The sequence below is a fragment of the Mesorhizobium atlanticum genome (assembly GCF_003289965.1).
GTDB lineage: Bacteria > Pseudomonadota > Alphaproteobacteria > Rhizobiales > Rhizobiaceae > Mesorhizobium > Mesorhizobium atlanticum.
The window spans coordinates 115343-170332 of sequence record NZ_QMBQ01000011.1 but is presented as its reverse complement, the minus strand read 5'-3'; the positions used below and the strand labels follow the sequence as shown (position 1 = coordinate 170332).

General features: G+C 61.8%; 61 protein-coding genes and 2 pseudogenes (2 of these 63 only partly in view). 45 read left to right on the top strand and 18 right to left on the bottom strand.

The features are described 5' to 3' along the window. From DPM35_RS29375 to DPM35_RS29360, 5 genes are all read left to right on the top strand, one after another. Positions 1-432, top strand: the 3' end of a protein-coding gene (locus DPM35_RS29375) for a ParB/RepB/Spo0J family partition protein (RefSeq protein ID WP_112131010.1). 1662 nt of this gene lie to the left of the window's left edge; 432 of the gene's 2094 nt are visible here — the last part of the coding sequence; its start codon lies off the left edge, out of view; its stop codon occupies positions 430-432. Between the two features lie 62 nt (positions 433-494). After that, positions 495-1544, top strand: a complete 1050-nt coding sequence (locus tag DPM35_RS29370) for a DUF7146 domain-containing protein (protein ID WP_245431698.1) — start codon at positions 495-497, stop codon at positions 1542-1544. A 316-nt stretch (positions 1545-1860) separates the two neighbouring features. Further along, entirely contained in the window at positions 1861-2790 is a 930-nt protein-coding gene (locus DPM35_RS29365; protein ID WP_112130924.1) for a DUF2493 domain-containing protein, read from the top strand. Between the two features lie 352 nt (positions 2791-3142). Further along, complete coding sequence (locus DPM35_RS32650; RefSeq protein WP_181592212.1) at positions 3143-3310, top strand: hypothetical protein; 168 nt, start codon at positions 3143-3145, stop codon at positions 3308-3310. Between the two features lie 474 nt (positions 3311-3784). Next, a complete protein-coding gene (locus tag DPM35_RS29360; protein ID WP_112131008.1) occupies positions 3785-4957 on the top strand; it encodes an acyltransferase family protein in 1173 nt (390 codons plus the stop codon). A gap of 57 nt (positions 4958-5014) precedes the next feature. Here DPM35_RS29360 and DPM35_RS29355 read toward each other — a convergent pair whose 3' ends face one another. From DPM35_RS29355 to DPM35_RS29345, 3 genes are all read right to left on the bottom strand, one after another. Beyond that, a complete protein-coding gene (locus DPM35_RS29355; RefSeq protein WP_112130922.1) occupies positions 5015-6046 on the bottom strand; it encodes an acyltransferase family protein in 1032 nt (343 codons plus the stop codon). A 261-nt stretch (positions 6047-6307) separates the two neighbouring features. Continuing rightward, positions 6308-6628: a YMGG-like glycine zipper-containing protein gene (locus DPM35_RS29350; protein WP_112130920.1), complete on the bottom strand. Its 321-nt coding sequence runs from the start codon at positions 6626-6628 to the stop codon at positions 6308-6310. A 185-nt stretch (positions 6629-6813) separates the two neighbouring features. Further along, on the bottom strand, positions 6814-7074 hold the full coding sequence (locus DPM35_RS29345) for a type II toxin-antitoxin system HicB family antitoxin (protein ID WP_112131006.1): 261 nt from the start codon (positions 7072-7074) through the stop codon (positions 6814-6816). 66 nt (positions 7075-7140) lie between these two features. Here DPM35_RS29345 and DPM35_RS29340 point away from each other — a divergent pair, with 66 nt between their 5' ends. Together DPM35_RS29340 and DPM35_RS29335 are read left to right on the top strand one after the other, a co-directional pair. Further along, positions 7141-8703 (top strand): recombinase family protein, encoded by a 1563-nt coding sequence (locus tag DPM35_RS29340; protein WP_112130918.1) that lies wholly within the window; start codon positions 7141-7143, stop codon positions 8701-8703. Next, entirely contained in the window at positions 8700-9521 is an 822-nt protein-coding gene (locus DPM35_RS29335) for a plasmid partitioning protein RepB C-terminal domain-containing protein (protein ID WP_245431697.1), read from the top strand. The genes DPM35_RS29340 and DPM35_RS29335 overlap by 4 nt, the downstream gene beginning before the upstream one ends. A 3-nt stretch (positions 9522-9524) precedes the next feature. Here the strand turns inward: DPM35_RS29335 and DPM35_RS29330 are convergent, their stop codons facing one another. After that, positions 9525-9842, bottom strand: coding sequence for a hypothetical protein (locus tag DPM35_RS29330; protein ID WP_112130916.1), 318 nt, complete (start codon positions 9840-9842; stop codon positions 9525-9527). A gap of 297 nt (positions 9843-10139) precedes the next feature. Here DPM35_RS29330 and DPM35_RS29325 point away from each other — a divergent pair, with 297 nt between their 5' ends. Both DPM35_RS29325 and DPM35_RS29320 read left to right on the top strand, forming a co-directional pair. After that, a complete protein-coding gene (locus tag DPM35_RS29325; protein ID WP_112130914.1) occupies positions 10140-10331 on the top strand; it encodes a hypothetical protein in 192 nt (63 codons plus the stop codon). A 13-nt stretch (positions 10332-10344) separates the two neighbouring features. Beyond that, entirely contained in the window at positions 10345-10608 is a 264-nt protein-coding gene (locus DPM35_RS29320; protein WP_112130912.1) for a hypothetical protein, read from the top strand. 180 nt (positions 10609-10788) lie between these two features. On the opposite strand, the pseudogene DPM35_RS29315 reads toward DPM35_RS29320, so the two are convergent. Both DPM35_RS29315 and DPM35_RS29310 read right to left on the bottom strand, forming a co-directional pair. Continuing rightward, a pseudogene (locus DPM35_RS29315) lies at positions 10789-11379 on the bottom strand (SOS response-associated peptidase). 26 nt (positions 11380-11405) lie between these two features. Next, positions 11406-11579: a DUF982 domain-containing protein gene (locus DPM35_RS29310; protein ID WP_245431701.1), complete on the bottom strand. Its 174-nt coding sequence runs from the start codon at positions 11577-11579 to the stop codon at positions 11406-11408. 183 nt (positions 11580-11762) lie between these two features. On the opposite strand from DPM35_RS29310, the gene DPM35_RS29305 reads away from it, so the two are divergent. After that, positions 11763-11948: a DUF3606 domain-containing protein gene (locus tag DPM35_RS29305; protein WP_112130910.1), complete on the top strand. Its 186-nt coding sequence runs from the start codon at positions 11763-11765 to the stop codon at positions 11946-11948. A gap of 179 nt (positions 11949-12127) precedes the next feature. On the opposite strand, the gene DPM35_RS29300 is transcribed toward DPM35_RS29305, so the two are convergent. Next, positions 12128-12331, bottom strand: coding sequence for a KTSC domain-containing protein (locus DPM35_RS29300; protein ID WP_112130908.1), 204 nt, complete (start codon positions 12329-12331; stop codon positions 12128-12130). 81 nt (positions 12332-12412) lie between these two features. On the opposite strand from DPM35_RS29300, the gene DPM35_RS29295 reads away from it, so the two are divergent. Next, complete coding sequence (locus DPM35_RS29295) at positions 12413-12622, top strand: hypothetical protein (protein ID WP_112130906.1); 210 nt, start codon at positions 12413-12415, stop codon at positions 12620-12622. 440 nt (positions 12623-13062) lie between these two features. Here DPM35_RS29295 and DPM35_RS32645 read toward each other — a convergent pair whose 3' ends face one another. Beyond that, positions 13063-13335, bottom strand: coding sequence for a hypothetical protein (locus DPM35_RS32645; protein ID WP_181592211.1), 273 nt, complete (start codon positions 13333-13335; stop codon positions 13063-13065). A 129-nt stretch (positions 13336-13464) separates the two neighbouring features. On the opposite strand from DPM35_RS32645, the gene DPM35_RS29290 reads away from it, so the two are divergent. From DPM35_RS29290 to DPM35_RS29220, 15 genes and pseudogenes are all read left to right on the top strand, one after another. Continuing rightward, a complete protein-coding gene (locus DPM35_RS29290; RefSeq protein WP_245431696.1) occupies positions 13465-13848 on the top strand; it encodes an excalibur calcium-binding domain-containing protein in 384 nt (127 codons plus the stop codon). Between the two features lie 6 nt (positions 13849-13854). Continuing rightward, a complete protein-coding gene (locus DPM35_RS29285) occupies positions 13855-14064 on the top strand; it encodes a hypothetical protein (RefSeq protein ID WP_112130902.1) in 210 nt (69 codons plus the stop codon). A 100-nt stretch (positions 14065-14164) separates the two neighbouring features. Next, positions 14165-14926 carry a thermonuclease family protein gene (locus tag DPM35_RS29280; protein ID WP_112130899.1) on the top strand — a complete coding sequence of 254 codons (762 nt, stop codon included), beginning with the start codon at positions 14165-14167 and terminating at the stop codon, positions 14924-14926. 680 nt (positions 14927-15606) lie between these two features. Next, a complete protein-coding gene (locus DPM35_RS29275) occupies positions 15607-15933 on the top strand; it encodes a DUF736 domain-containing protein (RefSeq protein ID WP_112130897.1) in 327 nt (108 codons plus the stop codon). Positions 15934-16118: 185 nt separating this feature from the next. After that, the gene (locus DPM35_RS29270) at positions 16119-16379 is read left to right on the top strand and encodes a DNA -binding domain-containing protein (RefSeq protein WP_181592209.1); all 261 of its coding nucleotides are present in this window, start codon (positions 16119-16121) and stop codon (positions 16377-16379) included. A gap of 120 nt (positions 16380-16499) precedes the next feature. Beyond that, complete coding sequence (locus DPM35_RS33010) at positions 16500-17024, top strand: transcriptional regulator domain-containing protein (RefSeq protein WP_245431695.1); 525 nt, start codon at positions 16500-16502, stop codon at positions 17022-17024. After that, complete coding sequence (locus DPM35_RS29260) at positions 16936-17265, top strand: DUF2285 domain-containing protein (protein ID WP_245431694.1); 330 nt, start codon at positions 16936-16938, stop codon at positions 17263-17265. The genes DPM35_RS33010 and DPM35_RS29260 overlap by 89 nt, the downstream gene beginning before the upstream one ends. A 129-nt stretch (positions 17266-17394) precedes the next feature. Continuing rightward, a complete protein-coding gene (locus tag DPM35_RS29255) occupies positions 17395-17676 on the top strand; it encodes a helix-turn-helix transcriptional regulator (protein ID WP_112130891.1) in 282 nt (93 codons plus the stop codon). Between the two features lie 96 nt (positions 17677-17772). Then, the gene (locus tag DPM35_RS29250; RefSeq protein WP_112130889.1) at positions 17773-18291 is read left to right on the top strand and encodes a DUF2840 domain-containing protein; all 519 of its coding nucleotides are present in this window, start codon (positions 17773-17775) and stop codon (positions 18289-18291) included. Next, entirely contained in the window at positions 18288-18833 is a 546-nt protein-coding gene (locus DPM35_RS29245; RefSeq protein ID WP_112130887.1) for a S26 family signal peptidase, read from the top strand. The genes DPM35_RS29250 and DPM35_RS29245 overlap by 4 nt, the downstream gene beginning before the upstream one ends. A 68-nt stretch (positions 18834-18901) precedes the next feature. Continuing rightward, positions 18902-19237, top strand: a complete 336-nt coding sequence (locus DPM35_RS29240; RefSeq protein ID WP_112130885.1) for a DUF736 domain-containing protein — start codon at positions 18902-18904, stop codon at positions 19235-19237. A 3-nt stretch (positions 19238-19240) separates the two neighbouring features. After that, a complete protein-coding gene (locus tag DPM35_RS29235) occupies positions 19241-20005 on the top strand; it encodes a lytic transglycosylase domain-containing protein (protein WP_112130883.1) in 765 nt (254 codons plus the stop codon). A 243-nt stretch (positions 20006-20248) separates the two neighbouring features. Beyond that, a complete protein-coding gene (locus tag DPM35_RS29230; RefSeq protein WP_112130881.1) occupies positions 20249-21988 on the top strand; it encodes a relaxase/mobilization nuclease domain-containing protein in 1740 nt (579 codons plus the stop codon). Positions 21989-22023: 35 nt separating this feature from the next. Further along, a complete protein-coding gene (locus DPM35_RS29225; RefSeq protein WP_112130880.1) occupies positions 22024-24012 on the top strand; it encodes a conjugal transfer protein TraG in 1989 nt (662 codons plus the stop codon). A gap of 5 nt (positions 24013-24017) precedes the next feature. After that, positions 24018-24454 (top strand): annotated as a pseudogene (locus DPM35_RS29220) (CopG family transcriptional regulator). A gap of 174 nt (positions 24455-24628) precedes the next feature. Here the strand turns inward: DPM35_RS29220 and DPM35_RS29215 are convergent. Beyond that, positions 24629-25939, bottom strand: a complete 1311-nt coding sequence (locus DPM35_RS29215) for a type II toxin-antitoxin system HipA family toxin (RefSeq protein ID WP_112130878.1) — start codon at positions 25937-25939, stop codon at positions 24629-24631. Next, a complete protein-coding gene (locus DPM35_RS29210) occupies positions 25939-26193 on the bottom strand; it encodes a helix-turn-helix domain-containing protein (protein ID WP_112131002.1) in 255 nt (84 codons plus the stop codon). The genes DPM35_RS29215 and DPM35_RS29210 overlap by 1 nt, the downstream gene beginning before the upstream one ends. 303 nt (positions 26194-26496) lie before the next feature. Between DPM35_RS29210 and trbB the strand changes: the two genes are divergently transcribed. Genes trbB through DPM35_RS29155 form a run of 11 tightly spaced genes read left to right on the top strand, consistent with a single transcriptional unit; the run spans position 26497 to position 36136 of the window. After that, a complete protein-coding gene (gene trbB / locus DPM35_RS29205; RefSeq protein WP_112130876.1) occupies positions 26497-27480 on the top strand; it encodes a P-type conjugative transfer ATPase TrbB in 984 nt (327 codons plus the stop codon). Further along, positions 27477-27809, top strand: a complete 333-nt coding sequence (locus DPM35_RS29200; RefSeq protein WP_112130874.1) for a TrbC/VirB2 family type IV secretion system protein — start codon at positions 27477-27479, stop codon at positions 27807-27809. Before trbB ends, DPM35_RS29200 begins: the two co-directional genes overlap by 4 nt. Further along, positions 27809-28090, top strand: coding sequence for a VirB3 family type IV secretion system protein (locus DPM35_RS29195; RefSeq protein WP_112130871.1), 282 nt, complete (start codon positions 27809-27811; stop codon positions 28088-28090). The genes DPM35_RS29200 and DPM35_RS29195 overlap by 1 nt, the downstream gene beginning before the upstream one ends. A 10-nt stretch (positions 28091-28100) precedes the next feature. Then, entirely contained in the window at positions 28101-30557 is a 2457-nt protein-coding gene (gene trbE, locus DPM35_RS29190) for a conjugal transfer protein TrbE (protein ID WP_112130869.1), read from the top strand. Further along, a complete protein-coding gene (gene trbJ, locus DPM35_RS29185) occupies positions 30554-31312 on the top strand; it encodes a P-type conjugative transfer protein TrbJ (RefSeq protein ID WP_112130867.1) in 759 nt (252 codons plus the stop codon). The genes trbE and trbJ overlap by 4 nt, the downstream gene beginning before the upstream one ends. An 11-nt stretch (positions 31313-31323) precedes the next feature. After that, positions 31324-31647 (top strand): putative entry exclusion protein TrbK-alt, encoded by a 324-nt coding sequence (trbK-alt, locus tag DPM35_RS29180; protein WP_112130865.1) that lies wholly within the window; start codon positions 31324-31326, stop codon positions 31645-31647. A gap of 2 nt (positions 31648-31649) precedes the next feature. Continuing rightward, positions 31650-33026: a P-type conjugative transfer protein TrbL gene (trbL, locus tag DPM35_RS29175; RefSeq protein WP_112130862.1), complete on the top strand. Its 1377-nt coding sequence runs from the start codon at positions 31650-31652 to the stop codon at positions 33024-33026. Positions 33027-33029: 3 nt separating this feature from the next. Beyond that, complete coding sequence (gene trbF, locus DPM35_RS29170) at positions 33030-33719, top strand: conjugal transfer protein TrbF (RefSeq protein WP_112130860.1); 690 nt, start codon at positions 33030-33032, stop codon at positions 33717-33719. Then, the gene (gene trbG / locus DPM35_RS29165; protein ID WP_112130859.1) at positions 33716-34765 is read left to right on the top strand and encodes a P-type conjugative transfer protein TrbG; all 1050 of its coding nucleotides are present in this window, start codon (positions 33716-33718) and stop codon (positions 34763-34765) included. Before trbF ends, trbG begins: the two co-directional genes overlap by 4 nt. Further along, a complete protein-coding gene (locus DPM35_RS29160; protein WP_112131000.1) occupies positions 34765-35910 on the top strand; it encodes a TraB/TrbI/VirB10 family type IV secretion system protein in 1146 nt (381 codons plus the stop codon). The genes trbG and DPM35_RS29160 overlap by 1 nt, the downstream gene beginning before the upstream one ends. 1 nt (position 35911) lies before the next feature. Continuing rightward, a complete protein-coding gene (locus DPM35_RS29155; protein WP_112130857.1) occupies positions 35912-36136 on the top strand; it encodes a DUF2274 domain-containing protein in 225 nt (74 codons plus the stop codon). Here the strand turns inward: DPM35_RS29155 and DPM35_RS29150 are convergent. Next, positions 36133-37092: a LysR family transcriptional regulator gene (locus DPM35_RS29150; protein ID WP_112130855.1), complete on the bottom strand. Its 960-nt coding sequence runs from the start codon at positions 37090-37092 to the stop codon at positions 36133-36135. The genes DPM35_RS29155 and DPM35_RS29150 overlap by 4 nt on opposite strands. A 203-nt stretch (positions 37093-37295) precedes the next feature. Between DPM35_RS29150 and DPM35_RS29145 the strand changes: the two genes are divergently transcribed. The 6 genes from DPM35_RS29145 to DPM35_RS29120 all read left to right on the top strand — a co-directional run bounded on the left by DPM35_RS29145 (position 37296) and on the right by DPM35_RS29120 (position 42008). Beyond that, positions 37296-37514, top strand: a complete 219-nt coding sequence (locus tag DPM35_RS29145; protein WP_112130853.1) for a helix-turn-helix domain-containing protein — start codon at positions 37296-37298, stop codon at positions 37512-37514. A 264-nt stretch (positions 37515-37778) separates the two neighbouring features. Beyond that, a complete protein-coding gene (locus DPM35_RS29140) occupies positions 37779-38438 on the top strand; it encodes an ABC transporter permease (RefSeq protein ID WP_112130852.1) in 660 nt (219 codons plus the stop codon). A gap of 12 nt (positions 38439-38450) precedes the next feature. Further along, entirely contained in the window at positions 38451-39200 is a 750-nt protein-coding gene (locus DPM35_RS29135) for an ABC transporter permease (RefSeq protein ID WP_112130850.1), read from the top strand. Positions 39201-39252: 52 nt separating this feature from the next. Then, positions 39253-40101 (top strand): transporter substrate-binding domain-containing protein, encoded by an 849-nt coding sequence (locus DPM35_RS29130; protein WP_112130848.1) that lies wholly within the window; start codon positions 39253-39255, stop codon positions 40099-40101. 77 nt (positions 40102-40178) lie between these two features. Then, positions 40179-41432, top strand: a complete 1254-nt coding sequence (locus DPM35_RS29125; RefSeq protein ID WP_112130846.1) for a CapA family protein — start codon at positions 40179-40181, stop codon at positions 41430-41432. Between the two features lie 45 nt (positions 41433-41477). After that, the gene (locus DPM35_RS29120; RefSeq protein WP_281004652.1) at positions 41478-42008 is read left to right on the top strand and encodes a helix-turn-helix transcriptional regulator; all 531 of its coding nucleotides are present in this window, start codon (positions 41478-41480) and stop codon (positions 42006-42008) included. An 18-nt stretch (positions 42009-42026) separates the two neighbouring features. Here DPM35_RS29120 and DPM35_RS29115 read toward each other — a convergent pair whose 3' ends face one another. The 3 genes from DPM35_RS29115 to DPM35_RS29105 form a co-directional block, all read right to left on the bottom strand. Beyond that, positions 42027-43427 (bottom strand): hypothetical protein, encoded by a 1401-nt coding sequence (locus DPM35_RS29115; protein ID WP_112130842.1) that lies wholly within the window; start codon positions 43425-43427, stop codon positions 42027-42029. A 1-nt stretch (position 43428) separates the two neighbouring features. Further along, positions 43429-44559, bottom strand: coding sequence for an MFS transporter (locus DPM35_RS29110; RefSeq protein WP_181592207.1), 1131 nt, complete (start codon positions 44557-44559; stop codon positions 43429-43431). Between the two features lie 175 nt (positions 44560-44734). Then, positions 44735-45460 carry a helix-turn-helix transcriptional regulator gene (locus tag DPM35_RS29105; protein WP_245431693.1) on the bottom strand — a complete coding sequence of 242 codons (726 nt, stop codon included), beginning with the start codon at positions 45458-45460 and terminating at the stop codon, positions 44735-44737. A 433-nt stretch (positions 45461-45893) separates the two neighbouring features. On the opposite strand from DPM35_RS29105, the gene DPM35_RS29100 reads away from it, so the two are divergent. Both DPM35_RS29100 and DPM35_RS29095 read left to right on the top strand, forming a co-directional pair. Beyond that, positions 45894-46892: a class I SAM-dependent methyltransferase gene (locus DPM35_RS29100; protein WP_112130838.1), complete on the top strand. Its 999-nt coding sequence runs from the start codon at positions 45894-45896 to the stop codon at positions 46890-46892. A gap of 141 nt (positions 46893-47033) precedes the next feature. Continuing rightward, positions 47034-48005 carry a LysR family transcriptional regulator gene (locus DPM35_RS29095; RefSeq protein WP_112130836.1) on the top strand — a complete coding sequence of 324 codons (972 nt, stop codon included), beginning with the start codon at positions 47034-47036 and terminating at the stop codon, positions 48003-48005. A gap of 1095 nt (positions 48006-49100) precedes the next feature. Here the strand turns inward: DPM35_RS29095 and DPM35_RS29085 are convergent. The 4 genes in view from DPM35_RS29085 to DPM35_RS29070 are tightly spaced (at most 20 nt apart) and all read right to left on the bottom strand, a layout consistent with a single transcriptional unit that may run on beyond the window. Continuing rightward, a complete protein-coding gene (locus DPM35_RS29085; protein ID WP_112130834.1) occupies positions 49101-51770 on the bottom strand; it encodes a nitrate reductase in 2670 nt (889 codons plus the stop codon). Between the two features lie 3 nt (positions 51771-51773). Then, positions 51774-52103, bottom strand: coding sequence for a nitrite reductase small subunit NirD (nirD, locus tag DPM35_RS29080; RefSeq protein WP_112130832.1), 330 nt, complete (start codon positions 52101-52103; stop codon positions 51774-51776). Between the two features lie 20 nt (positions 52104-52123). Further along, positions 52124-54574 carry a nitrite reductase large subunit NirB gene (nirB, locus tag DPM35_RS29075; protein WP_112130829.1) on the bottom strand — a complete coding sequence of 817 codons (2451 nt, stop codon included), beginning with the start codon at positions 54572-54574 and terminating at the stop codon, positions 52124-52126. 13 nt (positions 54575-54587) lie between these two features. After that, positions 54588-54990, bottom strand: the 3' portion of a protein-coding gene (locus DPM35_RS29070) for an MFS transporter (protein ID WP_112130827.1). Its footprint extends 899 nt past the window's final position; 403 of the gene's 1302 nt are visible here — the last part of the coding sequence; its start codon lies off the right edge, out of view; the stop codon is at positions 54588-54590.

Sequence of the window (54990 nt, the reverse complement as noted above, 5' to 3'; positions counted from 1 at the left end):
GCTGTGCATGAAGCGTGGAACCGGCGGCCGCGTGCACTTGCCCATGCCGACCGACTGGCCCAGGCTGTGGACCTTGATATGACCGTGACCGGCTGGCGGCCGACCGTCGATAACTTCCTCGGCCGTGTGACCAAGGCCCGGATCCTCCAGGCGGTTACCGAAGCGAAAGGTCAGTCGGCTGCTGACCGGATAGCGCACCTCAAGAAAGGTGACATGGCGAGCGAGGCGGAGATGCTGATCGCCGACACCGGCTGGCTGCCCGAACCGCTGCGTACACCAGCGCGCGAGGCACAGGTCGAAGAGACGCCAGCGTCGGAAATGGTTGTCCAAGCGACGGCGTCGAACGACGGCGAAACGGCCATGGGCAAACCCGACGCCTTCGCTGAAACTGACGAAGCCCAGACAGCCCATGGCTCGATCGCGGCCGAATGAGATCTGCCGAGTCTTTACCTGGCCCGCCGGCAACGGCGGGCCTTTTCCTTTGGAGACTTGCTGTGACCGGAAACTCCCATGACCTTGCACGCCGTCTCGGCCGCCAGGCGGAGGCGGTCTGTCGCAACTATCTCTCAAACGGCCGACGCCAGGGCAACTATTGGCAGGTTGGTGACGCCAGAAACATGCCAGGTAGATCGATGTACGTGCGGCTGAACGACTCTCGCAAGGGCTCGGCCGGCAAATGGACCGACGCCGCCACTGGCGAGCATGGCGATCTGCTCGACATCATTCGGGAATCGACCGGCTTGGTTGATTTCAAGGACGTGGCCGACGAAGCGCGCAGATTTTTGTCGATGCCCGACCTGACTCCGGATTCTAGCGAACGCGAGAAGCGATCGACTGCTCCAACGGGCTCTGTCGAGGCCGCGAGACGCCTGTTCTCTATCTCGCATCCGATCTCCCGGACGCTCGTGGAAACGTACTTGCGCGCACGTGGCATAACGGCCTTGCATGAAACCGGCAGCCTTCGATTTCATCCCCGCTGCTACTACCGTGCCGACGAGGAGGAACCCACCCAGACTTGGCCCGCAATGATCGCGTCAGTGACCGACCTCAACGGAGAACTTACCGGCGCGCATCGCACCTGGCTCGATCCTGCCGGCTTTGGTGAGGATCACCTAGGCCGAGCACCGATCGAAACACCGCGTCGGGCTATGGGCGACCTGCTCGGGCACGCGGTCCGCTTCGGCGTATGCGCGGACGTGATGGCAGCCGGAGAGGGGATCGAGACCATGCTTTCGCAACGCTCGGTACTACCCGACATGCCGATGATTGCGGCACTCTCGGCAGCGCATCTGGCAGCCATCATCTTCCCTAATACACTTCGGCGTCTCTACATGGCCCGCGACAACGACCCAGCCGGCGATGGAGCGATGACCACCCTCATCGAGCGCGCCAATTGCGCCGGGATCGAAGCAATCGTCCTGACGCCACAACTCGGTGACTTCAACGAAGATCTACGTCGGCTTGGCTTCGATGCGCTCAGGGCGACCTTGCGGGTGCAGATCACGCCGCACGATGTCGCACGGTTCATGCCGGGGGCGATCTGACCGGAAAGAGGCGGGGTACCATGTCTCTGTCGGTGGCTGTCGCAATGTCGGCGCCTCTGTCGGTAGAGGCCGGCGCCACGGCCTTCTAGAGGGCGATCGGTGCGCCAGTCGGTCTGGTCTGGCAATGGCTGCGCCCGGCTATTTTCCGGCGGCCCAGCGGGCCTTTCCATCGCGAGACAAAATAGCCGGGCTTCGCCATCCTCCACTGGTGTTCCGGCCCTTGGCTGGCGCCGCGAGTGCACGTCCGAACCGCCCGTCGTTTCCATCGCCATGAAGGCCGCGATGGGCGCGGCCAATCCGGACAAGGGAAGCCGCCATGAGCGACGACGATCACCTCGACTTCGAACCACCGCATGCGTCATCCTCAATGGATCATGTCCTGCAGGAACTCCAACTCTACGGCTACCGGCCGTTCGAGGACGAGCCCGATCCGCGCCCACTCCCCGAGGTAGGCGCCATCACAGCCAGCATTGCCGACATCTTCGATGCCCTCGTGGTGGCGCTCTCCGAAACGCGCTTGGAGCCGGACCTCGACGAATTGCTCTGGGGTGCGGTCAACCTCTTCCAACGCGCGTCCAATCGGATCGAACGCGAACTTGACGACAACGAGGTTTCGCAGAAGCGCCTGCAGCGCGAACAGGACGGAACCGAAGTCAAGTCAGTCGAACTTGAACGGCTGATCGCCCAAGGTCAGACACTGCTCGAACGCCGTGATGCCTTCGAGTTGATGCGTGACCAGGCTGCCGAGCACTTCGAGCGCTACACCCACGCGATTTGGCGCCCGCGCGCTGGCTCCAAGGTCAACCACCGCAATCTCACCGCGGCGATGATCGACAGCCGCGACTTCCTCGCCGCTAAGAGCCATGCCGACCGCCAGTTGCATTTGCCGCCAGGGCCAAAGGTCGCGTTCACCGGCGGGCTCGAGTTCGATGACCATCGGTTGATCTGGGCGAAACTCGATCAGGTTCATTCCAAGCATCCGGACATGGTCCTGCTTCACGGCGGATCACCCAGGGGCGCTGAACTGATAGCGGCCAAATGGGCTGGCAGCCGCAAGGTCCCTCAGATCGCCTTCAAACCTGACTGGATTAGACACGGCAAAGCCGCTCCCTTCAAACGCAATGATGTCATGCTCGACACTTTGCCTATCGGCGTTATTCATTTCCCCGGCACAGGCATCCAAGACAACCTTGCCGACAAAGCCCGCAAGCTTGGCATTCCGATTATGAAATTCGGGCCCCCCTGAGCAGTTCCCTTTGTCGGCGAGACAAATGACATGCTCGCCACGCCAATGCTGTTGCCGGAGCATGTCAGGCCGCAGCACTTGCTAGTGCGGCCACGATGAGTGCGACAGGCTAGCATCTAGCTTCACGACTCTCCGGCTCCTGGAACCGAAACGGGGAACCGATCCTCGCGTTCATTAGCGCGATTCCTTGGTCCATCCGAAGGCCTGATGCCATCAACCCGTAAAGGGTCGGACTACGCAAAGCGTGCCGCCGATTCAGCTTCGCCTTCACGGTGATTGCGGCCCTCGGCTGGACACATCGGGCACCTGTCACGCGGGGATGGATCTCCGCTTCCAACCAGGAGCCGGACCGATGTCCCTCGCAGAAGCAAACGCCTTCGCCTTCAGCCTCGCCACCAGCCTTATGGTCAGCATCGTCATCTTCCGTGCCGGCGACGGCTCGCTCGCCGTTGCGCCCGCGGACGAATATGATGGGGACCTTAGCGAGATCGTCGGTGAAATCGATCCCTACGCCGAATAGCCGAGGCAATTCTGCTCAGAATTGCCAAGGACCGCGAGGGCCCAACAGCTCCCAATGATCATTGGCAATTTGACGCCGCGCAGAAGGCGCAAAGAGACCTAGGATCGTTTGCAAAGACCCAAACCACCAGCGGATATTCCTCGTCGTTGCTGAGATCCTGCGCCACAGGCCGTAAGCCCGCGCCTTGCCGCCGATATGCGCCTTCGCGCAAACCTTGCTGCCGCACGTGCACGAAACACGAAGGGCTTTGCCAACATTGCCTAGCTACTGGGCTTAATCATGGCATGGATATTGGCAGCCGCCCGCTATAGCGCTGCACATAGACCGCTGGAGTCAGATTCGGACGCCGGACTGCTGCGATCCTTCCGCGGTCTGTATCTGCGGTGTGTTTGGGGAACGTGATCCTGTCGAGGTTCAGCTGGTGGACCGTCGAGGGTTGACATTCGGAGCTCGCTCGCCATGCTGCAATGCAGCATGAATAGTCGCCTTACCGAGTCATCGCGCATCGAATGCCTGGATGGCCTTCGCGCCGCCGCCGCATTGTGGGTGCTGGTCGGCCACTGCCTGCTCCTGACCGGCTGGCATCTTCCGGTGCTAGGCGACCCTGCGCTGGGCGTCGATCTCTTCATCATGCTTTCCGGCTTCCTGATGGTGTTCCACTATCAGCTGCGCCGGGACAAGGAGCCCTGGCAAAGGCCTGAAACCTGGCTCAAATTCTGGACGCGGCGTTATTTCCGCATCGCGCCGCTGTTCTACGTCATGCTGTTCTTCGCACTGGCCCTCGGCCCGTATGTTTATGAGTCGCGGACAGTCATCGACGCATTCGTGGGTCGTGTGCCGCAGGCGCCCGAGCGCTACCTCGACAGCAGCCTGAAGAACATTTTCGCCCATCTGACATTCCTGTTCGGCCTTTCCCCGAACTTCGCCTACCGGACGCCGCTGCCCGACTGGAGCCTCGGGCTGGAAATGCAGTTCTATGCGGTGTTCCCGGCGCTGATGCTTGCTGTGCGCCGTTTCGGCTGGCTCTGGAGCGCGATCGTCATAGCGGCGCTCGGCGCCCTGGCGGTGGCGGTCCTGAAGTCAATGTCTGTCCATTTCCCTATGCCGTCCTTCCTGCCGCTAAAGATCCAGGTTTTCCTGTGCGGCATGCTTCTGGCGGGCGTCCTGGGGCAGAGCCAACCCCGACCGCTGCTGCATCTGGCCTTGGCCATGGCGCTCGCGGCGATCCCCTTCGGCGACGGCCACGGCCTTTCGAAGTTCCTGATACGCGAAGCGCTGGTGCTTGGGTTCTTTGCCCTAGTCCTCTATCGGATGCTGCCCGGCACTGCCGGCGTCGTGACGCGGAAAGTCGCCGTCGCATTGGGCGGAGGCATCTTTCATGTGCTGGGCGAACTGTCCTACAGCATCTATCTGATCCACCTTCTGGTTCTGCAGCCTGTCGCGGCCTTCGTAATTACCCGTTATGGCGACGGCCTCGGCGCACCGCTGCGCTTCGCCATCGTGCTGGCGATCGTGCTGCCCGCGGTTTGTCTTCTGTCCTTCGTGACCTACAGGCTCATCGAGATGCCCGGGCAGCAACTCGGCCGCCTGGTGTTGCGCGGGTTTGCACGTAAGAAGCCGGCGCTTGAGCCAAGTCCCGCCGAATAGCAGCAATCAAAGCCGCCATCGCCGGCCCGCCGTCATGTTCGGCAGGCCCCGGCTAGTCTAGAACTGCGTCACCTCCTCGCGTGCGCGCCGCAGCGAAAGCATATGCCGCAGCAGGGTTCGGGCATTTGTGTCGTAGACATAATGCGCGAAAGCCGCGACAGCGATGACGAAGATGGATGTTCCCACGACGAATGGCAGGCCGTGCTGGTTCCACGGGGTTCCGGTGAGGGATTCGTCCAGGATGTTCACGATCCTGATCAGCGGCGTGTGAAGCGCATAGATGGCGTAGGAGATATTGCCGGAGAACAGGGCGAACGCGCGCCAGAAGCCCGATAGCCGCAAGCGGGAGGCCAACAGAACAAGCCAGGGCCAGACCAGCACTATGATCGCCAGATCGTACAATTGCGCATTTGCGGCAGGGCGGAAGATCATCAGTCCCGCGCAAAGCGCAAGCAGGACCGGCATGTAAAGATTGCCGTCTCGGCTGACCCCGGTCGCATATCGTCGCAGATAAACGCCGAGGAAGAAGGAAAAGGTGATCCGGGCGGGAGCCGCGATCGTTCCGTCCCAATGGGCGCCGCCGCCCAGGATGACGCCGTGCCAGGCCATGAGCGCCAGCGCCAGGAAACCAAGGCTGAAGATGGCGGCCAGCGAGCGGCGAGCAAGCTTCAGGGCCAGCGCGGCGAAGACTGCGTTGGCGACCAGTTCATAGAAGAGCGACCAAGCCGGACCGTTCAGCGGAAAAAGCACATCTGGGCCAATGGAGAGCGACGGCGGCGTGGGGAGGAAAAGGAGAGAGAACCCAAGGCTCGCAAGCAAATCCAGCCGCGAGTAGGAGCTTAGACCCTGCGTTGCGACGACCGCGCCCACGCCGACCATGAAGACACCAATGGCCGCGAAATATAGCGGGTAAAGCCTGATGATCCGGGCCTCCGCGAATTGCCAGAAAGACATCCCAGTTCGGAATTTCTCGTCATAGGCATGGGCAATCACGAAGCCGCTCAGCAGGAAAAACAGGTCGACGGCAAGAAAGCCCGACGGTGCCAGGTCAAGATGCTGCGCCGTAAGCTCGCTGAAATGACCAAGCATCACTGGAACAGCGGCGATGCCTCGTAAGCCGTGCAAGGCGTCGAAGTGGGTTGTCTCAGGTCTCAAACCGATCTCCGGTTATCCCGAACCCGCCAGCGTCGCCCAAATCCATCTACGCATTGATTGCTGCGTCGCACAAGAACCTTTTGCGGCGCACGCTACTGGTATGCGTCCACAACGGTTCCCTGGCCGGCGGGAAAGGGAGGGCACCTTCTCCCCGTAACGAGAGCCGTTAACGGGGAGAAGGAAGACCCGACACGATCAGTAATCGCCGCGGTAGTACCGGTCGTCGCAGGGCGCGGTGTAGATTTGGCCGTAGCGGTCCTGGTAGCGGCACATCTGGCGGCCGCGCGGCTCCTGCGGGGTGGTGGCCGAGCCGACGACGGCGCCGAGCAGTGCGCCGCTCGCGGCGCCGATCACGGTGCTCTTGGTGTTGCCGCCGATCGCCTGGCCGACCAGCGCGCCGCCGGCCCCGCCGATCAGCGCGCCGGTGGTGGCCCGCTGCTGGCCTTCGGTCTGCGTCTCGCAGCCGGCAAGCGCCGCGGTCATGAGCACGGCCAGAATAGCCTTCTTGATGATCATCACTAGAACTCCTCTGAAGCCCCAGGGAAATGACAACAGGTTGAAAACAGGGGCGATTTCGCCCAAGTGCGGGCGCATTGCGGCGGAACGGCGGCGGAGCTCGCTCACGAAGTGAATCACGGTTTCCCGGCAGTTGAACGGCATGGTTGCCAAACGGGAAAGGCAACTCTCCCGCCAGTAACTTTTCAGCGGGTCCTCAATGGAACCATGATGGTTGCAATTTCCCGACCGTCGGCGCCGGCCATGACCTTCTCAAGGGAAGTGGGATCAGGAACAGTCTCGCCGTCGTCGATCAGACCTTCAACGTGGAAGTCGAGAGCTTGTTCGGCGAGCTCGCACGCCTCGCCAAGACTTGCGCCAGCCGTAACGACACCTGGCAAATCGGGAAAGGACACTCCGTAATCGCTGGCGTCCTCTTTGTGGATCAGCCCGACGTACTTGCGCACTAGCCTTCCCCTTGCCGCACTGCCATCGACCACTAGTTTATAGCGCCGGCACGACGGTGCAAGGCGATGGACGAGTTTACAGCGGCCCGCAACGCTCCTGCAGGGCGGCGGAAGGTTCGCGCGGCACAATATCTGCGCATGTCGACCGAGTACCAAGCCTACTCGATCGAAAACCAGAGGGATGCCATCCGCGACTATGCGAATATCATGGGCTACGACATCGTAGCCACCTACGAGGACGCGGGCCGCAGTGGTCTCAACCTCGGAGGGCGCCCCGGCCTTCAGCAACTGCTAGCCGACGTCGAGAGCGGGAGTGCCGATTTCGAGACCGTTGTGGTGTACGATGTCAGCCGATGGGGGCGCTTCCAGAACATCGATGAGAGCGCCGCGTACGAGTACCGGTGCCAGATGGCAGGAGTGCGGATCGAATTCTGCGCCGAACAGTTCGCAAACGACGGCAGCATCGGATCCGATGTGCTCAAGGCAATCAAGCGTAGCATGGCTGCGGAGCACAGCAGAATGCTGTCGCAGAAAGTCTTCGTCGGCCAGGCGAGGCTAATCCGGATGGGTTTTCGACAGGGCGGCAAAGCGGGGTTTGGCCTGCGGCGCCTGCTTGTCGATCAACATGGGCGTCCAAAAGGCATCCTGGCGTCCTACGAGTATAAGAACCTGCAAACAGATCGCATCGTTCTGGTCCACGGGCCGCCCGAAGAGGTCGCGACAGTGCGATGGATTTTCAAGCACTTTGTCAGAACACAAAAGTCGCAGCTTGAGATCGCCCGAACGCTCAACAAGCGTGGCGTGCTGACCGACCTGGGGCGCCCGTGGACGCGGGAAGCTGTCCACTCGTTGCTGACCAACGAGAACTACATTGGCAATAGCGTCTGGAATCGGGGCTCGACCAAGCTCAAAAGCCATCGGTTCTACAATCCTCCGGAACAGTGGCTTCGGGTGGAAAACGTCCTCGAGCCGATCGTTGACCACAAGCTATTCAGGCGAGCTCAGGCTTTGCTTAAGATCATCCATCGCCGCATGTCCGATCAGGAGATGTTGGACGCCCTAAAGGCGCTACTGGCACGCCGGGGTGCGCTATCCACCTTTATCATTGAGGACGCGCCCGATTGCCCGCCCGCCCAACGATACTGGTGGCGGTTCGGATCTCTCCTCAAGGCATATGAGCTAATCGGATACCAAGCGCCCAACAATTTCCGCTACTTCAGCGTTAATCGGCAACTGGACACTGTGAGGTTGCAGGTGATTGAGAATTTGCTGGCCGCAGTTGAAAAGCGGGGCGCTGTTGCGACCCATGACGTGGATACGGGCATCGTGCGGATCAACGAGGAGATAACCGTGGCGATAGCGATAGCACGCTGCAGGGTTTCCCACTTCGGTTATCCACGCTGGTTTTCGAAGGCTGGTCAGCAGCCGCTGCCGGACATCTTTGTCCTGATCCGGATGAGTCCCGGCGACCTCACCATTCGAGACTATTTGATCGCTCCCGCGCGTGAGATCGCGGGCAAAGTTGATCTGCATGCCCACAATGGAGCGCGCCTGGACTCCTATGTCTTTCCTACATTCATGCCGCTGGTTGCGTTGGCGGAGCGAGCGGCCATCGCGAGCGCAACATGAAGCCAAAGCGGCTGAAACGCGAAGCTGCCTACCAGCTTCTCCTCAACAGTGACCGCCGGCATGCGGGCGCGTTGGCCTCCGACCAGCTACGCCCGAAAATGCGCCGTTCTACTCCTGAATTCCTCAGGATTTACGAGGCCGAGTGCAGACGCAAGCGTGTCTTCGTCGAAGAGGTGGAAGAACTGGAGCGGCGTCTGAACAGGATCGCCGTGACGGTTCGCCTGATAACAGGCGACCCGCAGTTCCGCGCGCTGTTGGCATCCGAAGGCCTTGCTGCGATGCCAAAGACGTTGGCGCTGAGATTCAGCGACTCGCCGCCCGCACACACCTCATCGCAACCCGCCTCCGCAGAGGCCAATCCGACTTCTGCCGGCGAGATCTGCCCGGAGGTGCTCGCTCTGCTGAGGGACTGTACCGGGCCGGCTGGGCTTTTCGCGTTGCTGCGACTGGTGCACCCCGTTAGGCAAATGGAGATTGCGCGCTTGATGATTGCCAGGGGCCCGGTCAGTCTCAACTACGTGAAGATGCTCGTCGCCCTCACACCTCTGTCGCTCCTGGTTAAGGATATCCAGCCGCTGCATGAACTCTCCAGTTTTTCCGAAAACCGGCGGGTAGAAATGGAGCAGGAGTTGGCCAAGCTTAGCGGCGCATTTTTAGGCGCGCTTGACCGGCGCGGACCAGCCAGCCTGGAACTCGTCGCCGCCTGCCGCTATTTTGACCGGCTGATGAATAATTCTAGCGTGGTGCGGTATCTGGCACGCAATTTCCCTGGCCGCTTTGAAGAGTTTCACAGCTTATCGCTACCTGTTTTCAATTAGGGTCTACTCATCCCGCCAGATCACCCGCTTCTCCCATCGGATCTGGACTAGGCGCCGATAGCGGATCGTGTGAGCCTGCTCCCCGGTCGGGTGGAACAGTTCGGCGTCCATCCACTCGCGGCTGCCACATTGCTGACAGCGCACCTTTTCCCGAACCTCGTCGATCGTGACGTTCCCGATGACCTCGCGCAGTTCGAGCGGCTTGTAGAAGCGTTTGACGTTGCACTTACCGCAGCGGATGCCGCACGCCTGCCCCGCGTCATGGGCATGTGTCAGGGTCCACGCCGCGCCTCGCGGCCACTTCTCGGGTTGTTCCGGCATGTGACTGAAATGAGGAACATAATCCTACGTCGTCAAGGGGTCCCCCTTGACTCGGGTGTTCCTATTTTGTTCACTGTTAGCAGGCAGCCACAGCGAGGCCGGTCATGGACATTATGATGGACGCCAGGGGCGCCACCCCTGAGGAAAAACAGCGTGGAATTTGTGCCGCACGCGCCGTGCTGGATCAAGCCGGCATTGCGGCCGAGGACGCCGCTGAGGGCTCATTCGCGGTTGAGGGATGGGATGATATGGGTTTTCCGTCAGACCAAGAGCCATCGGACACGACGATAGGTCTTCTTGCTTGCTCTCGCCGCCACTGCTGAGATCCCGGATAGCTCGAAAGCGCAGCAACTCGTCAGCGCTGTAACGGTTGCCTACACGTCGCTGTCACTCGCGGGCTTCCACCCTGATGAGGCTATCGAGCCAAAGCGCCAAGCGGTGCTCGACGCGATAGACGCGCTGGAGGCCGGATCGGCGCCGCTCAACTGAGAAAGGTCGTTGAATGACCACCCACGTCCTTCCGGAGCAGAAAAAGCCGAAGCTGATCGTCGTAGTCGCATTTGACCGGGGCGACGATGGGGAGCTATTTCCGATGTACGGCCCGGCAGATCAGCAAAGCGAAGAACGGGCAATTCGGACTGCCAAAGCACTAGCAGGCAAGCACGTCGACGCTATAGCCCGGAGCCGTGATGCCGATCCGGCGCTTGGGGATTATGGACCGCCAGAGACGCTGTTTGTCAGCGGCGACGTCCCTGACATGGAGTGAGTAGGCACAATGTGCGGCCGCTGCACCCGATGTCTGCCGTGGTCTGAGATCCATCGGCTCTACCGCCTGACGGCGCCGGCAGACACCGCATCCCAATAAAAGCGGCGGTAGACCACAATGGCGCCTATCAGCGCGTTTTGGGCGTTGGTCCGCTCAGCGTGATGCATTGAGCGACCGAACTCAGGCGCGCTCTGGCCGCACCGTTTCGACGGACAACGATCCCGCCGGCAAGGCTCGCAACAACTCGCTCTCCGGTCTCGACAGATCGAGCCAAGCCCTCCAATTCTCAGGCTGAAGGACCCACCTGCCGATTGTGAAACGGCGCGACATCCGGCCCCGGATCGGTCGTCAGCATTGTGAAGCTGGGCGGCTTGTTGCCTGTCGCCTATCGCCAGAGCCCGGCAATGGCCAAGAACGGAGCGCCGTTCAGCGTGAAGCGGTGTTTGGCCTTCGGGTACTTAGTGCCCGTGAATTCGAAAAACGCCGATGCCGGCACAAGGCACCGTTTGCTGTCAGCGAAACGGCGGCCTCCCGACCGGAAGTTGAACACCGGCCCTCCCTTCGGTCCAGAAGGGGGAAAGCCAAACGTCATCGACGCCAGTTCAACCTCGCCGCCGGCAGCGCGGATGATTGGCCCGGGTCGTTGATGCGGATATCGTCAGCTTGGGGAAGATCGAGCTCGGTTTGATGGGTCGGGATCTTCAGTGCCAGCGACTCCATCATCCGGCAATATTCGGCCCAGGCGATATGCTGCTCAAAGTCGTTGCACATGGAAGATCATCCGAATGGATCGCGCTCTACCAGGATATCAGCCCTAAAGCTGCCTCAACAAAGGCTTCGCGAGCTTCCCGTGCGCTCTTGAGTCCCTGGAGGACGCTGAGGCAAGCCTTTCGGGCGGCCATGTGCTTCTGTCCGGTTGGCGTCGGCCATCGATTAAGGAGAATATCGGCCGCCTGAGCGACGCGATCCACCGTATAGATCGTGTTGCCTGACTTGCCGAGCGCGACCCTCACTGGCTTCTCAAATCGCTGGTCCTGCACACCACCTCCCCGATACGAACGGGACTCAATTCGCCACCATGGTGTCGGTTCCGTTAGTCTTAGCTAATGGGAACATTCGGTCGCCGCCGCGGTTTTTTGATAGGAGGAGCAGCTATGGCAGACGACAAAACCAAACGCGACCTTAGGGACCGCGACCGAGTGTCGGCGGATGAGGATTACGAGGTTCGCTACTTCGCTAAGCAGCATCGCATCACGCCAGAGCAGGTTCGTGAACTGATCCGCGAGCACGGCAACGACCGAAAGATTTTGGAGCGCGAGGCGAGGAAGCTTCGAGGATGACGAGGCTTTCCGAGCTCGGCCGGCCGAAAGGGGTGACGGTGCACCGCCCGCCGGGCTCGATTCAGAACTCGGACTTCTATCGCTGCCAGACGTGCGGCCAGGTCGTCGACTTCAAAGACATCAGACAGGTTATGTGGCACCAGCTCCAAGACGAGCATGAGCCGCTTGAAACTAGACAGCTAATCGGTAATGCGGCGATACCGGAAATGACCGCGGATATGGTTGTTGAAAAAGCGGCCCTTGACGAATGCCGACCGGAAAGCTGCGTAGGTCTCAGGCGGAACCCCCTCAAAATCGTAGCGTTTGCCGCTGGCCACGAACCACACAGAGAGGATCCTGCTGGTCGGATCGTACTCTGTCTTCTTGATCGAGGTGGATGGCAATGGCGCACCTTGCAAGTTTGCATTCGCAAACGCTGGGGACGCGGCTTTTGTTTCAGGGGTGTGAACCTATAACGCCTCCCCATGAAGACGACAGCGACCTACGATTCGGCGACGGGCACATTCACGCTTGAGAAAGGCATATGGCGAGGGACGTTCCCGATCGCCGATCTGCACAAGTGGCTGACTTTCTATCGTCAGCAAATGGAGCGCTACCCTGCACAAGGGCAGTCCTACGCGGAAGACGTAAACGCTCTCGAAACACTGGCGGCCGACCTACGCCGGCATCAATAGAAAAGAGCCCGCAACGGATCGGCACCCGCTCGGGCTCAAGTCGGGAAATGCAAGACCGATCGCGACGACATAGCGGTGGGAAATGCCTCACCGCCATCCGAACTGCCGCTTGGCTTCAATGTTCCGCAAGGCTGATTTCCCATATGTTGACCGTCATCGGCGGTAACAACTTTAAATGGACATCGGCGGCTGAGGGACAGCGACCTAGCGCTCCCGTCTGTATCAAGAGCGACATTAGGTCCCAAGAAAAGCAGCCTACCAGTGCGCCCTCGCGCTATCGCCAAACCGAAGGAGTGCCGGCTGCAGAGCGCGGGGACCAGAACAGTCAAGCTTCGCGGCCGTGCCAGGAAAAATCACCTTCCACGTATTCGACCGCGCCACATCGAGGATGTGCTCGACCGCGACCTGACGGGCTTTTGCGCTGACTGCAACCCGGACTGTCAGGTCTTGGGCGGTCCGCAGCGCCCTTTCAGCACGGCGATCTCGGTCTCGTGGTCGCCGCCGGACATCGACGCGACCGGCACGCCGATGAGGAAGACGCCAAGCGCGTCGCCGTTCGCGGCCTTGTTCTGCTGGTTAGTCAGCGTCGCCAGGCGCTCTTTGTCGGCTTGGGTGCAGGGGCCAGCATTCGGTACGCCTGCTATTTTGTCCGGTGGTGTCGCGCAGCCTGCAATGCAAACGATCGTAGCGACGGTTAAAGCAAACCGCTTCATAGTCCCCCCAAAAATTCAAACCCGCCGCCAACGTTGCTTAGCTTGCCCCGAATGGCAAGCCGCCAAACTCGGATTCGACAACAAAATGCAAATGAAGCATTATGCCAGCCGGTGTCGGGGGATGCCTCAGTGGATTTGCGATCGTATTTTGCCGCAGCGAGTGTGGTGCTGTTGTCGGGCTGTGCTGCAGACTATTTGAACAATTACGATACGATGACGCTTGCGTCCGGCGACGCAAACAATGCCAATTCGCTTATGCAAATGGTCGATCCGTTCAATCCGAACAACAACAACACGCATATTGAAGGGGACGGGCAGCGATCGGCCGCCGTCGTTCAGCGCTACCGTGGAACACCGCTCGTCGGCGCCGCGCAGCAAGGCGGTGGCAGCACACGCGACCTCGATTGCTTGGATGGCAGCGGCAACAACCCGGTCGTAGCCGGGCCGGTCCCTGTCAGATCTGATCCCAACCATCTGGATCGCGACCACGACGGCATTGGCTGTGAAAGGTAGGCACCTTTGAAGTTCGGAATCCGGAAGCCAAGCATCAAACGCAGCCTGGCCGCGCGGACGTCGGTCAAGCGGATGGTGAAGCAGCAGCTCGGCTTGAAAGCGCCGCGGGGCATGGGCTGGATTACAAATCCCAAGCGAGCCGTTTACAACCGGGTTTATGACCGGACCACGGTCAGCTTCTGGAGCATCCTCAAGAGGCTCTTCAAAGAGGGCTAGTGGGCTAGAGGGCTTGGACAGATCCCGTTATGACAATCGCTCTGATCAGCGACGGCGCCGCACTGGCGCGCGACGCTCACGCGCTAAGCGATGGGCAAGCGTGCCGCTTCGTCTCGTTCTCGTGACAGTCGCTGCGATCTCCGCCCTGGTCACGCAATTCATCATGCACAACAGTGCTCCGCTGCCGGAAATCAACCTGCAAAACATCATCAAGCCGAGGCCAGTATCGCTCACCGGCGTCGCCTCAGTGATCGACGGCGACACGATCGAGATCCACGGCCAGCGCGTGCGCTTCAACGGCATCGACGCACCGGAGAGCCGGCAATATTGCGACGACGCGAAAGGCTTCGAATATCCCTGCGGCCGCCGCTCCGCCGAAGCGCTGGACAAATTCCTGGCAGCCTCGAGGCCGCTGCAATGCGCATTCGTGACATGGGACCGCTACGGGCGTTTTGTCGGCAACTGCACGCGGGCTGACGGGGTGGACGCCGCCGCCTGGATGGTCGAGCACGGGCAAGCGCTGGACTGGCCGAAATACAGCAACGGCGCCTATGCAGCGCAACAGGACAAGGCGCAGGCTGGGAAGCTGGGCCTATGGGTCGGCAACTTCCAAGCGCCATGGGACTGGCGGGCGCAGCACAGCGATGAAGCGCAGGCGCCGGCGATGCCGACCTTCGCACTCGGCGGCGGCAATGCCAGCTGCAACATCAAGGGCAACATTTCGGCGGAAGGAGAGCGGATCTATCACGTGCCAGGGCAGAAATATTACAGCGTCACCATCATCAGCCAAGCCAAGGGCGAAAGGTGGTTCTGCTCAGAAGCGGACGCGGTGGCGGCCGGCTGGAGGCGTTCAAAGCAATAGTGCCTCTGGACACCCTTCGGGCGCGTGACGTCCGATGCGGGCCTCGCTACTCCGATCACCACGACGTTCGAGCCCACATTGCACGAGCGACGAAACCGGTGCTCCCTGAGGACCGAAGCACGGCACTCTCGAACAACGACGACCAACGGTTCACGAGCCCGTGGTCTCGAGCTGGGTATGGGGGCAATCTTGGATGCGTTTTACTGAGGCGCTGCCTGGCACGCCCGTTGGAGTCAAGACCGACCGGCGACCTCTGCGATGCGAGTCGAAGCACGCTGTCAGCGCTATTCGCAAGGCACTCATCAGGGAGGCGCAGATGGGTGCCCCGGGCTGAGCGAGCTTACCAATCGAGCGGGACGTCGGTCGCCGACCGGGTCGGCTATGCCCGCCAAAGCTCTCCGGACCCAGCGTAGTGAGCGCACCGAGGCGGTCTCATCGATGGGTGTTTGTGGTCTGAAGGCCGGCGTTTGCCTCGACCGTCGGTGTCGCAATGGCAGCTCGCGACTTTCTTCCCCTGACGGCTGCGCCGTCATTCCTCGCGAAACAACAAAGTCGTTCCCACGCCATCCTCCGCTCCGCTTCGGCCCACTGGGTGCGCTGACGATCGCCTTCGACCTGCCGACCACCATCGAGACCGCAATGGTGCGGCTCGAAAACAGACAGGATCAAGGAGAACTATCATGGCTACCATCGGCACCTTCAAGAAGTCCGGCAACAACGAGTTCACTGGCGAGATCGTCACGCTCAGCGTCCAGGCCCGCGGCGTCCGCATCCTCCCAGAAACCCGCGCCAACGGCGAGAACGCCCCTAGCCACCGCGTCTTCGTCGGCCGAGCAGAGATTGGCGCCGCCTGGGCTAAGCAGTCCAATGAGGGCCGCAACTATCTGGGCCTCAAGCTTGACGATCCGAGCTTCACCGCCCCGATCTTCGCAAACCTCTTCGACGACGAAGACGGCGAGGGCTACAGCCTGATCTGGTCCCGCCCGAGCCGACGCAACGCGGAATAGGGGACAGACGATCGGTTCCGCCCGGGCCAACCGGGCGGAACCTCAAGTGCCCGACTGGAGCGGGAAATGCGCAATCGAGCGATGCGGGCACAGTACCGCGTGATGCTCTTTGAGCCTCCTCCGGCACCTACGTGACATCTGTAAGATTTGTGTTTTACGTCTCGCATGTTGGGGAAATGCAAATCATGATTGAGCCGTTCGACGACGCCGCTCCCACGGGGGACGAACTCACAGACTATGATCGCAGCCATGTTAAGCTCTACATGCGCCTGTTCGACGCTGACGCCGAAGGCGCCGATTGGCGCGAGGTGATCAAAGTTCTCTTCGGCATCGACCCGGTCAAGGAGCCGCAGCGGGCTCGACGTGTTTACAATAGCTACCTGGCGCGGGCGCGCTGGATGGCGCACACCGGCTACCGTCACCTTCTGCGCCAAACTGACACCTAGCAAATTTTTGCATGGTGATGCTGAAGGAGCATCACCCGATGCGTTTACGGGGTCTTCCGCCGCTCACCAGCGCCGGGAATCGATTCGAGCACGACTTGCAGTTTTAGCGAGGAGCGCCCGATGAAGCCCGACACGTCGCATTGGCGAGACAATACCAGCTACGAGTTCTTCGACGACCTGCCGGTCGAAGGCCTGGCATGGGAATGTCTGCGCCGCTCCGACGCCTATCAGAGGCACTATCTGGCACTTGTGCGTGACGGAACCGAAAGGAATCCCCTCCCGACCGAAGCGCAGGAACGCTGGGGGTTGCGATTTCGCGGCTCGACCCGACTTGTCCGCATTGACGCAAGACGTTCTGTGGTCACCGCTTGCCGACCCCGCGGTGGTGACCCTCATGCCATCGCCGGATTTCCTATCATGCGAATCCCCGACAGCGCCTGTCGAGGTCGGTACACCGCGCGAGAGTCCGCAAGGTTTCCATGCCATCCGCGACAGGGGAATTGCAACACAGCTTCTCCTCCTCCCCGCCAGCGCGGCGAGCCGGTCTCTCACGGCCTTGATCCCGCTCGACACCCAAACGCTCGGGCGAGTCGAGGCTCTGGTTCGATTCTGGCGCTCCTGTCACGGGAGACACGTGCCGCCTGATACACGGATGACGGTTCAGCAGAGGCGTCGCCTGCGCCTGATGATGCAGGCGGCTGACGGTCGCACGAACGGCGCCAGCTACCGCGAAATTGCGACCGCGTTTTATGGGACAGGACGAGTTGCCTCCAATCCGTGGAAAACGTCGTCGCTTCGCGACACGGTGATCGGGCTGGTCAAGGGCGGCGCAACCTTGATTGCCGGCGGCTATCTGCAACTGTTGCGCCACCGCCCGCGCGCCTAGCGCCTGGGGAGGGGGCAATTTCAGGCCCCCAATCTTCCCCATCCCTCGCGAAGCCACCTTTACGCCACCGTGATCGCCGTCCGCCGCTGGACACCGGCGGCTCACCGAAGCCCCACGGAGGCCCGACAAATGCGACCAGATCTAGCCGTTTTGCCACCGCGCTTTCTGCGTACCAAGGAAGCCGCCGAGTTCCTCAGCTTGTCCTCCCGCACGCTCGAGAAGCACCGCACCTACGGCACAGGTCCCGCCTACCGCAAACTTGGCGGCCGCGTCGTCTATGCCGTCGAGGACCTCCAGGCTTGGGCTCAGCGCGGCGCGGTGACGTCGACTTCCGACCCTCGCGGTTCCGTGCTGCCTGCCAAGCGCCATCCGCCAGCCGCTTTCGCGCCGGGCGGACGCTATGGGCGCTGAGCCCTACTCGGATCATGCATACGCGGCCCACGCTCGCGTAGGCGCACCTCCAGTCACGCATCGGGGTTGCTTTCCGCAGGTTCAGGAGACAGGCCAATGGGCACCGTCGTTGACTTCCGTTCAGGCCAATCTGCGCCAGATACAATCACCGACGAATGCTTGACTCATGTCGAGCTGACCTGGGTCGAGAAGAAGATCGAATGCTGGATCCGCTTCGGTTCGGTCGCTCGGGAGAAGGTTCTCGATCGACATCGGCGCATCGTCTCCTTTCCTCCCGGTGACATCTTCGCCTTCGTCCGATGGGCGGCGAACGACTACGGCACGATCATCTCGCGCCTCGACATCGTGCGCGCGGTCGCCTCGGGCGACGCCCATCAGACACTGCCATTCGTACGGCCTGGCGGTGACATTCTGCTCACAACTCAAGGGTGGCCCAAGGTCGAGCGGGTGCTGCAGGCGATCGATGGCATCGAGCAACTCGGCGTCGCGCCGGGAGCGGTCTCGCCCGATCACTGGCGGCACGTTCATAACCGAATCACGATCGGGCAGGAGCCTCGTGTTTATACACTGGATCTCCACCGGGCCTATCTCCTGCGTCGGCAGGTCCAGCCATGATAAGGTCACCGATTGTCCTCATTACGGCACTTGCTGCGATGGGAACGCTCTGCTCCGTTCTCAAGCCGGTCCCAACGAAGCTTGTCTGGAACGCGTCGGCCAGCACGCCGATCGGCTTCTACCGCGTCGACAGCGCAGGGGCGTTTTCAGTGAGCGATCTCGTCGCTGTGAAACCGCCCGAACCGCTTGCAACATTCCTTGCCGGGCGCGGCTATCTGCCGAAAGGCGTGCTCCTGCTGAAGCATATTCTTGCAGTCTCCGGTCAAACCGTGTGCCGCAACAAGTTCACGATTGCGGTCGACGGCTCTGACGTGGGCGTTGCGCTTGAGCGCGATCACGTCGGCCGCGGCCTGCCGACCTGGCAGGGCTGTCTGCGCATCCCGATCGGCGCCGTATTCCTGATGAACCGCCAAGCCCGCGACAGTCTCGATGGCCGCTACTTCGGCCTCGTCTCCACCGATCACATCATTGGCCGTGCGGTCCCGCTGTGGACCGACGAGCAGGGCGACGGCCGCTTCCATTGGCGCGCGGCAGCGCGGTGAGCGCGCCATCGGCGGCAGGCTTTCGGGCCGTCAATCCTCACCGCACTCATCAAAGACAGGAGAAAGTCATGCCACAGATCGGAGAATTTATCCGCCATCAGACCGGGTATTCGGGGCGAATTCGTACGCTCAGTCTTGACCTTGCGGTCGCGATCGTCGCGGCCGAGGCGAGCGATGCGGACAATGCGCCGGACTATCGTGTGCACGCCGGCGGCGAAGACGGCAGCATGATCGGGGCAGGTTGGAAACACACCAGCGAGAAGGCCGGAGAGTTCGTATCGCTGCAGATTGACGACCCGACATTCGCGCAGCCGATCCGCGCATACCTGTTTCAGAATGGCGACGACCGGAAATCCTGGTCTTTGCAATGGTCGAGACAGCGCGACCGCGCCGAGAAGGACTAAGCAATGTCGGCGCGTCGTCTGCCGACGGGCAGAGTGAGAACGCACACGTTGTCTCGCGCGATCTGGCGCCTGGTTCTCATTCTGCTTGGCGGGCTCCACGTCCCTTGTATCCTTCCCGCCACCGCGCCGGCGCAAGGGTCGCCCGCCGTCACACCGACGGCGCGCGATCGTTACGAAATCCACATCGCGGAGGCGGCGAAGCGCTTCCGCCTTCCGCCGACCTGGATCCGCGCGGTCCTTGGCGCCGAAAGTGCTGGCGATCAACGCGCGACATCGCGAAAGGGAGCGATGGGGCTGATGCAGATCGTGCCTGACACCTGGTCCGAGCTGCGCGCTCGGTACCGCCTCGGCGCTGATCCCTACGACCCGCACGACAACATCATCGCGGGCTCGGCCTACATCCGCGAGTTGCTTGATCGCTACGGATCGCCTGGCTGGATTGCCGCCTATAACGCTGGCCCCGGACGCTACGAGGCCTCGCTGCAAGGCAGGCGGCTGCCTCGGGAAACCCTTGCCTATGTCGCTGTCGTTGCATCCGCCATCGGCAACACACCTACAACGAAAGCTCTCAGCCCAGTCATCTCCACTGCACGTGACTGGAGACGGGCACCGCTGTTCGCCGGGCAAGCAAATGGCAGGCCGGCCGGCGGTTTGATGCAGCTCCGCCGCTCGCGCGACGATACGCCTTTGGCGGGAGTTGCGCGCGGCAACCCACCCGAAGCTAGCCACTTGTTTATGCACGAACTGCTCGACAGGTCTGCGCCATGAGCCGCTTCAGCGTCCTTCGCGTAAATTCGTGCACCATCGTGCCTTGGCGAGCGGGTGGGGCAGGCGCGGGCGACACGACCGAACAATGGCAGGATAAAAGGGCGCACCTTGCGCGTCGGTCGGACGTTTGGGTTTGCGAGGTTTCCGGGCGCGCGCCGCACATTGCGCCCCGTCCGGGCAATGTGCGGCGAACGCCAGAAGGCTTGTGTTCCCGTCCATTTGCCCACATTGCGGGACAGCGCCATGGCCGATGAGCGCACGTTTCGCATTCGGCCCGGCCGCATCCGCTCGACGCGCGCTCAAGCTGCGCGGCCCTTCGTCGTCCAGGCGCTGGCCGCAGCGAAGAAAGCTGGCGGCGGCATCTCTCGCTCGGGCCGCGTGGTTTCCGGCGATCGCTCCCGGTTCGGTCACGGTCAGCGCGCCACCATCCAGGCCAATCGCCTGATTACCTCACGCTCGCGCGGGGTCGTAGTCAAAGCTCGGGTGGTCCGTCATGCCGCACGGGCGACGCTGCTCGCCACGCATCTCGACTATCTGCGGCGCGAGGGCGTCACCCGGGACGGAGAGAACGCGAGGTTGTTCGGTCCGGAGCAGGGTGATGCTGACGGTGCGGCCTTCGCGGCGCGCGCCGCGAACGATCGGCACCATTTCCGCTTCATCGTCTCTCCCGACGACGCCCTCGAGATGGCGGACCTCAGATCCTTTTCACGCGGTCTGGTCGGGCAGATGGAGAAGGACCTCGGCACAGGGCTCGATTGGGTTGCTGTCGATCACTGGAACACCGAGCATCCCCATGTTCATCTGATCGTCCGCGGCACGCGAGACAATGGCGAGGATCTCGTCATCTCGCGCGACTACATCAAGGAAGGGATGCGCGACAGGGCTCGCGACCTGATCACACAGGAACTGGGGCCGCGAACCGATCTCGACATCCGCCGCGCGCTCGAACAGCAGATCCAGTCCGAACGATGGACGCAGCTCGATCGCCAGTTGCTGCGGGACAGCCGCGGCACCGGGGTCATCGATCTCGCCCCACGCCTTCGTGCGCAACCGGATGAATATCACGCGCTGAAGATCGGGCGTCTGCGCAAGCTCGAAGCGTTTGGACTCGCGGATCAGGTCGGTCCAGGCCAGTGGGTCATCAGCGAAACGGCCGAAGCGACGTTGCGCGAGCTCGGCGAGCGTGGCGACATCATCAAGCGCATGCACCGCGCGCTGACCGAGCGAGGGATCGAGCATGGGTCGGGCAGCTATGTTCTGGCCGCCGAAAACCTGGATACACCCATTGTCGGCCGGCTGGTCGATCGCGGGCTCGATGATGAACTGAGAGGAACGGCATATGCGCTGGTCGACGGCGTCGACGGCCGCGCCCATCACATCAGGTTTTCCGACTTGGAAGCGGCTGGCGACGCTTCGCCGGGATCGATCGTAGAGCTACGCAAATTCGATGATGCGCGCGGCAAGCGTCGGGTCGCGCTCGCTGTTCGCTCCGACCTTGGCTTGGACGAACAGGTTACGGCAGCCGGTGCCACCTGGCTTGATCGGCAGGCCGTCGCGCCTAAGCCTATGGCGCTGGCCGAAGCGGGCTTCGGCGCGGATGTGCGCGACGCCCTGGACCGCCGGGTACAACATCTTCTCAATCAGGGTCTCGCGGCGCGGCAAGGCCACCGGATTACCTTCACTCGCAATCTGCTCGATACGCTGCGCCGCCGCGAATTGGAGACGCTTGCTGACAAGCTCGCGGCCGATAGCGGAAAGCCGTTTAATCGGGCTGTCGGTGGCGACTACGTCGCCGGCGCTTACCGCCAACGCTTCGCGCTCGCCTCCGGCCGCTTCGCCATGATCGATGACGGGCTTGGTTTCCAGCTCGTTCCCTGGACGCCCTCCCTTGAGAGACATTTCGGCCAACACGTTTCCGGTGTCGCTCGCAGTGACGGCGGCATCGACTGGAGCTTTGCCCGCAAGCGCGGGCTCGGTCTCTGACAACAGGAAGAACAACACGAAAAGAGGACGATGCCATGTCCGCTACGAAAATTCTCTGGGGTCAGATCCTCGCTGTCTTCCTCATCGTCATGTCGACGATTTGGGGGGCGACGCAGTGGACCGCGTGGCGCCTCGGGTTCCAGCCGCAACTCGGTCCGCCCTGGTTCGAACTCGCCGGCCTGCCCGTCTACTATCCGCTTGCTCTGTTCTGGTGGTGGTATTTTTACGACGCCTATGCGCCGCCCATCTTCCTGGAGGGCGGATTGATCGCCGTGTCGGGCGGCTTCCTGTCGATCATCGTTGCGATCGGCATGTCGGTGTGGCGGGCGCGCGAGGTCAAGAACGTCTACACCTACGGTTCGGCGCGATGGGCGGACCGCAAAGAGGTGGAGGCTGCTGGCTTGCTCGGCGCCGACGGCGTGGTGCTCGGGCGCTATGATCGCCATTATCTGCGCCACGATGGACCTGAGCATGTGCTGTGCTTCGCCCCGACCCGATCGGGAAAGGGTGTCGGCCTGGTGGTGCCGTCGCTGTTGACCTGGCCCGGCTCAGCGATCGTCCACGACATCAAGGGCGAGAATTGGCAAATCACTGCCGGCTTCCGCGCTCTCCATGGTCGCGTCCTCCTCTTTGATCCCACCAACTCGAAGTCGTCCGCCTACAATCCCTTGCTGGAGGTCCGCCGTGGCGAATGGGAGGTCCGCGACGTCCAAAACATCGCCGACATCCTGGTCGACCCGGAAGGAAACCTGGAGAAGCGCAATCATTGGGAAAAGACCAGCCACGCGCTGCTGGTCGGCGCGATCCTTCATGTCCTCTATGCCGAGAAAAACAAAACGCTGGCTGGCGTCGCCGCCTTCCTTTCCGATCCGAAAAGACCCATCGAGTCCACGCTTTCCGTAATGATGAAGACCTCCCATCTCGGCCCCGCCGGTCCGCATCCGGTGATCGCCAGTGCGGCCCGAGAACTGCTCAACAAATCGGACAATGAACGATCGGGCGTGCTCTCCACTGCGATGTCCTTCCTCGGTCTTTATCGCGATCCGGTCGTCGCCGAGGTAACGAGGCATTGCGACTGGCGGATTTCAGACCTCGTCAGCGGCGAGGAGCCGTCGACGCTCTACCTGGTCGTACCGCCGTCCGACATCAATCGGACAAAGCCGCTCATCCGGCTCATCCTCAATCAGATCGGACGACGTCTGACCGAGGATTTGCGCAACAAGACGAGCCGGCATCGGTTGCTGCTCATGCTCGATGAGTTTCCCGCCCTCGGCCGCCTCGACTTCTTCGAGAGTGCGCTCGCCTTCATGGCGGGCTACGGGTTGAAGAGCTTCCTGATCGCGCAGTCACTGAATCAGATCGAGAAGGCCTACGGGCCGAACAACTCAATCCTGGACAACTGTCACGTGCGGGTCAGCTTCGCCACCAATGACGAAAGGACCGCCAAACGTGTGTCCGACGCGCTAGGCACGGCAACCGAGATGCGGGCGATGAAGAACTACGCTGGCCACAGGCTCTCGCCCTGGCTAGGCCATCTGATGGTATCGCGCCAAGAGACAGCCAGACAGCTGCTTACCCCGGGCGAGATCATGCAGCTTCCTCCTACGGACGAGATCGTGATGCTGGCGGGCGCGCCGCCGATCCGGGCGACGAAGGCGCGCTACTACGAGGATGTGCGCTTACGGGATCGCGTCCTTCCACCGCCCGAGCCTGTCGCGTCCGAACAGGCCCACATTGACGACTGGAGCAACCTTCCGGTTTTGGCACGAGCGGATGTCGCGGAGGCCTTCGGCCCGCCCCTACCAGCCGATGAAGATCCAACCGAGTCGGAGCGGCGTTTGCAGCCCGAACTCAATCGTACGCGGCCAGTCGAAACACAGACGTCGCTCGACAATGAGTTCGAGATCGGGCCGACCGACGTTTCCGATGACGATGACGCAATCCGCAATCGACGCCTGGCGCGGCTCATGCAGGGCGTGGCGCGGCAGGTGTCGCTCGATCCTGATGACGGACTGGAGTTATAAGCGCCATGGTCAGCCGCAAGAAGAAAGCGCAAATCTCGGTTTATCTCGATCAGGCCATCATGAAGATGCTCGCCGACTACGCTGCGCGGCGCAATCGACCCCAATCCATGATCGCCGAAGCCGCGATCGCTTCGTTCTTGTCGCCGGACGCGGATGAACGGCGCGAAGCGGCGGTTGCCAAGCGTCTGGACCAGATCGATCGCCGACTGATCCGGCAGGAGCGGGACATCGGAATAGCCATCGAGACCTTGGCAGTCTTCGTTCGTTTCTGGCTCGCGACTACGCCTGCATTGCCGGAGCCTGCCGCCCAAGCGGCGCGCGCCTGGCGGCCGAACGCTATGAAGCCTTCGTTACCGCTCTGGGCAGGCGGCTGGCAAAGGGCCCAAAGCTGCGGCAGGAGATTTCGGAAGATATCGATCCGGTGGACGTCGAGAAAAGGTAGTCTTAGCTGCGGCGCGCGACATCGGTGTGGCAGCACCGCGGGATTTGGCGGTAGGGCGCCCGTGGCAGGTGACAGTCGCTGGCGCTGGTATGGCCACTGCTTCGAGGCTCCGCGCATCCTTGACCGTGCCCGGCGCATCTGGCTTGCGCGCATGATGGCGTCCTTGGAACTCGATCAGTAGGTCTCAGAGAGAAGCATCGCGCGCCTGGCTATTGCTGCCCTGACAGACTCGACGAGTTGCGCGGGAAAGTGACGCGGCAATTTGGAAATCACAACGTCGGCCCACCTCTCGGCATTTGCGGCGATATCTTCGAAGATCTTGCGCATCAGGGATGTCCCCACGCCTGCAACCTCGGCGGTCTGCACGAAATGGCGGGGCACAATTTCATGCATCGAATAGTGCCGGCTCTTGCCTACGGACATCGCAAGCTTGAATTTCTTGCGAGGGATCTGCCCGGCGTCAAGGCTGGGCTGCGCGGTCAGTACGTCGTAGAGCGGTGTCATGCGGAACCGCCCGCCGGGCCCGAGAAAAATGCTGAAGTTCTTGGCGTGGCCGTCGGTCGCGCCGATCAGCCAGAATACGATGCAAGCGCGCAGGAAAACCGCGATGTCGTCTTCGGGCGTATCGCTGCCTTTCAGAAGTTCGACAATCTCGACGATGCCGGGACCGCCCTCTGATTGGTATTTTCGCGTCGGCGGCATTGACAGCGCTTGACACATATCCTCTTGCGGCAGCCGAAGGAGGCGGCCGTCGCGGGCCCAAAGCCGATCGAAGCGCTCGACGATCAGTGTGCGGCGCTCGCCGAAATCCGCGATCTCCGTCTTGGCGGCAGGCACGCCGAACGCCTCGAGGAGCTTGAGGCACAGATACTCGTTCTCGACGCTGTTGGAGAGGTCGATGCCGTTGGGCAGCCGGCCGATCTGCGGCTTCAGGATATGGGTGGTCGCCGCCGTGCCGATTGGCTTGAACCAGCGCCTGTCCTTGCGCAAGAGCGCCGTCTTTTCCTGGGCGCCGGCGATCGAAATGCGGAAATCCTCATCCTCGCCGAGGCCGAGAGGCGCGGCGGTAAGGTTTTCGATTATTCCAGCGACGTCCTTTTTGCTGACTGGCTTGCCCTCGCTGCTGCCAGGATTGCCCGGATCGACCCCGTCGGGCAGGAACTGCAGCGCTCCGACGCAGTCATGGCCGAGGGCGGCGAGCATGCTGTAGGCGTCGGTGCCTTCCGCGCCGACCCGTTCGGCCACGCGCTTGCGGATGGCGTCGTTGTCGGGAAGCAGGTTATCAAAGACGTTGATCACAGGCGCGCCGATATAGCGGTCCTCTCGCAAGGGAAGCGAGAGCGAGACCGGGAAGGTACCGCGCCAGTCCAGCCATTCTCCGGCGTACCGGAAGTCTATTGCGCCAGTCGATTCCCTGCGCAGCACACCGACCAGGCGCCCGTTCAGGAATACATTCAGCGGCGAGTGAATCGGCCGCCGCGCCATCAGAACAGGTCCTCGATCTCGGCGGCGCTGCCCTTGCTGCGTGGGCGAACCACGAGCTCAAGGTCGAGGGCTGAGAGAGCGGCCATCAGAGTGCTGAGCTGCACCGCTGGCTCACCGGCTTCAAGGCGGGACACCGTGGCCTGGCGCAGGTGGATTTGATTGCCAAGCGCCTCTTGCGTGAGGTCGGCCTGTCGGCGGGCGCGGCGCAGAATGGCGCCGAGTTGCTTTTCATTGCGAGCGATCTGGTCGGTCATGATAAGTCTCCGCAGCGCCATATACGCATTCGCGTATGATCTGTCAATATACGCGGTCGCGTATAAATTCTATCAATACGCAAATGCGTATAAAATAGGGATATACGCAATCGCGTATGACCCCTGCCATTGAAGTCCCAAATCCAACGGAAAGGCTGTAAGCGCAAGCACCGCCCTTCTCCTGTCTTTACACGCCACGCTACGACGCCTCGATAAACCTGTTGCAGCGACCCAAAATACCGTTCTCTTAATCATCCCCGACCGGGGACCGCCTGAGCTGTTCCCGGCCGAAACGGGGACAAAATGGCAGCTTTGCACAACAACACGGAAGGACGCGCGCGCAGTTCGCGCATGCTGCGGACGGCGCTCGGAGCCTCCATCACGCGGCTGCTCGACGATCCCGCCATCGTCGAGGTGATGCTGAACCCGGACGGCCGTATCTGGGTCGATCAACTGTCCGCAGGTTTGGCCGATACGGGCGAAGTGCTGTCGGCGGCCGACGGCGAGCGCATCATCCGTCTTGTCGCCCACCATGTTGGCGCGGAGGTGCATTCGCGCTCCCCGCGCCTCTCGGCCGAACTGCCGGACACCGGCGAACGCTTCGAGGGGCTTCTGCCGCCGCTCGTTGCCGCGCCAGCCTTCGCTATACGCAAGCCCGCTGTGGCAATCTTCACGCTCGACGACTATGTGGCCGCGGGCATCATGACCGCCAAACAGGCGGTGGCGCTGCGTGCAGCGGTCGTTACTCGGGCAAACATACTGGTTGCCGGAGGTACGTCCACCGGCAAGACGACGCTGACCAATGCCCTGCTCGCCGAGGTGGCGAAAGGGCCCGACCGCGTAGTCATCATCGAAGACACGCGCGAGCTGCAATGCGCCGCGCCCAATCTTGTCGCCATGCGAACAAAGGATGGCATCGCCACGCTCTCCGACCTTGTTCGCTCCTCGCTGCGCCTGCGCCCTGATCGCATCCCAATCGGCGAGGTGCGTGGCGCCGAGGCCCTCGACCTTCTGAAGGCTTGGGGCACCGGACATCCCGGCGGCATTGGCACGATCCACGCCGGCTCCGGCATCGGCGCCTTGCGTCGTCTCGAGCAACTCATCCAGGAAGCCGTCATCACGGTTCCGCGCGCCCTGATCGCCGAAACCATAGACCTCGTTGCCGTTTTATCCGGGCGCGGTTCGGCTAGGCGGCTCACCGAACTCACCCGCGTCGAAGGACTCGGCCCCGACGGCGACTATCGCACCTTCCGATTTGCCTACGACCAACAAGGAGACGATTCATGATCCGCGTTTTCTCGCGAGGCCACCGGCATATCGCCGCCGCAGGCACGACCCTTTTCATCAGTCTTGTGGCCGCCCCGGCCGCCAATGCCGCCGGGTCCTCGATGCCGTGGGAGCAGCCGCTGGAGAAGATCCTTCAGTCGATCGAAGGCCCGGTCTCCAAGATCATCGCCGTGATCATCATCATCGTCACCGGTTTGACGCTTGCTTTCGGCGATACGTCCGGGGGGTTCAGACGGCTTATTCAGATCGTCTTCGGCCTGTCGATCGCCTTCGCGGCGTCCAGCTTCTTCCTGTCGTTCTTCTCGTTTGGCGGCGGAGCACTGATCTGATGGCGGCCGCTTTCGAACAGATCGACGCGGTGCCGGGATTCGTCGTCCCCGTTCACAGGGCACTGACCGAGCACATCCTGCTCGCTGGCGCGCCTCGCTCCATCGCGATCATGAACGGCACGCTTGCCGGCGCGGTCGGTCTCGGCCTGCGGCTTTGGCTGGTCGGCCTCCTCCTCTGGGCGCTCGGACATTTCGCGGCCGTGTGGGCAGCTAGGCGCGATCCCCTCTTCGTTGACGTCGTCCGGAGGCATCTGCGCCTCCCCAGCCACCTGTCGGTATGAGGGCGCGGCCATGATGAACCTTGCCGAATTTCGCCGCGCCGCCAACCGCCTTGCCGACTACCTGCCCTGGGCCGCGCTCGCCGCACCCGGCATCGTGTTGAACAAGGACGGGAGCTTTCAACGGACCGCGAAGTTTCGCGGACCTGATCTCGATTCCGCCGTAGCGGCGGAACTGGTGGCGGTCGCCTCGCGCATTAACAACGCCTTCCGTCGCCTGGGTTCCGGTTGGAGCATCTTCGTCGAGGCGCAGCGCCATGAGGCGGCGACCTATCCCGATAGCCAATTTCCCGATCCCGCCTCCGGCCTGGTCGACGCCGAGCGCAAAGCCGACTTCGAGGAGGAGGGCATTCACTTCATATCGAGCTACTTCCTCACCTTCCTCTACCTGGCGCCGGCTGAGGATGCGGCGCGGGCGGAGACCTGGCTCTACGAGGGGCGAGAACAGTCCGGCGTGGATCCTCATGAGATCCTGCGCGCGTTTGCCGATCGCACGGATCGCGTTCTGTCCCTTCTCGACGGCCTCATGCCGGAATGCCAATGGCTCGATGACACCGAGACGCTGACCTATCTGCATTCGACGGTTTCGACGAAACGCCATGGGGTGCGCGTCCCGGAGACGCCGATCTATCTCGATGCTCTGCTGGCGGAGCAGCCGTTGACTGCCGGACTCGAGCCGCGCCTTGGCGACCAGCATCTGCGCGTTCTCACCATCGTCGGCTTTCCGACCGCGACGACGCCGGGCTTGCTCGACGATCTGAACCGGCTCGCCTTCCCCTATCGCTGGGCGACGCGCGCGATCCTGCTCGACAAGTTCGACGCCACCAGGCTGCTGACGAAGATCCGCCGGCAATGGTTTGCCAAGAGGAAGAGCATCGCCGCGATCCTGAAGGAAGTCATGACGAACGAGGCGTCCGTGCTCGTCGACACAGACGCCGCCAACAAGGCCGCGGACGCCGACCTCGCATTGCAGGAACTCGGCGCTGACGTCTCGGGCATGGCCTATGTTACCGCGACCATCACGGTCTGGGACGTGGATCCGCATTTGGCGCAAGAAAAACTGCGCCTTGTCGAGAAAGTCGTTCAGGGTCGGGACTTCACCGCCATGCTGGAAACGGTCAATGCCGTCGATGCCTGGCTTGGCTCGCTGCCCGGGCATGCCTACGCCAACGTCCGCCAGCCGCCGATCTCGACACTCAATCTCGCCCACATGATCCCCCTCTCTGCCGTGTGGGCGGGGCCGGAACGGGACGAGCACCTCGTTAGTCCTCCCTTGCTATACGGCAAGACCGAGGGCTCGACCCCGTTCCGGTTGTCGCTGCATGTTGGTGATGTCGGCCACACCCTGGTGGTTGGGCCAACCGGCGCAGGCAAGTCCGTGCTGCTTGCGCTCATGGCGCTGCAGTTCCGACGCTATGCGCGGGCCCAAGTCTTCGCCTTCGACTTCGGCGGCTCGATCCGCGCCGCAGCACTCGCCATGGGCGGGGACTGGCATGATCTCGGGGGTGGCTTGACCGAGGGCAGCGATACTTCCGTCGCGCTCCAGCCTCTTGCTCGCATCCACGACACTTATGAACGCGCTTGGGCGGCGGACTGGATCGTTGCGATCCTTACGCGTGAAGGGATCCCAATCAACCCGGAGGCTAGGGAGCATATCTGGACCGCGCTTACCTCGCTTGCCTCAGCGCCGATCGAGGAGCGCACCATCACGGGCCTAAGCGTGCTTTTGCAGGCGAACGACCTGAAGCAGGCCCTACGGCCATATTGCGTCGGAGGTCCATACGGCCGGCTGCTCGATTCCGAAGCCGAGCATCTCGGCGCGGCATCCGTGCAAGCCTTCGAAATCGAGGGCCTTGTCGGCACCGGCGCAGCACCTGCTGTTCTGTCCTACCTGTTCCACCGCATTGGCGACCGGCTCGATGGGCGGCCGACTCTTCTGATCATCGACGAGGGCTGGCTCGCCCTTGATGACGAGGGTTTTGCCGGCCAGTTGCGCGAGTGGCTGAAAACATTGCGCAAGAAGAACGCCAGCGTCGTCTTTGCCACCCAGTCACTATCGGACATCGACAACTCCGGCATCGCGCCGGCGATTATCGAAAGCTGCCCGACAAGGCTGCTGCTGCCCAACGAGCGCGCGGTCGAACCGCAGATCACCGCGATCTATCGCCGCTTCGGCCTCAACGATCGCCAGATCCAGATTCTGGCGCGCGCGACGCCAAAGCGCGACTACTATTGCCAGTCGCGGCGCGGCAACCGCCTGTTCGAGCTCGGCCTGTCCGAGATCGGTCTCGCGCTCTGCGCCGCTTCATCTAGGACCGACCAGGCTCTCATCGCCAACGTTGCCGCCGAAAACCCCCGTGACGGTTTCCTGGCGGCATGGCTGCGCGCCCGAAACGTTGCCTGGGCCGCCGACCTCATCTCCGCCCCGCCACCCTCCGTTCCGCAACCTGAAAAGGAGCCCCAGTTATGACTACTCGTCACATCCGCGCACGCGCCCTTACGCTGGCCGCGGCTATGCTCGCCTTGCCCCTGTCGACATCGCCCATGCTTGTCAGGCCGGCGCACGCCTTGATCGTGTTCGATCCGTCGAACTACGCCCAGAATGTGCTGACGGCTGCCAGATCGCTCCAGCAGGTCACCAACCAGATCACATCGCTGCAGAACGAAGCCCAGATGCTGATCAACCAGGCCCGCAACCTTGCGAGCCTGCCTTTCTCCTCTCTCCAACAATTGCAGCAATCGGTGCAGCGCACCCAGCAATTGCTCAACCAGGCGCAGAACATCGCCTTTGACGTCCAGCAGGTCGACAAGGTCTTCCAGCAGCAATATGGCAGCGCATCCCTTTCCGCGTCGGATCAGCAACTCGTCGCTGACGCGCGCTCGCGCTGGCAGAACACGGTCGGTGGTCTTCAGGACGCCATGCGCGTGCAGGCCGGCGTCGTCGGAAATATCGACACCAATCGCGCGCAGATGTCGTCGCTGGTGGGGGCCAGCCAATCGGCGACCGGCGCGCTCCAGGCAACGCAGGCCGGCAACCAACTCTTGGCACTTCAGGCCCAGCAACTCGCGGACCTCACGGCGGTAGTCGCTGCCAACGGCCGCGCCCAGGCGCTGACCGACGCCGAGCGGGCTGCGGCGGCCGAACAGGGCCGCGAGCAGCGCCGCCGCTTCCTCGCTGCGGGCTCCGGCTACCAGGCTGGCAACGCCTCAATGTTCAACCGCTGAGGATCACGACAGTGGATGGCAAGGCGCTCGTTCGCATTACCGCCGCGATTTTCGTCGGCATCGCAGTCACCGTGACAGCAGTCGAGATGACCCGCAAGGAGGACAGGTCGGGCTCGGCAGTGCCCGAGGTGGCGGAGATGTCTCGGAGCCCGCGCCGCGAGAGCCTGCGCCACTGCCAGGTGGTAGGTGAGGCTGCTTTACGCGACAGTGATTGTTTGCGCTTGTGGGCCGAACAGCGAGACAGGTTCCTCGGTTCCAAAGCGCCGTTTGCAAGGTCGGCTTCAGAGCCGATCACCCCGCAGTCGCCGGATTCAACCGTGCCGGGGGTGCGATAGGCATGGGCAATACGGGCATCATTGACCAGTTCCTCGGCACCTTCACCCGATACATCGACAGCGGCTTCGGCCTGCTCGGCGGCGAGGTCGCCTTCGTCGCCACCACTTTGATCGTCATCGACGTGACGCTTGCGGCCCTTTTCTGGAGTTGGGGCGCCGATGACGATATCCTCGCCCGGCTCGTCAAGAAGACGCTGTTCGTCGGCGTCTTCGCCTATCTGATTTCCAACTGGAACAGCCTTGCCAGGATCGTCTTCGAAAGCTTCTCCGGCCTCGGCCTGAAGGCGAGCGGTACCGGCTTCTCGGTCCAGGATCTCTTACGCCCGGGCAAGGTGGCGCAGACCGGCCTCGACGCTGGACGGCCTTTGCTCGAGGCCATCTCCGGGCTGATGGGCTATGTGTCCTTCTTCGAGAACTTCATCCAGATCGCCTGCCTGCTCTTCGCCTGGGCGCTCGTCCTGCTCGCCTTCTTCATCCTGGCCGTGCAGCTCTTCGTCACGCTGATCGAGTTCAAGCTGTCGACGCTGGCCGGTTTCGTGCTGATCCCCTTCGGCCTCTTCGGCAAGACGGCCTTCATGGCCGAACGCGTTCTCGGCAACGTCATCTCCTCCGGCATCAAGGTGCTCGTGCTTGCCGTGGTCATCGGCATCGGCTCGACCTTGTTCAGCGAGTTCACCCAAGGGTTCGGCGGCGAAAGCCCCACCATCGATCAAGCCATGGCGATCGTGCTGGCGGCGCTGTCGCTGCTTGGTCTCGGCATATTCGGCCCCGGCATTGCAAACGGTCTCGTCTCCGGTGGGCCACAGCTTGGCGCTGGCGCCGCCGTCGGCACCGGTCTCGCCGCCGGCGGCATGGCGCTTGTCGCTGGCGGGGCTGCCGGCCTTGCCACAAGAGGCGGGGCGGCGGTTCTCTCCGGAGCGACATCCGCGGCCCGAGGCAGCTCGCACCTCGCCGGCGGCGCATCGACTGCCTATGCACTGGGTTCCGCCGGCCAGGCTGGCGCCGCCGGCGTCGCCTCCGGCCTAAGCGGCGTTGCAAGCGCCGGCATGTCGGCCGCCGCCTCGCCGCTCAGGCGCGTCGCGGAGCGGGCCAGCCAATCGATGAAATCGAGCTTTGCCGCCGGCGCTGGTGCTGCCTTCGAGGCCACCGGTGGGTCGTCAACGCTGGGAACGGTGGGTGGAGCCGCGACGTCGGGCAACGATCCGATGTTCGGCAGCACCACTCAGGCCACGGGTGTGGCGCAAAGCCCGCCTGATTGGGCCAAACGCATGCAGCGATCCCAGCGCCTGTCTCACGGCGTTCAGACCACAGCTCACGCCGTCCGCACCGGTGAGGCCCATGGCGGCGGAGCCTCCATTTCTCTCTCGGAAGGCAAGTGATCCATGAACATCTTTCGACGACCCGCCGTTCACTACGGCAAGACACCTCAACCGGAGACTCCCTATCAGAGGGCAGGGCAGATCTGGGACGAGCGCATCGGTTCAGCTCGCGTCCAGGCGAGGAACTGGCGAGCCATGGCCTTCGGAACACTGATCGTGTCGGCTGGCCTTGCCGCCTCGCTTATCTGGCAGTCGGCCCGTGGCTCGGTCGTGCCATGGGTCGTCCAGGTCGATACTTTAGGGCAGGCGCAGACGGTCGCGCCCGCGACCGCCGACTATAAGCCGACCGATCCCCAAATCGCCTGGCATCTTGCCCGCTTCATCGAGCAGGTCCGATCGATCCCGGCCGATCCGATTATCGTGCGCCAGGACTGGCTGCGTGCTTACGAATGGACCACTGACCAGGGCGCGGCGGCGCTCAACGACTATGCCCGCGCCAACGAACCTTTCGCCAAGGTCGGCAAGCAGCAGGTCGCCGTTGAGGTCTCTTCGGTCATCCGCGCCTCGCCGGACTCCTTCCGCGTCGCATGGACCGAGCGTCGCTACGAAAATGGCCAGCTCTCCGTCACCGAGCACTGGACCGCAATACTGACGATTGTCATCCAGCCGCCGAATGACGCCGAACGGCTAAAAGCCAATCCGCTCGGCATCTACGTCAACGCCATCAACTGGTCGCGGGAGATGAGCCAATGAACCTGGCCTTTCGGGGTTCGATCACGCCTGCATTCCGTCGACATGCAATCGCGGCGGTATTGCTTTCGGGGACCGTGCTCGCTGGCTGCGCCACGCCTCAGAAGCCGCCGCGGATTGCTTACGACTCCTACGTTCCGCCATTGCCGGCGGTCCCAGCGACCGATGAGAAGCCGAAACCGCTGCGGGTTCCGCCAGGTTGGGCTCCGGCGCGCGGCGGTGCCGAGGCCAATACCCCGACGGCGCAAGTCGAGAGCGCCAACGCGGCAGCCCGTGTCCAGCCGCGGCGCGAGGGCTACTACAATGCCATTCAGATCTATCCATGGAGCGAAGGGGCGCTCTACCAAGTTTATGCAGCGCCGGGTCAGATAACGGACATTGCGCTCGAGCCGGGCGAGAGCTTGATGGGCACAGGTCCGATCGCGGCAGGCGACACCGCGCGCTGGATCATCGGCGATACCGAGAGCGGATCGGGTGCTGGCCGTCGAGTCCATGTGCTGGTGAAGCCTTCACGCGCGGACATCTCCACCAATCTCGTCATCACCACCGATCGTCGCAGCTACATGATCGAGCTGCGGGCGGACGGGAAGTCTTACATGCCGGCCGTGGCATGGGCGTATCCGACCAGATCCGCCGAGCGACAGACTGGCCCCGCAACGCCGACGATCCCGATCCTCGCGGCGCGCAATTACCGCTATGGCCTCAAAGGAGACACGCCGCCTTGGAAGCCCGTCGCTGTCTACGACGACGGCAGGCGCGTCTATGTCGAGTTTCCGCAAGGCATCGTACAGGGCGAGATGCCGCCGATCTTCATCATCGGTCCGGACGGCGAGGCCGAGATCGCCAACGGTCGGGTCTACCAGAACATCCTGATCGTTGACCGCCTTTTTGGCGCCGCGGAGCTGCGTCTTGGCGGCGGCAAACGCCAACAGATCGTCCGGATAATCCGCGTCGATGGGGCAAGAACGCCTCACCTGTCGTGGATGCCGGATTTTCCCGCAGCGCAGAAAATCAAGAATGCACCAAGGCAGAGGGGAGGGCAGGAATGATGAGCGAGAAAGAAACCGTGGCTCAGCCGATGAGGCTTCGGGCAGATCCGCCGCGTATCACCCGCCTGTCTCGAAAGGTGCTAGCCGGGATCGGGGTCCTTGCGTCGCTCAGCATCGGTGGCGCTTTGATATACGCGCTTCAGACACGCGATTCAGGCAGGCGCGGCGAAGAACTCTATTCGACATCCAATCGGCAGCCCGCCGATGGCCTCGCCAGCCTACCGCGCGACTATACCGGCCCGATCCTTGGGCCGCCGCTGCCCGGCGATCTCGGCCGGCCGATGCTCGACGCCCAGAACAAAGGCCACCCCGTTGTTCCTCCAACCATTGCTACACCCACAGTCGACGAGGCCGAGCAACGCCGGCTGGCTGAAGAGGAGGCCGCCCGGACGTCGCGCGTCTTTTTCCAGACGGGAGCGGTGACCGCAGCCGCGACCGAGGGACCTGGCAATAGCGCCGCGCCGGATCTCGCCGGGTCCGGCATCACAGGAGGCCAGACGGCGCAGGATCGCCAACTGGCATTCCTGAACGCGGCGGCCGACCGACAGACAGTGGCGCCCGACCGCGTCATGCCCCCGGCATCGCCATATGTCCTTCAGGCCGGCGCCGTCATCCCCGCGGCACTGATAACCGGCATTCGCTCCGACCTGCCCGGCCAGGTCACCGCGCAGGTGACTGAAAACGTCTACGACAGTCCGACCGGTCGCGCGCTCCTTATCCCGCAAGGCACCCGCGTCATTGGTCAATACGATAGCGGGGTCGGTTTCGGGCAGCGCCGGGTTCTGCTCGTCTGGAACCGGCTGATCTTCCCGAATGGCCGCTCCATCGTTCTGGAGCGCCAGCCTGGCGCGGACGCCGAGGGCTATGCCGGCCTCGAGGACGGTGTGAACTACCACTGGGGCGAAGTGTTCAAGGCCGCCGCTCTCTCCACCATACTGAGCGTCGGAGCCGAGGCTGGCTCGTCTGGCCAGGAGAGCGACATCGTGCGCGCTTTGCGCAGCGGCGCTTCCGACAGCGTCAGCCAGGTCGGCCAGCAGATCGTCCAGCGCCAGCTCGAGATAGCGCCGACACTCACCATTCGGCCCGGATTTCCGGTTCGCGTGATCGCCACCCGCGATCTCGTGCTCGAACCCTACGGAGACTGAAATGGCCAAGCTGAAACTCGGGCCAATCGCCGATGACAAGCCGGTCAAAGTCACTGTGGAACTGCCAGCGTCGCTGCACCGCGACCTTGCCAGATATGCCGAGATTCTTGGACGCGAAGCGGGACAGCCGCCTACCGATCCCGTGCGCCTGATCGTGCCGATGCTCGAGCGTTTCATGGCTACGGATCGCGGCTTTGCAAAGGCGAGACATGAGCGAAAGGTCTAGCGCCGGGCCGTTAAAGCAGGACGATCCGTATCCCGTGCAATGTCGTTCGCCGGGAGACAGTTTGCGAAGGCCGATCGGATTGCGTCGAGAGACATCTCCAACGTGCTGGAAAACGTCCTGCCCCGCTGCCAGATGGCCACGTAGTGATAGAGCGCAGACGGGTCGACCGGTCTTGCTTCCAGATCGAACGCTGCATACTCGCGCGCAATGATCTCATTGGTGATGGATACGCCAAGGCCAGCCGAAACGAATCCGACCTCGTAGCCGTTGGAGTCATATTCTACGAGTATGTCCGGCTCGACTCCTGCGAAGCGCAAGGCGTTGAAGTTCATCTGGTGTGCCGCGAATTCGGGGTCGATGTCGACGATCGTTTCGCCTGCCAGGTCACTCGCTTCGACACACGCTTTCCTTGAGAAGCGATGCTTTGGATGAAAGATGCAGACGTTGTGAGCCGAACCGATGGGCGCCCATTCAAACAGGCGAGGATCCAAAGGCAGCCGAGAAATACCAAGGTCGGCTCGGCCGGACAGAATATGCTCGCCCACCTGGCGATAGTTTCCCGAAATTGACCGGACACTCGAACCGGTCTTCGAATGGATTGTCGCAACGACCTTCGGCAAGGTCACAAAACCGAACACCGCGGGTGCGGCAATCGCGATCTGTTGCCTCTCTTCGTTCTTCATTGCGAAGATCGACGCTTCCAGTCGATCCAGGGACGTCAAAGCCAATTCGACGTTGCGCAGAAGTTCCCAGGCCTCCCGTGACGGGACGATGCGGTTGGTTGATCTTTCAAATAGCGTGATGCCGAGGAGCGCCTCAAGCTGCTTGATGTGCTGGCTCACCGCTGGTTGGCTAATCCCGAGCGCGATAGCTGCTTGCCTCGTCGATCCGGCCCGCAGCACCGCTCGAAAGACCTGCAGTTGTCGGAGCTTCAGGCCGCTCTGCAGCAACTCCATCCTTTGCAGCCCTTTCTCGAAGCGCCTTCATCGGTCCGACGTGATCTAACAAGCGGCGGCTTAAGCGACGTGGTGCGCAATCTTTGAAGAGATAGTCGCCAGAGCCTTGCTCGTGCCCAAGACGATGGGCATGTTCCTCAGCTTAACCGTTTACATACTATAGTTGATAAACTCAGAGTATGTAAGTCGCGATCTTCCAGCGCATGGATATGCGCAAATTGGTCGGCCGGAACTTCGCCCGCTTGCGTCGTGAGAGGGGCCTGACCCAAGAGGAAGTCGAGGCGCGTTCCGGCTTCAGTCAGCAATATCTCAGTGGCTTGGAGCGCGGCCGGAGGAATCCGACCGTGATAACGCTCTATGAACTGGCTCAAGCCCTTGGTGTCGACCACGTAGAATTGGTCAGGCCCGACGACGGTCATTGATCCGGACCGCCACGACGATCACGTCTCGTTCCTGCGAAACTGCTTAAGGTGAACCAATCAGCAGGCACCTATAACCATTCATTATAGCGAAAATTTCGAAAATAATAGATTGAGTGAAGAGAAGTATCCATTAGTCTGCGTAAAGCCTGCAAGATCACTGCAGGTTGTAACATAAATTAAATTTCGCGACAGCGGCGATGAACCGAAGGTATTGCGTTGAGAAGCGCCGTACGTTGCGAAGCTGCGAGCCAATGGATGAATCCGATGGGCGGTTTTACTGCTCAGTTTGCTGCTGCCTTCTTGATCACCGTCAGTCTCGGCCTTGTTAGTGGGTCTCTTGGCACGGTGATGGGGCTTTTGTTGGCCATGTCGAAGAGTTCCCCCGCTTCCCGGTTCAAAGCTGTGGTGACGGCCTACACGACAGTCGTTCGCGGTGTTCCGGAACTCCTCATCATCCTGCTCATCTATTTCGGGGGCACCATCTTTGCCAGCAAGGTCGCTGGTAGATACGTGGAGGTGAATGCCTTTACCGCTGGGGTGATCGCGCTCACGGTTGTCTTCGGCGGTTACGCCACCGAAGTCTTCCGTGGAGCGATTGCAGCCGTCCCAGCAGGCCAAACCGAGGCCGCGAAGTCGCTTGGGTTGAACGCCTGGCAAAGGTGGGCCTTTGTGATTGGCCCGCAGATGCTGCGGCTGGCATTGCCGGCCTATGGCAACCTTTGGATATCGTTGTTCAAGGATACCGCGCTGGTGTCAATCGTCGGCTTGACCGACATCATGCGCGTTGCCTTTGTCGGCGCCGGATCGTTGCGCGCCCCGTTGACCTTCTACCTTGCGGCGTCCTCTCTCTATCTCTCGCTGACGACGATCACACTGCTGTCGATCCGATTGGCGGAGCGGCGCTACCCGGCTCTCGGCCGATAGAGGCGTGGCCCGATGAACCTCAGCTTAATGTTCGACGCCATGATTGTCCTGCCGTCAGGCATTGTCCTCACCTTGACTCTGACGGTCCTCTCGCTGACGGCGGGATTTCTGCTGGCGGTGCCCTTGGCCTTTGCCCGCGCGTTTGGTCGCCCGAGCCTGTCCCTAGGTGTGCTGGCCTATACCTATGTCATTCGTGGGACGCCCATGCTCGTGCAACTTTTCTTGCTCTATTACGGGCTGGGCCAGATCGAAGCCGTGAGAGCGAGCGTCTTTTGGCTGGTCTTGCGCGATCCCTTCTGGTGCGCCTTGCTCGCCTTTTCACTGAACTGCGCGGCGCACACGACCGAGATCCTGTGCCGTGGCCTCCTGTCGGTACCAAAGGGCGTCGTAGAGGCTGCCGCGGCGCTTGGCCTGAAACGTCTCCAGATCGCTCGGCTTGTCACCTTCCCGATCGCTTTCAGGATATCGCTTCCGGCCTACGGCAACGAAGTAGTGGGGATGATCAAAGGCTCGTCCCTGGCAAGCACCGTAACGCTCCTCGAGATCACCGGTATGGCTCGGCAGTTGGTGTCGTCCACCTTCGCGCCCTACGAGATCTTTATCGTTGCGGGGGCGATCTACTTGGCGCTGACGACGCTGGCCGTGAAGGCGACGCAGTTCCTTGAACGGCGGCTTTCGATAGACGGCCATCCAACGCGACGACGCAAGGTGCGGTTCCGCCCGGGCTTGCCTAGACATCGGACCACGACACCCGTGCCGTGACGCCGCAGCTTAGCAGCCGCTTTCCTCAGACCCAGAAACAAAGAGGTGCCTCATGCGCATTCGCTTAGCTATTGCCCTTTCCATCGCCGGCTTGCTTGCAGCATTCCCGGCCCTGGCCGGGACGGAAAAAACGATATCGATCGCCACCGAAGGCGCGTCGCCACCGTGGGACGGGACCGATGAGAACGGCAAGCTTTACGGGTTCGATGTCGATGTCGGCCTCGAACTGTGCAATCGAATGAAGGTCAAATGCAGCTTCGTCGCCCAAGACTGGGACGGGATCATTCCGGCGCTGCTGGTCGGCAAGTACGACGTCATCATGTCCGGCATGGCCATCACCGAGAAGCGCAAGCAGCAGATCGTCTTTTCCAACCCCTACGCCAGCGGCTTCAACCAATTCGTCGTGCGCAAGGAGCTTGGGCTCGATGCCGGCGACACGAAGGAAAAAGTCAATCTCTCAACCGTTGGGGACAAGGAGAAAGCAATTATCGAGCGCGTCAGATCGAACCTCAGCGGCAAGGCGATTGGTGTCCTTCGTTCATCGAACTCGGAAGCCGTGGTGAAGCAACTCCTCGGCGATGTCGTGACCATCCGCAGCTATGACAGCCTTGACAACCTCAAGCTCGATCTTGCTGCTGGACGTGTCGACGGCGGACTCGCCGACTATTTCACATGGCGCGATTTCCTGGAGACCCCCGATGGCTCCAGTGCCGTGTTCTTCGGCCCTGAACTGAAGGGGGGCCTCTGGGGACCGGGCGTAGGCGCCGGCATGCGCAGGGACGATGCCGAACTGGTCGAAAAGTTCAACGCGGCGATCGACGCTGCAACCAGGGACGGAACGATCAAGGCGCTGAGCCTGAAATGGTTCAAGGCTGATATTGCCCCGGCCTTATCGAAATAGCCGAAAGAGGTGGCTCCGACTTTGACTCGGCGCCGCACTCACGCTGGCGCCACACCTTCCACCCAAGGACAAGTTAGATGAAAGACCATTTTTGCGCGGTCGTCACCGGCCAGTCGTTGATCACCCACGACATCCGCCATGTCCAGGACGAGCGGTTCGTCGAGGTTGAACGCTTCCTGCAGCAAGGCGACGTCGTATTTACCAATTTCGAGTCGACGATCCTCGGGAAGCACGGCGGTTGGCCGACCAAGGGAAAATACTTCGGTTACTCCCGGCCCGAGGTGCTGGACGCGTTGCAAGATATAGGTTTCAACGCACTTGCCCTGGCGAACAATCACGCCTTCGACCTAGGCCCTTGCGGTATCCGGTCCACGCTGGAAGAGGTAGAGGCGCGGAGTTTCCTGCACGCCGGGATCGGCATCGACGAGGCACATGCGGCGACGCTCGGCCGGCGCAATCTAGGCGATCGGCAGGTCTCTCTGCTTGCAGTCGACGCAGGCCCCGGTCCGGCCAACATGTATGCCGCGAACCGCACTGACTCCCGGCCTGCTCGCCCTGGCGTCAACCGGCTGACCTCCGTCCGGAAGATTGGTGTGCCTGATGGACATTTTCGAAGATTGGCAAGGCTTGGCGGCCATTTGCAAAGCTCGCCCTTCGAACTGACCAACTATGCGCAACCCGACGATCCGCCGGAAGTGGCGGGCGACGCGGAGATCAATTTCTACGGTACGGTGTTTTCTCAGGCAGAGAACTTCGGTCGCCTGATCGAGATCGATCCGCAAAGCGCGGAAATGCATCTGTCCGCCATCCGGCAAGCAGCCTCACAAGGAGACTTCGTCATTGCTTATCTGCACCACCATCATTGGGAGCCGGGGTGGCAGGACGTGCCGCGTTGGGTGCAGGCCTTCGCCAGGATGTGCGTGGACGCCGGCGCAGCCCTTTTCGTCAGTCACGGCGCTCCCGTGCTTCAGGCATTGGAGATCTACAACGGCTCGCCGATCTTCTATGGTCTCGGCAATTTTCTGTTCCACGTACGCCCCGACGAGAACGAATGGGGTCCGCCGGAAGTTTGGCAAAGCATTGTCGCAGCATGCCAATACGATGGTGGCGGAACCCTCCAAACGATAGACCTTCTGCCCGTTGTGATTGGTGGGGAACATCAGCCTTCAGAATCGGGTATAGGCAGATTGGTTCCGCTAGCCGCTACCGGAAACGTTGCGCGAGATATTCTCGACGGTTTTGCGGCCCGCTCTCGGAGCTTTGGTGCCGAGATCGCGATTTCTGGATATTCCGGCACCATCGCCATGCCGCCCACGCGAAAATTCGGATGACAACCGGCACAGGTCAGGGGCGGCCTCCACGGATTCTATCAGGGCGTGACCCATTGGGATCGGAAGGGATTGTTGAAACCGAAAAGCTCGAGCCCTCGCCGGGCAGGGCCAAGGGCCAAGGTCCAGAGCGACCCTCACCCTGCTGATCTTCATGTCGGCAGGCAGATCGCGGTGGTTCGCATGCAGTCGGACGTGTCGCAGGCGGAGCTTGCGCGATCGATAGGCGTCAGCTGTCAACAGCTTCAGAAATACGAGAATGCAAGGAATCGTGTGAGCGCTTCCATGATCTATGAGATCGGCAAGTCGCTAGGCGTCCCAGTTAGCCGCTTTTTCGAACTTCTTCCGGGGAACGGTGAGAACGATCGGGCGGCTTCACGCCTGCCGGTCGATGAGCGCATTGACTTCATCGCCAGCGCAGAAGGTCGACATTTGATCGAGCGTCTCGTTCAACTGCCCCCGCGGGTGCGCGTTCGCGTATCTACCCTGATAGCCGCAATGGCGGAAGAACTGAGCGCCTCTAATACGCTGCCCGGCCGCTCGCGTCCTCAAATCAAAGGTATTAGATCCGGCAACTGACTGCTAGCAGATCTCCTTTCAGGAAAAGCCCCACTCTGGATCAGTCGCGGCGATCGCTTGCTTTCGCAACCCTGTCTGGAGATCTTGCCAGGACGTATCCGAAATAAAGCCGCTCATACTTCCGCACGCCTCCGCGAAAGGCACAGCGCCAAAGCGGTCGATCAGATCGCTGGTTTCAACGATGCCGTCATTGCGCAACAGCTCAAAAGGTTCGTCACCGGATTCAATCACTCGGTGCCCCCAAGCTCCCGGCACATCGTCGTTTGCAAGTGCGTGGCGAAGATCCGCATCGATGTTCGCGCCCTTGAGCGCATTAAAGAGGATGTAGCGCATCAGAGGAAAATACACCGGCTGGTGACTGCCTCCGAGCGCACGCACACTGGGCAGAATCGACACAACCAGAAACATGACAAGCAGATTGGGAATGAGGGTACGGTCCCTCAGCCGGTCAACGATATCGGGCGCCGCGAAACGAGCCACTCTCGTTCCGCTCGCTTGGTCGATGAGTTCGCCTGCCGCAAGGCGCAAAGGCAGGCGCCTGCCCCTTTCGTACAACCAGAAGAAATCCGTGCTTCGTGCGAGCCAGCCACCCCAGGGTCCGTCCGCCAGCTTGTCGATCTCGGCAAGGATGTTCAACGCAAGCTTCGGGTGTTCCAGCAGCCTTGTCCGCAGCCAGGAATCCTCATCCAATAAATGGTCTGCCACTAGATCGGCAATGTCCTCGTCGTCGATCTGCAGGAACGCAAACCGGTTTCCGAACAACTTTGGCCAAAGCATGAGATTTGCAGCCTTGATGGCATGTGCCGGCCGCACGAATTGTCCCCTCGGCAAAAACTTGCGGAGCAGGGCAAGCGCCTCCCCTTCAACGCCTTGCTCAGGAGGCGTCAGCTCAAACTGATAAGACCCAGGTCCGGTGAGAAGGCTGTAACCGATCATGCGGCTTCGGCTGAGGCCGAAGACGTTTATCGGATTCCCCTCGACGGTAAGCCAGCCTGGTCCCTTGCGCGCCTTTTCAACAAGGCTCACCGTGGAGACGGCATAGGACAAGTAAGTCGAACAACCGTGCCCTGCGAGGCCGACGAGGCTGAAAATATGTGTGTAATAGGCTTCAGGGTCCAAGAGCATAAGCAGATGAGGTCCCGTCTGCAGCACGCGCCGCGCTTCGAGTTCTTGGCAAATCCGAGTAACGGCCTCGACCGACAATCCGTTTCGCTTACCTGCGGTTCTGATGACGCCCAGCAGCTTGGTCAGGGCATGCCGGCGAATTTCCGGTAGGGCTTCAGAAGCTGGCGCCTCAAAGAGGCGGATTGCATAGTCGCGGATCGGTCGTGAATAGAAAGCTCGAATCCACGGGTAAAGGATTGCGAGCGACTCTAGGACCGCCTGTTTTTCGTCTGTGCCTGGTACTGGCTCATCCACTTCACGATCCGATCTTTTGCCGTGCGAGACCTATGCCTATCGCAGGAACACTGATGACCAGCATCACTCCGAAACCGAAGAAAATAGTCGAGGGCGATACGGTGTCTCCCAAAGCAGCAGCAACGCTGAAAATGCCCAAGCCGAGCGCGACAGCGAGACTATGCATCGTGCCTTTGGCCCTGCCCAGGACCTTATGGGATGCTCGCGACTGCAATGTGACCTCGACACTGACGCGGCCCAGATTGTAGAGGAAACCGAGTGCCGCAAAGACAACCAGTGTCCACGGCGCAGACATGAGTATCAGCGCCATCAGCGCGAGGGCGGTAAAGCCCAACAGCGTGAGATGCAGCATATGAGCACTAATCGCTCGTGCCAGCCTGTTTAGAGCAATCGCACCGATTAGCGAACCTGCTGACCATGCGGCTTCGACATGGCCGAAATCGACGGCGGCACCTCTTTGTTCTTCGAAAACAAACGCAGATCCCATCACACTGATCAGGACCGCGCCTCCATAAAGGAGCGCGTACACCGCAAAGAGGCGGAGCAAGCCCGGATCAATGTCGAGTGCAAGACGTCTGGCACCGCAGATCCCGTACGACGACGAGTCCGGCCGCATCGAGAACAGGGTGGCCGCAGAAGCAAGGAAGAACATGGCAAGGACGATGAAAGCCAGGGCAGGGGAGTGCTCATTGAGCAAGGACCCGAACAGCAGAGCTGCCGCCAGGCAACCCAATTGCATTACGAAGCAGATAAGTGAATTCGATGCTACGAGGTCGCCGCGTCGCGCCACGGCGGGGATGACTGCCTGCGAACAGGTTAGCGCCACACGATCACAAAATGCAAAGACGACTGCTGAAAGACAGATCGTTAGAAACACGTTCTCGTGGAGAAGCGCGCATGCCGTGGCGAGCATGATGGCAAAGCGACCGAGATCGGCCGCGATATTCAACCGTCGCCGGTCAAACTGGTCCGCCGCCACGCCGACGAGAGGGCTCGCAAGGAGTTCAACGACGCTGACGATCGCAAGCAATGTCGCTACGCTGCTGCTTCCGTACCCTGCTTCAACCAGAATCCAGGCGGATGTGATGTAATAGCCGTTTCGCCCGACAGCAGCGGACAACGTGCTGGTCAAGAATCGGAAGGGCACTCGGGACTGCATGGTCGGTCTTTGGTCATCATGAATTCGGAAGGCATCAGACGTCAGCGGCGCACCGGCCGCTTGTCGTACTCTTTCCCACGGAGCCTGCTTGTCAGCGATGTCGGACTTTTCAAATCCTTGCTGGAATCATCATCCCGCCGGCGTCGGTCTATGTCTTGCACATGCGCCGGAATTCAATCGGATTGACACCAAAGCCACGCTTGAAAGCCGTCGTGAAATGGCTCGAGCTTGCGAAGCCGCATTCCATTGCAATCTTGGTCGCCGACAATTTGGTCGATCGAAGCATAGCCGCGGACTGTTCCAGTCTACGCTGGGCGATGAACGCATGCGGCGTCATGCCTGTCGACTGCTTGAAAGCCCGGCCAAAATGAAACCGGCTGATACCAATTTCTTTTGCAAGGTCTCCCAGCGTGGGCCGGTCCGCTGATGACGACTCGATCATTGCCATAACGCGCTTGAGGTCGAAAGCAGACAGACCGCCCTTTGCCGCCCGGTGGCAGGTGCGATTCAACCGGACCAATTGAACGAACAGCTGCGCAACCTGACTCTCCACCATCGTCGTGCTGATCGGATCGGGATGTCTGAGCTCAGCCGCAATTCTCTGGAGCGCCATTTCAATGGTGCTGTCGCGAAATCCGATCCACGGAGGCAAATTCGCCGAGAGGGAGAATGCTGTTCCGCCAAAAGCCTGTTCCGCGAATTCCCGTTCGACTGACACCAGAAGATAGGACCCCATCGCATCGCCCTCATCCCAGCCGATCCACTCGCTCTCGGCAGGGATAAATATTATCGAGCCAGGACGCCTTGCCGAGAAAGAAACCCGGCGGCCGTCGACGAAGTCTTCTCCGCGCTGCGCCGAGCCCTTGAGGTTCATCAGGAACATATGCCGCGGGTACGCAATCCTCGTTTCCTGTCGTCCTAACCCGGTCCTGCTAATTAAGTCCGCTCGTATATTTCCCCAGCTTTCATACTGATGAGCCAGTGTCCGGTGTTGCGAGGGGCGTATGTTGTTCGGGTCCAGGCAAAAAGTCTCCGCCAAGCTAAACGACCTCCTTACTACGAGAAGTTCGCTCTCGTGCTTTCTGGCGAACCATAGGTTGCCAGACAAATCACAAATAATTCTGGGTTGGTAGAAGATGTGCCTTTGCAGAAAAAACGGCAACCTAGTGAAAGTCGTTTCTACCACGTCGATCTATCTGTCTCCCACGCTGATATTCGACGCTGCTTAATATTAATCTACGCTAATCTTCATTTCCGCGTCGAGCCTTAGCGTCTCACCGATTGAACGGTTGTGGAGGCACACTGCGATGCGAGGACTCGACGATTTTCTGGCCGAATGCGACCGTGGTCCGCGGATCAACGAACTCAAAGGCTTCTTCGCGGCCACCGCTGCCGGTCAGAGTGGAATGCCAATCCGGAGGCCGTCGGTCGACACGAGGCTGCTGCCCAGCGACGCTCTGCTTCGCGGTCTGGTCGGGTTGCACGCGGCCCGGCAAGGCTTTTTCGACCAGCACTACCACGGCAGCATTCCTTATCGTTTGGAGGAAGAATGCCGAATGGCCTATGCCGTGCTCAAATACGCGCGGTATCGTCAGACGCCACTGTCGCTGTACAGCCTCGGGACAGCGGAAGGTACCATGGCCAGGACACTCTCGGAGTTGTCTAGTGGAAAGATCCGCAGCCTGTCGTGCAGCCCCAACGCGGAAAACTACAAATGCTTCATGGCATATGGCGAACCGCCGGATGCCGATTTCTTCGTCGGGCCCTTCCATCGGCTCACCAAAGACGTTTTGAGCTCAGACGTCCGGCTTGCAAAGTTCGCTTCAGGATTCGACCTGATTCTTGAGGACACTACCTTCCAAATGTACTCGCCAAACAGAGCGAAGCAGATTGAGTTTGTATCGCAGCACCTAAAGGAAGGAGGCATCTTCGTGTTCGTCGAGAAGTTCCGCGCGGTCGACGACAACGACTACGCGCGCCGGGAGTGGCAGAAGGATTTCGGGTTCAAGGCCCGCTATTTCCCCCAAGACGAGATCGAGAAAAAGAAGGCCGCGGTCCTCACGACGATGTTCAACAATGAAGTGACGCTGCAAGAGATGTCTCGGGCAGTGGGCACGCATTTCAATCACTGCGTCATGACGTGGAACAGCGGAAATTTCTGCAGCCTCGCTGCCAGCAACAGCAGAGAAAACCTCAACCTCTATCTTTCGCAGATGGGAGACCCCGCCATTCCAAATGAATATGTATATGAGGCCGAGTTGCACCGGAGCCTCACCGATTATGTTGCCGCTATGCAGCAAAAGTGATGCGTTTGCCATGCTCCATCGGAGCCGCTTCGTGCAGGCAAACGCAGTTGTCAGGCCACTACCGGTGCGCAGGAATAGACCCGAACGCTTGGCGCCAGAACAGTCAGAACCCAGCACCATAACCCGCAAGGCGTCCGATGGATGACTCGGAACGGTAATGCCCTTCGGTTACTTGCCTTCGCTTTCGCAGCCATGGATCACGGTAGCTTGCGGCAGGCGGCAAGAGCGCTGAACGTCGGGGAATCATCTGTAAGTCGCAATGTTCTCAAGCTCGAGCAGCTTTTGGAGATGCAGATATTCGAGCGCGACTTTCGCGGAGTTCGGTTGACCGAGGCTGGCCGTGCCTGGACCAACGTCGCGCGTGCTCGTTATGACGGCCTGCTCGACGCCTTGATGCTATGTGCTCGCGACAACAAGGATGAAAATACGCTTCGTATTGGATTGTGCTGGCTGACAGGAGGGGAATTCCTCAGGCGCCTTATCGATCGCTTCGCTAGCCGATATCCCGACGTGAGCCTGACCATAGAAGATATTCCTGTCGGGGAATGCCTCTCCGCCATTCGACGTCGGCGCCTCGACATCGTGTTCACGCATGACCTCGGGTCAGTCACGGCCTGCCGCTGTGAGGTTTTTTGGCAGGAGCGCCTCTTTGTTCTGTTGCCGCCGCGTCATTCGCTTATCGATAAGCCGGCAATCGCGTGGACCGACCTCGCTGACATGAGGCTGTTGGTTCCCGCGGGGTCGGAGGAACCGAAGCCGGATATGCGTCTGCTGGAGCGCATTGCCGCCGGTGGCGGTCCCGCTGTCCAGGTCTGTCGCGCCAACCAGGCGACGATCTTCCTCAAAGTGCAGCTTGGACAAGGTGTAACTTTGGCCGAGGAAAGTCATGCCCAGAATTTCACGATCGATTCCGCCATTTGGAAACCTCTTCAGGGGCAGAACAGTGTCAGCTCAATCAGCGCCGTCTGGCTTGATTCAAATCCGAAGCGGCCTGTCCTTCGGCTGATCACGATGGCCGGGCACATGGCGGCAGGGGCTCTAGGACAAAGATCACGGGTGCAATCTGGATCATCCCGTGGCGCCATCGACAAGTCTCGGCGGGGCCGACAATAGATGAAGCAACTGCTCCGAAATGGGAGCGCGAGGAGACTTAACGCGGATAGGCGGTGAAGCTGCTGATTGCAATGAACGCGCTGACCTTCGGCTACGGGTGCCTCAAGTTTCAGGGCTAAAATAGGGCATCTTAGGCTCTCGACGGGCGAACGACCTCCGCCATCAAAGATGGTGAGCGTTCGGCCCGGTCTCATGAGGAGGGCACTTCACGCTGCATGCGGATCGTGCCCGGCGTCAGAACATCGCCGCTGGTAGGAGGCTGCTTAGCCTGGTCCCGACTCAAGGCCTGAACGGGGTAGAGAGGCAAAGCTCCGTCCGGACCTGGTGGGCGGATAGTCAGCGTCTGCGGTTTGCGGACGTCCGCAAGTGGCCGCATCTGCACTGCGGTAGCTACTGACTTAACTCAGTCGCCAGAGAGAGGCTCCCGGCCATCGGCTTCTTATTGGTTCATTGTGAGAACATCCTTGGGGATCGCTTGTTAGCCAAGCAGCAGGTATCACCCCTGGCCGTGGTGCTCGCCCGGCCATCCTCTTAATGATGGTGTTCGATGGCCCACGAGATCCCAGAAAAGAAAGCGCGCCAGGGTGGCCGCGGACTTTCGGTTCTTGCCGTTTTGATCTGTGCACTGTGCTGGCGGCGATCGCATGGGGCGTTGCCGAGATTTATGGTGAGGCGGCTAAGACGCCTGCGACCGAGGAGAAGCCAGCGCCACAGGGGAATAGTCAGGTACCTTCATCCGGCAGCCCGAACCCAGCGGAAAGTGATCCGTCACGGGAAATCCCGATATCGCTAAGCATGTCGTCCGGTAACTCGCTCAGTTCGTCCGTTGCCTTCAACTGCGCCTTCTGATCGGCTCGGCGACCGAGCCAACCGACAAGGGAACCAGCTAACCTGACCTGCCCGAATTCCTCGCCGACGATGACGAAGACGAGAACATCCGCCGCTTCAGCTATATTAGCATGAGAACGGCATCGGTGCTGCGATCATCGACGGCGCGGTCTCGGCGCGTTGCGATTCTTTTCCTGGTGACGCTGAAGTGGCGGGATCTGACACGTGTGCTGGTGGTCATGCGCTATTCCCGCCCCGACAAAAATTTCACTCCGCGGCCTGCAGCATGCCTTTCTCGATGATCGCCCGGATCTCGGAGCGGCACGAGCCGCAATTGGTGCCGGCGCGCAGCGTCGAGCCGATTGCCTCGAGGCTGTCGCATCCCGAAGCGACTGCCGACGCAAGCTGGTTGGCGCCGACATGGAAGCACGCGCACACGACCCGCCCGATAGCGGGTATCGGCACAGGCGACCGTCCCGACAGAAGCGCATGGCGATCGGCCGTCGACAGCTTCTGGCGCGTGGCCAAGAGCGATACCAGCCAGTCCCGCGCCGGCAACTGGTGCGGCGCAGCGACCAGCAGAGCCTCGGCCATGGCGCCGGCGTCGTCGATGGCGGCGGCGCGATAAGCGAGCCCGCGGCGATCGGTGTATTCCAGAAGCTGATCCTGCCGCGGGACAGCGAGCAGCTTGCGCGCCAGGAGGATGCCTTGATCCGGCGGTTCGGTTCCGGTCAGTTCGTAGAACCAGCCGCCCTCGATCGCATGCCGGCTCCAGTGGACGAAACCCGTTGGCCGCAGATCGCGTCGGGTGATGAGCACGCCGGCCCAGGCGGTGTTCTCGCGCACGATCCTGACCGGAACATGCTTGAGCTCCGGCTGGCCGGAATGCGGATCGGTGACCGTTGAGGACAACAGGCCGGCGGAAGCCCTGGCTGCGAACTGCCCGCTCCAATGCATGGGCATGAAGGCCTGGCCGCGCCGCTGTGCTTCCGACACCCGCACCCTCGCACGGACAAAGCCGAAGCGGGTCGAAAGATGGGCGAGGTCGCCATCCTTAAGCCAGTGTGCGGCCGCATCCGACGGATGGAGATCGACCGCCGGCTCCGGGGCGTTCGCCATCAGGCGCGGCACGTTTCCGGTGCGTGTCATCGTGTGCCACTGGTCGCGCAGCCGGCCGGTGTTGAGGGCAAGCGGATAGTCGGCATCGATGGTGAAGGCCGTTGCCTCTTGCCGCACCGGCACGAAACGCGCGCGCCCGTCGGATGCCGGAAAACGGCCGTCGGCGAACAATCTTGTCTGCTTCTTGCGGTGCTCCGGCGCAGGCCAATGGCGCGGCGCGAAGGCATCGTAATCCGTGTCGCTAAGGCCGGTCAGCCCGCCAAGGTCGAACAGCCGCGCGCCGCTATTCTCGAAAGCAGACAGCGCGGTGTGCTCGCGGAATATCTCTGCCGGCGTCTTGTAGGCGAAGGCATCGCCAAAGCCCATGCGGGTGGCGACATCGCAGACGATGCGCCAGTCAGCTTTCGCCTCGCCCGGCGCCGGCAGGAAAGACCGCTGGCGCGAGAGGCGGCGCTCCGAATTGGTGACCGTGCCGTCCTTCTCGCCCCAGGCGGCCGCCGGCAGCAGCACGTCGGCATAGCGCGTGGTGTCGGTGCGGGTCACGTCCGAGACGACGACGAAATCGCATTTGGCCAGAGCGGCACGCACGCGCGAAGCGTCCGGCATCGAGACGGCTGGGTTTGTGCCCATGACCCACAGCGCCTTGATGCGGCCGTCGGCGACCGACTGGAACATGTCCACGGCCTTCAGGCCACCACGCCGCGCGATGTTGGGCGCATTCCAGAAGCGGGAGACGCGATCGACGCCGGCCGCGTCCGCGAAGTCCATATGCGCGGCAAGCTGGTTGGCCAAACCGCCCACCTCGCGGCCGCCCATGGCGTTCGGCTGCCCCGTGACCGAGAACGGCCCCGTGCCGGGCTTGCCGATGCGGCCGGTGGCGAGATGGCAGTTGATGATGGCGTTGACCTTGTCGGTGCCATGCGCCGACTGGTTGACGCCCTGGCTGTAGACCGTGACCGTGCGATCGATCTCGGCGAAGAGATCGTAGAATGCCTGAACATCGGCGGCCGCCAGTCCGCAACCTTTCGCGACGCGCGTGATCGACGGTGCATCGGCGCTGGCAAGCGCGGCCGCGGCGTCGAAGTCCCTCGTATGCTCACGGATGAAATCGGTCTCGATCTTTCCGGTGTGGACGAGATGCGCGAGCAGCCCGTTGAACAACAACACATCCGTGCCCGGGTCGAGCGCCAGATGCAGGTCGCATTCGTCGGTCGTCGCGGTGCGGCGTGGATCGATGACGACGATCTTCGTTCCACGCTCCCTGCGGGCTGCGAGCATGCGCTGGTGGAGTACCGGATGGCACCATGCGGTGTTGGAGCCGGTGAGCACGATGAGATCGGCGCACTCGAAATCCTCATAGACGCCAGGAACGATGTCCTCGCCGAAGGCGCGGCGGTGGCCGGCAACCGACGAGGCCATGCAGAGCCGCGAATTGGTGTCGATATTGCCCGAGCCGATAAAACCCTTCATCAGCTTGTTGGCGACGTAATAGTCTTCGGTGAGCAACTGTCCGGAGACATAGAAGGCGACCGAGTCCGGTCCGTGCTCGGCAATCGCCCGCGAGAATTTTGAGGCCACGAGGTCGAGCGCTTCATCCCAACCGGCCTGTCTGCCGCCGAACTCCGGCTGAAGCAGACGGCCTTCCAGGCCGAGTGTCTCGCCAAGCGCAGCGCCCTTCGAGCACAGCCGGCCCAAATTGGCCGGGTGTTCGGGATCGCCGCGGACGGTTGTCGTGCCGTCCGCGGCGACCTCGGCCAGCACGCCGCAGCCCACCCCGCAATAAGGGCAGGTGGTCCTCACCTCGCGCGCTTCCTCCATGCCTTAGGCCGCTTTCGAGGCCAGCGCTTCGAGCGCGATGAACAGCCGTTGGCCCTCGACCTTGGCCGGGATCGTCCTGACTGATCCCTCGTCAGCGCCGAGCGCCTTGCCGGTCTCCAGCGAGATCACCCAATTGTGCAGCGGGCAGGTCACCGCCGCGCCGTGGACGATGCCTTGGCTGAGCGGCCCGCCCTTGTGCGGGCAGTGGTCTTCGATGGCGAAGATCCGGTCGTCCGCGGTGCGGAACACCGCGATCTTGCCTTGCGGTGTGGCGACGCAACGCGCGCCGCGCGGCGGGATGTCGGCGATGGAGCCGATGGCGATCCAGTTCATGCCGTCTCTTTCCTGTCGACTCACTCCGCCGCCTCCGCGAACCCGACCGACGCCATCGGCCGGAACTCATGCTTGTCCTTGCCGGAGACACGCTCCGACCACGGATCGACCTGCGCAAACTTCTGGCTGAAGACGAAGCGCTCGTAATAGGCCTTGCGCTTCTCGGCGTCGTTGAGGACCTGCTTTTTGATCTCGGCGGTGCCGATCCGTTTGGCCCATTTGTAGATGCGCTCGAGATAGCGCGCCTGCTCGCGGTACATCTGGACGAGCGCCCCGATCACCTCCAGCGCCTCGTCCTCGGTCTTTACCAGGCCGAGCACTTCGGTGCCTTTGATGTCGAGGCCGGCGGCGCCGGCGAAGTGGATCTCGTAACCAGAGTCGACGCAGACCACGCCGACATCCTTGCAGGTCGCTTCGGCGCAGTTGCGCGGGCAGCCCGACACCGCCATCTTCACCTTGGCCGGCGTCCAGGAACCCCACATGAATTTCTCGATGCGGATGCCCAGCCCGGTCGAATCCTGCGTGCCGAAACGGCACCAGTCGGTGCCAACGCAGGTCTTCACCGTGCGCAAGCCCTTGGCATAGGCGTGGCCGGAGACGAAGCCGGCCTTGCCGAGATCGGCCCATACCGCGGGCAGGTCTTCCTTGCGGATGCCCAGCATGTCGATGCGCTGGCCGCCGGTGACCTTGACCATGGGGATCTCGAACTTGTCGACCACGTCGGCGATGGCGCGCAGCTCGTCGGCGCTGGTCACCCCGCCCCACATGCGCGGCACGACCGAATAGGTGCCATCCTTCTGGATGTTGGCGTGCACGCGCTCGTTGATGAAGCGGGACTGATAGTCGTCGGCATATTGGTCGGGCCAATCGCAGACCAGATAGTAGTTGAGCGCCGGCCTGCATTTGGCGCAGCCGCAGGAGGTCTTCCATTCGAGCTCCTGCATGACGGCGGGAATCGTCTTCAGGCCCTTCGCCTTGATCAGGCGCCGTACGTCGTCATGGCCGAGGCTCGTGCAGCCGCACATGGGCTGCACCGCCGCAGGATTGTAGGCTTCGCCAAGCGTGAGCTTCAGCAACTGCTCGACGAGCCCCGTGCAAGAGCCGCAGGAGGCCGAAGCCTTGGTGTGGGCGCGCACGTCGTCGAGGCCGGTCAGCCCCTTGGCCGTGATCGCGCCAGTGATCTTGCCCTTGCAGACGCCGTTGCAGCCGCAGATTTCCGCATCATCCGCCAGTGCCGCAACGGCCGCCAAAGGGTCCGAAGAAACGCCTCCCTGGAACGCCTGGCCAAAGATCAGCGTGTCGCGCATTTCCGAGATGTCGGTCGCCTTCTTCTTGAGGTCGTTGAACCAGGCGCCGTCGCCCGTCTCGCCGAACAGCACCGTGCCGATGATGCGGTTGTCCTGCAGGACCACGCGCTTGTAGATGCCGGCTGATGCGTCACGCAGGATGATCTCCTCGCGATCCTCGCCGTCGGCGAAGTCGCCCAGCGAATAGAGGTCGATGCCGGTGACCTTGAGCTTGGTCGGCGTGTCGGAGTGAACGAAGCGCCTGTCCTCGCCATCCGCCAGCCCGGCCGCCGCGACCCTCGCCATCTCATAAAGCGGCGCGACCAGCCCATAGACATGGCCGCCGACTTCCGCGCATTCGCCGAGCGCCATGATGGCAGGATCGGAGGTCCGCACGCGGTCGTCGACGACGATGCCGCGATTGACGTCGAGCCCGGCCTCCTTGGCGAGCGCGGTGCTCGGCCGAATGCCGACCGCCATCACGACCAGCGTCGCAGGGATGATCGTGCCGTCCATCAGTTCGACACCCTCGACCTTGCCGTCGCCGATAATGGCCTTGGTGTTGGCCTTGGTCATCACCTTGATGCCGCGCGCCTCGACGGCTTTCTGCAGCAGGTAGCCGGCGGCCGGGTCGAGCTGGCGTTCCATCAGCGTCGGCATTACGTGCAGCACGGTGACGTCCATGCCCTGTTCTTTCAGACCCGCCGCGGCTTCGAGCCCAAGCAGGCCGCCGCCAATGACGACCGCCTTGGCGCGCGACTGCGCGGCAAGCAGCATGGCGTTGACGTCGTCGAGGTCGCGGTAGGTGAGCACGCCCGGCAGGTCCTTGCCGGGCACCGGGATGATGAACGGTACCGAGCCGGTGGCGATGACTAGCCGGTCGTAGCTCTCGGTCACGCCCTGGTCCGAGGTGACGGTCTTGGCGTCCCTGTCGATGGCGACGATCCGGTGGCCCTTGTAGAGGGTGATGCCGTGCTTGATGTACCAGCCATCGCCGTGGATGACGATTTCCTCGAACGCCTTCTCGCCCGCCAGGACCGGCGACAGCATGATGCGGTCGTAGTTCACGCGCGGCTCGGCGTTGAAGATGGTGACGCTGTAACGGTCGGGCGCCGCTTCCAGCAGGTGCTCCAGCATCCTGCCCGGCGCCATGCCGTTGCCGATGATGACGAGTTTTTCGCTCATGTCGGTCTCCGGTCTATTCGGCGGCGTAGGAAAGGGACGGTGTCTTGACGGCGGCCGCGCGCTCCATCCGACGGATGCTGAAGTGCATCCAGACCAGGCAGGAGACGACGATGAGGAAGAGCAGCATGAAGCAGCTCGACCAGACGCCGGTGACGTCGTTCAGCGCGCCGAAGGCGATCGGCAGGATGAAGCCTCCGAGGCCGCCGATCATGCCGACCACGCCGCCGACCGCGCCGACGCTCTGCGGGTAGTAGACGGGGATGTGCTTGTAGATGGCGGCCTTGCCGAGGCTCATGAAGAAGCCGAGCACGGAGGCGATGGCGATGAAGGCGAGCGGGCCGATCTCGAAGTGGAACGGGATCGGCCCGCTGATACCGCGCACCACGTAATCTGCCGAGGGGAGAGACAGAACGAGG

Excerpts from the sequence above, each read along its gene's own strand:
- DPM35_RS29305 (WP_112130910.1), top strand. The coding sequence starts at position 11,763 with ATGGCAGACGACAAAACCAAACGCGACCTTAGGGACCGCGACCGAGTG.
- DPM35_RS29245 (WP_112130887.1), top strand. The coding sequence starts at position 18,288 with ATGATAAGGTCACCGATTGTCCTCATTACGGCACTTGCTGCGATGGGA.
- DPM35_RS29105 (WP_245431693.1), bottom strand. The coding sequence starts at position 45,460 with ATGAACCTCAAGGGCTCGGCGCAGCGCGGAGAAGACTTCGTCGACGGC.
- DPM35_RS29155 (WP_112130857.1), top strand. The coding sequence starts at position 35,912 with ATGGCCAAGCTGAAACTCGGGCCAATCGCCGATGACAAGCCGGTCAAA.
- DPM35_RS29085 (WP_112130834.1), bottom strand. The coding sequence starts at position 51,770 with ATGGAGGAAGCGCGCGAGGTGAGGACCACCTGCCCTTATTGCGGGGTG.
- DPM35_RS33010 (WP_245431695.1), top strand. The coding sequence starts at position 16,500 with ATGAAGCCCGACACGTCGCATTGGCGAGACAATACCAGCTACGAGTTC.
- DPM35_RS29350 (WP_112130920.1), bottom strand. The coding sequence starts at position 6,628 with ATGATCATCAAGAAGGCTATTCTGGCCGTGCTCATGACCGCGGCGCTT.
- DPM35_RS29240 (WP_112130885.1), top strand. The coding sequence starts at position 18,902 with ATGCCACAGATCGGAGAATTTATCCGCCATCAGACCGGGTATTCGGGG.
- DPM35_RS29215 (WP_112130878.1), bottom strand. The coding sequence starts at position 25,939 with ATGGCGCGGCGGCCGATTCACTCGCCGCTGAATGTATTCCTGAACGGG.
- DPM35_RS29160 (WP_112131000.1), top strand. The coding sequence starts at position 34,765 with ATGAGCGAGAAAGAAACCGTGGCTCAGCCGATGAGGCTTCGGGCAGAT.
- DPM35_RS29140 (WP_112130852.1), top strand. The coding sequence starts at position 37,779 with ATGGGCGGTTTTACTGCTCAGTTTGCTGCTGCCTTCTTGATCACCGTC.
- trbF (WP_112130860.1), top strand. The coding sequence starts at position 33,030 with ATGAACATCTTTCGACGACCCGCCGTTCACTACGGCAAGACACCTCAA.
- DPM35_RS29125 (WP_112130846.1), top strand. The coding sequence starts at position 40,179 with ATGAAAGACCATTTTTGCGCGGTCGTCACCGGCCAGTCGTTGATCACC.
- DPM35_RS29270 (WP_181592209.1), top strand. The coding sequence starts at position 16,119 with ATGATTGAGCCGTTCGACGACGCCGCTCCCACGGGGGACGAACTCACA.
- DPM35_RS29235 (WP_112130883.1), top strand. The coding sequence starts at position 19,241 with ATGTCGGCGCGTCGTCTGCCGACGGGCAGAGTGAGAACGCACACGTTG.
- DPM35_RS29255 (WP_112130891.1), top strand. The coding sequence starts at position 17,395 with ATGCGACCAGATCTAGCCGTTTTGCCACCGCGCTTTCTGCGTACCAAG.
- trbL (WP_112130862.1), top strand. The coding sequence starts at position 31,650 with ATGGGCAATACGGGCATCATTGACCAGTTCCTCGGCACCTTCACCCGA.
- DPM35_RS29195 (WP_112130871.1), top strand. The coding sequence starts at position 27,809 with ATGGCGGCCGCTTTCGAACAGATCGACGCGGTGCCGGGATTCGTCGTC.
- nirB (WP_112130829.1), bottom strand. The coding sequence starts at position 54,574 with ATGAGCGAAAAACTCGTCATCATCGGCAACGGCATGGCGCCGGGCAGG.
- DPM35_RS29130 (WP_112130848.1), top strand. The coding sequence starts at position 39,253 with ATGCGCATTCGCTTAGCTATTGCCCTTTCCATCGCCGGCTTGCTTGCA.
- DPM35_RS29365 (WP_112130924.1), top strand. The coding sequence starts at position 1,861 with ATGAGCGACGACGATCACCTCGACTTCGAACCACCGCATGCGTCATCC.
- DPM35_RS29250 (WP_112130889.1), top strand. The coding sequence starts at position 17,773 with ATGGGCACCGTCGTTGACTTCCGTTCAGGCCAATCTGCGCCAGATACA.
- trbJ (WP_112130867.1), top strand. The coding sequence starts at position 30,554 with ATGACTACTCGTCACATCCGCGCACGCGCCCTTACGCTGGCCGCGGCT.
- DPM35_RS29210 (WP_112131002.1), bottom strand. The coding sequence starts at position 26,193 with ATGACCGACCAGATCGCTCGCAATGAAAAGCAACTCGGCGCCATTCTG.
- DPM35_RS29230 (WP_112130881.1), top strand. The coding sequence starts at position 20,249 with ATGGCCGATGAGCGCACGTTTCGCATTCGGCCCGGCCGCATCCGCTCG.
- trbE (WP_112130869.1), top strand. The coding sequence starts at position 28,101 with ATGATGAACCTTGCCGAATTTCGCCGCGCCGCCAACCGCCTTGCCGAC.
- DPM35_RS29225 (WP_112130880.1), top strand. The coding sequence starts at position 22,024 with ATGTCCGCTACGAAAATTCTCTGGGGTCAGATCCTCGCTGTCTTCCTC.
- DPM35_RS32645 (WP_181592211.1), bottom strand. The coding sequence starts at position 13,335 with ATGAAGCGGTTTGCTTTAACCGTCGCTACGATCGTTTGCATTGCAGGC.
- DPM35_RS29335 (WP_245431697.1), top strand. The coding sequence starts at position 8,700 with ATGAAGCCAAAGCGGCTGAAACGCGAAGCTGCCTACCAGCTTCTCCTC.
- trbB (WP_112130876.1), top strand. The coding sequence starts at position 26,497 with ATGGCAGCTTTGCACAACAACACGGAAGGACGCGCGCGCAGTTCGCGC.
- DPM35_RS29095 (WP_112130836.1), top strand. The coding sequence starts at position 47,034 with ATGACTCGGAACGGTAATGCCCTTCGGTTACTTGCCTTCGCTTTCGCA.
- DPM35_RS29150 (WP_112130855.1), bottom strand. The coding sequence starts at position 37,092 with ATGGAGTTGCTGCAGAGCGGCCTGAAGCTCCGACAACTGCAGGTCTTT.
- trbG (WP_112130859.1), top strand. The coding sequence starts at position 33,716 with ATGAACCTGGCCTTTCGGGGTTCGATCACGCCTGCATTCCGTCGACAT.
- DPM35_RS29295 (WP_112130906.1), top strand. The coding sequence starts at position 12,413 with ATGAAGACGACAGCGACCTACGATTCGGCGACGGGCACATTCACGCTT.
- DPM35_RS32650 (WP_181592212.1), top strand. The coding sequence starts at position 3,143 with ATGTCCCTCGCAGAAGCAAACGCCTTCGCCTTCAGCCTCGCCACCAGC.
- DPM35_RS29145 (WP_112130853.1), top strand. The coding sequence starts at position 37,296 with ATGGATATGCGCAAATTGGTCGGCCGGAACTTCGCCCGCTTGCGTCGT.
- DPM35_RS29360 (WP_112131008.1), top strand. The coding sequence starts at position 3,785 with ATGAATAGTCGCCTTACCGAGTCATCGCGCATCGAATGCCTGGATGGC.
- DPM35_RS29355 (WP_112130922.1), bottom strand. The coding sequence starts at position 6,046 with ATGCTTGGTCATTTCAGCGAGCTTACGGCGCAGCATCTTGACCTGGCA.
- DPM35_RS29200 (WP_112130874.1), top strand. The coding sequence starts at position 27,477 with ATGATCCGCGTTTTCTCGCGAGGCCACCGGCATATCGCCGCCGCAGGC.
- DPM35_RS29340 (WP_112130918.1), top strand. The coding sequence starts at position 7,141 with ATGGACGAGTTTACAGCGGCCCGCAACGCTCCTGCAGGGCGGCGGAAG.
- DPM35_RS29275 (WP_112130897.1), top strand. The coding sequence starts at position 15,607 with ATGGCTACCATCGGCACCTTCAAGAAGTCCGGCAACAACGAGTTCACT.
- DPM35_RS29330 (WP_112130916.1), bottom strand. The coding sequence starts at position 9,842 with ATGCCGGAACAACCCGAGAAGTGGCCGCGAGGCGCGGCGTGGACCCTG.
- DPM35_RS29135 (WP_112130850.1), top strand. The coding sequence starts at position 38,451 with ATGAACCTCAGCTTAATGTTCGACGCCATGATTGTCCTGCCGTCAGGC.
- DPM35_RS29100 (WP_112130838.1), top strand. The coding sequence starts at position 45,894 with ATGCGAGGACTCGACGATTTTCTGGCCGAATGCGACCGTGGTCCGCGG.
- nirD (WP_112130832.1), bottom strand. The coding sequence starts at position 52,103 with ATGAACTGGATCGCCATCGGCTCCATCGCCGACATCCCGCCGCGCGGC.
- DPM35_RS29320 (WP_112130912.1), top strand. The coding sequence starts at position 10,345 with ATGACCACCCACGTCCTTCCGGAGCAGAAAAAGCCGAAGCTGATCGTC.